The 57,671-nt window shown below is 28.0% G+C and carries 50 protein-coding genes (1 of these 50 running past the window's edge); 46 read left to right on the top strand and 4 right to left on the bottom strand.

The window, feature by feature from the left end; translation table 11 throughout:
- From rbfA to I2A75_RS06065, 17 genes are all read left to right on the top strand, one after another.
- Window positions 1–205, top strand: partial view of a 30S ribosome-binding factor RbfA gene (rbfA, locus tag I2A75_RS06145; RefSeq protein ID WP_195263601.1) — the 3' portion only. The gene continues 146 nt to the left of window position 1, outside the view; the window shows 205 of its 351 coding nt (coding positions 147–351); the start codon falls outside the window, past its left edge; the stop codon is at window positions 203–205.
- Window positions 205–1,182, top strand: a complete 978-nt coding sequence (locus tag I2A75_RS06140) for a bifunctional oligoribonuclease/PAP phosphatase NrnA (RefSeq protein ID WP_195263600.1) — start codon at window positions 205–207, stop codon at window positions 1,180–1,182. Before rbfA ends, I2A75_RS06140 begins: the two co-directional genes overlap by 1 nt.
- Entirely contained in the window at window positions 1,182–2,060 is an 879-nt protein-coding gene (gene truB, locus I2A75_RS06135; RefSeq protein ID WP_195263599.1) for a tRNA pseudouridine(55) synthase TruB, read from the top strand. The genes I2A75_RS06140 and truB overlap by 1 nt, the downstream gene beginning before the upstream one ends.
- 11 nt (window positions 2,061–2,071) lie before the next feature.
- A complete protein-coding gene (locus tag I2A75_RS06130) occupies window positions 2,072–2,995 on the top strand; it encodes a bifunctional riboflavin kinase/FAD synthetase (protein WP_195263598.1) in 924 nt (307 codons plus the stop codon).
- Between the two features lie 128 nt (window positions 2,996–3,123).
- Window positions 3,124–3,387 (top strand): 30S ribosomal protein S15, encoded by a 264-nt coding sequence (gene rpsO, locus I2A75_RS06125; RefSeq protein ID WP_195263597.1) that lies wholly within the window; start codon window positions 3,124–3,126, stop codon window positions 3,385–3,387.
- A gap of 80 nt (window positions 3,388–3,467) precedes the next feature.
- Window positions 3,468–5,582 (top strand): polyribonucleotide nucleotidyltransferase, encoded by a 2,115-nt coding sequence (locus tag I2A75_RS06120; RefSeq protein WP_195263596.1) that lies wholly within the window; start codon window positions 3,468–3,470, stop codon window positions 5,580–5,582.
- Between the two features lie 154 nt (window positions 5,583–5,736).
- Window positions 5,737–7,044, top strand: coding sequence for a pitrilysin family protein (locus I2A75_RS06115; protein ID WP_195263595.1), 1,308 nt, complete (start codon window positions 5,737–5,739; stop codon window positions 7,042–7,044).
- 77 nt (window positions 7,045–7,121) lie between these two features.
- A complete protein-coding gene (locus tag I2A75_RS06110) occupies window positions 7,122–7,448 on the top strand; it encodes a YlmC/YmxH family sporulation protein (RefSeq protein WP_195263594.1) in 327 nt (108 codons plus the stop codon).
- 18 nt (window positions 7,449–7,466) lie between these two features.
- Entirely contained in the window at window positions 7,467–8,669 is a 1,203-nt protein-coding gene (gene dapG, locus I2A75_RS06105; protein ID WP_195263593.1) for an aspartate kinase, read from the top strand.
- Between the two features lie 46 nt (window positions 8,670–8,715).
- Window positions 8,716–9,450 (top strand): ATP-dependent Clp protease proteolytic subunit, encoded by a 735-nt coding sequence (locus I2A75_RS06100; protein WP_195263592.1) that lies wholly within the window; start codon window positions 8,716–8,718, stop codon window positions 9,448–9,450.
- Window positions 9,451–9,628: 178 nt separating this feature from the next.
- Complete coding sequence (locus tag I2A75_RS06095; RefSeq protein WP_195263591.1) at window positions 9,629–12,034, top strand: DNA translocase FtsK; 2,406 nt, start codon at window positions 9,629–9,631, stop codon at window positions 12,032–12,034.
- An 86-nt stretch (window positions 12,035–12,120) separates the two neighbouring features.
- Window positions 12,121–13,458, top strand: a complete 1,338-nt coding sequence (gene rimO, locus I2A75_RS06090; RefSeq protein WP_195263590.1) for a 30S ribosomal protein S12 methylthiotransferase RimO — start codon at window positions 12,121–12,123, stop codon at window positions 13,456–13,458.
- On the top strand, window positions 13,442–14,032 hold the full coding sequence (pgsA, locus tag I2A75_RS06085) for a CDP-diacylglycerol--glycerol-3-phosphate 3-phosphatidyltransferase (RefSeq protein WP_195263589.1): 591 nt from the start codon (window positions 13,442–13,444) through the stop codon (window positions 14,030–14,032). The genes rimO and pgsA overlap by 17 nt, the downstream gene beginning before the upstream one ends.
- A 175-nt stretch (window positions 14,033–14,207) precedes the next feature.
- Window positions 14,208–15,248: a recombinase RecA gene (gene recA / locus I2A75_RS06080; RefSeq protein WP_195263588.1), complete on the top strand. Its 1,041-nt coding sequence runs from the start codon at window positions 14,208–14,210 to the stop codon at window positions 15,246–15,248.
- 325 nt (window positions 15,249–15,573) lie between these two features.
- Window positions 15,574–17,109 carry a ribonuclease Y gene (rny, locus tag I2A75_RS06075; protein WP_195263699.1) on the top strand — a complete coding sequence of 512 codons (1,536 nt, stop codon included), beginning with the start codon at window positions 15,574–15,576 and terminating at the stop codon, window positions 17,107–17,109.
- Between the two features lie 181 nt (window positions 17,110–17,290).
- Entirely contained in the window at window positions 17,291–17,551 is a 261-nt protein-coding gene (locus I2A75_RS06070; RefSeq protein ID WP_016206312.1) for a stage V sporulation protein S, read from the top strand.
- A 190-nt stretch (window positions 17,552–17,741) separates the two neighbouring features.
- Window positions 17,742–18,002 (top strand): HPr family phosphocarrier protein, encoded by a 261-nt coding sequence (locus I2A75_RS06065; RefSeq protein ID WP_008678438.1) that lies wholly within the window; start codon window positions 17,742–17,744, stop codon window positions 18,000–18,002.
- Between the two features lie 231 nt (window positions 18,003–18,233).
- Here the strand turns inward: I2A75_RS06065 and I2A75_RS06060 are convergent, their stop codons facing one another.
- Entirely contained in the window at window positions 18,234–18,452 is a 219-nt protein-coding gene (locus I2A75_RS06060) for a DUF378 domain-containing protein (RefSeq protein ID WP_195263587.1), read from the bottom strand.
- A 186-nt stretch (window positions 18,453–18,638) separates the two neighbouring features.
- On the opposite strand from I2A75_RS06060, the gene purB reads away from it, so the two are divergent.
- The 3 genes from purB (at window position 18,639) to I2A75_RS06045 (ending at window position 21,902) form a co-directional block, all read left to right on the top strand.
- Window positions 18,639–20,069: an adenylosuccinate lyase gene (gene purB / locus I2A75_RS06055; protein WP_195263586.1), complete on the top strand. Its 1,431-nt coding sequence runs from the start codon at window positions 18,639–18,641 to the stop codon at window positions 20,067–20,069.
- A 138-nt stretch (window positions 20,070–20,207) separates the two neighbouring features.
- Window positions 20,208–20,375, top strand: a complete 168-nt coding sequence (locus I2A75_RS06050; RefSeq protein WP_195263585.1) for a hypothetical protein — start codon at window positions 20,208–20,210, stop codon at window positions 20,373–20,375.
- 243 nt (window positions 20,376–20,618) lie between these two features.
- Window positions 20,619–21,902: a hypothetical protein gene (locus I2A75_RS06045; RefSeq protein WP_195263584.1), complete on the top strand. Its 1,284-nt coding sequence runs from the start codon at window positions 20,619–20,621 to the stop codon at window positions 21,900–21,902.
- Window positions 21,903–22,005: 103 nt separating this feature from the next.
- On the opposite strand, the gene I2A75_RS06040 is transcribed toward I2A75_RS06045, so the two are convergent.
- Complete coding sequence (locus I2A75_RS06040) at window positions 22,006–22,626, bottom strand: GerMN domain-containing protein (RefSeq protein ID WP_195263583.1); 621 nt, start codon at window positions 22,624–22,626, stop codon at window positions 22,006–22,008.
- A 340-nt stretch (window positions 22,627–22,966) separates the two neighbouring features.
- On the opposite strand from I2A75_RS06040, the gene I2A75_RS06035 reads away from it, so the two are divergent.
- From I2A75_RS06035 to I2A75_RS06025, 3 genes are all read left to right on the top strand, one after another.
- Complete coding sequence (locus I2A75_RS06035) at window positions 22,967–24,199, top strand: DUF6398 domain-containing protein (RefSeq protein WP_195263582.1); 1,233 nt, start codon at window positions 22,967–22,969, stop codon at window positions 24,197–24,199.
- Window positions 24,200–24,363: 164 nt separating this feature from the next.
- On the top strand, window positions 24,364–25,146 hold the full coding sequence (locus tag I2A75_RS06030) for a flagellar motor protein (protein ID WP_195263581.1): 783 nt from the start codon (window positions 24,364–24,366) through the stop codon (window positions 25,144–25,146).
- Window positions 25,147–25,875: a flagellar motor protein MotB gene (locus tag I2A75_RS06025; protein WP_195263580.1), complete on the top strand. Its 729-nt coding sequence runs from the start codon at window positions 25,147–25,149 to the stop codon at window positions 25,873–25,875.
- Window positions 25,876–25,916: 41 nt separating this feature from the next.
- On the opposite strand, the gene I2A75_RS06020 is transcribed toward I2A75_RS06025, so the two are convergent.
- Window positions 25,917–26,639 (bottom strand): hypothetical protein, encoded by a 723-nt coding sequence (locus I2A75_RS06020; RefSeq protein ID WP_195263579.1) that lies wholly within the window; start codon window positions 26,637–26,639, stop codon window positions 25,917–25,919.
- A gap of 818 nt (window positions 26,640–27,457) precedes the next feature.
- Between I2A75_RS06020 and I2A75_RS06015 the strand changes: the two genes are divergently transcribed.
- The 17 genes from I2A75_RS06015 to I2A75_RS05935 all read left to right on the top strand — a co-directional run bounded on the left by I2A75_RS06015 (window position 27,458) and on the right by I2A75_RS05935 (window position 46,388).
- Complete coding sequence (locus I2A75_RS06015) at window positions 27,458–27,796, top strand: arsenate reductase family protein (RefSeq protein WP_195263578.1); 339 nt, start codon at window positions 27,458–27,460, stop codon at window positions 27,794–27,796.
- 28 nt (window positions 27,797–27,824) lie between these two features.
- Window positions 27,825–28,238, top strand: coding sequence for a hypothetical protein (locus I2A75_RS06010; protein ID WP_195263577.1), 414 nt, complete (start codon window positions 27,825–27,827; stop codon window positions 28,236–28,238).
- Between the two features lie 281 nt (window positions 28,239–28,519).
- A complete protein-coding gene (locus I2A75_RS06005; RefSeq protein WP_195263576.1) occupies window positions 28,520–30,526 on the top strand; it encodes a glycogen debranching enzyme family protein in 2,007 nt (668 codons plus the stop codon).
- Between the two features lie 268 nt (window positions 30,527–30,794).
- Entirely contained in the window at window positions 30,795–31,019 is a 225-nt protein-coding gene (locus tag I2A75_RS06000) for a hypothetical protein (protein ID WP_195263575.1), read from the top strand.
- 28 nt (window positions 31,020–31,047) lie between these two features.
- Complete coding sequence (locus I2A75_RS05995) at window positions 31,048–31,392, top strand: hypothetical protein (RefSeq protein WP_195263574.1); 345 nt, start codon at window positions 31,048–31,050, stop codon at window positions 31,390–31,392.
- Between the two features lie 426 nt (window positions 31,393–31,818).
- Entirely contained in the window at window positions 31,819–33,174 is a 1,356-nt protein-coding gene (locus I2A75_RS05990) for a nucleobase:cation symporter-2 family protein (RefSeq protein ID WP_195263573.1), read from the top strand.
- 207 nt (window positions 33,175–33,381) lie between these two features.
- A complete protein-coding gene (locus I2A75_RS05985) occupies window positions 33,382–34,737 on the top strand; it encodes a nucleobase:cation symporter-2 family protein (RefSeq protein ID WP_195263572.1) in 1,356 nt (451 codons plus the stop codon).
- Window positions 34,738–34,922: 185 nt separating this feature from the next.
- The gene (locus I2A75_RS05980) at window positions 34,923–36,683 is read left to right on the top strand and encodes a sigma 54-interacting transcriptional regulator (RefSeq protein WP_195263571.1); all 1,761 of its coding nucleotides are present in this window, start codon (window positions 34,923–34,925) and stop codon (window positions 36,681–36,683) included.
- Between the two features lie 147 nt (window positions 36,684–36,830).
- Window positions 36,831–39,122: a xanthine dehydrogenase molybdenum-binding subunit XdhA gene (gene xdhA, locus I2A75_RS05975; RefSeq protein ID WP_195263570.1), complete on the top strand. Its 2,292-nt coding sequence runs from the start codon at window positions 36,831–36,833 to the stop codon at window positions 39,120–39,122.
- 13 nt (window positions 39,123–39,135) lie between these two features.
- A complete protein-coding gene (gene xdhB, locus I2A75_RS05970; protein WP_195263569.1) occupies window positions 39,136–40,017 on the top strand; it encodes a xanthine dehydrogenase FAD-binding subunit XdhB in 882 nt (293 codons plus the stop codon).
- Window positions 40,010–40,483, top strand: coding sequence for a xanthine dehydrogenase subunit XdhC (gene xdhC, locus I2A75_RS05965; protein ID WP_195263568.1), 474 nt, complete (start codon window positions 40,010–40,012; stop codon window positions 40,481–40,483). The genes xdhB and xdhC overlap by 8 nt, the downstream gene beginning before the upstream one ends.
- A gap of 54 nt (window positions 40,484–40,537) precedes the next feature.
- The gene (locus tag I2A75_RS05960) at window positions 40,538–41,899 is read left to right on the top strand and encodes an 8-oxoguanine deaminase (protein WP_195263567.1); all 1,362 of its coding nucleotides are present in this window, start codon (window positions 40,538–40,540) and stop codon (window positions 41,897–41,899) included.
- 78 nt (window positions 41,900–41,977) lie between these two features.
- Entirely contained in the window at window positions 41,978–42,547 is a 570-nt protein-coding gene (locus I2A75_RS05955) for an NTP transferase domain-containing protein (RefSeq protein WP_195263566.1), read from the top strand.
- Window positions 42,548–42,734: 187 nt separating this feature from the next.
- Window positions 42,735–43,955 (top strand): YgeY family selenium metabolism-linked hydrolase, encoded by a 1,221-nt coding sequence (locus I2A75_RS05950; RefSeq protein WP_195263565.1) that lies wholly within the window; start codon window positions 42,735–42,737, stop codon window positions 43,953–43,955.
- A gap of 168 nt (window positions 43,956–44,123) precedes the next feature.
- Complete coding sequence (locus I2A75_RS05945) at window positions 44,124–45,407, top strand: sigma-54 dependent transcriptional regulator (RefSeq protein WP_195263564.1); 1,284 nt, start codon at window positions 44,124–44,126, stop codon at window positions 45,405–45,407.
- Window positions 45,408–45,547: 140 nt separating this feature from the next.
- Entirely contained in the window at window positions 45,548–46,201 is a 654-nt protein-coding gene (locus tag I2A75_RS05940) for an HAD hydrolase-like protein (protein WP_195263563.1), read from the top strand.
- A gap of 16 nt (window positions 46,202–46,217) precedes the next feature.
- A complete protein-coding gene (locus I2A75_RS05935) occupies window positions 46,218–46,388 on the top strand; it encodes a hypothetical protein (protein WP_195263704.1) in 171 nt (56 codons plus the stop codon).
- Window positions 46,389–46,432: 44 nt separating this feature from the next.
- On the opposite strand, the gene I2A75_RS17860 is transcribed toward I2A75_RS05935, so the two are convergent.
- A complete protein-coding gene (locus I2A75_RS17860) occupies window positions 46,433–46,603 on the bottom strand; it encodes a hypothetical protein (protein ID WP_207733768.1) in 171 nt (56 codons plus the stop codon).
- Between the two features lie 587 nt (window positions 46,604–47,190).
- Here I2A75_RS17860 and ssnA point away from each other — a divergent pair.
- The 6 genes from ssnA to I2A75_RS05900 all read left to right on the top strand — a co-directional run bounded on the left by ssnA (window position 47,191) and on the right by I2A75_RS05900 (window position 57,483).
- Window positions 47,191–48,519: a putative aminohydrolase SsnA gene (gene ssnA / locus I2A75_RS05925; RefSeq protein WP_195263561.1), complete on the top strand. Its 1,329-nt coding sequence runs from the start codon at window positions 47,191–47,193 to the stop codon at window positions 48,517–48,519.
- 173 nt (window positions 48,520–48,692) lie between these two features.
- Complete coding sequence (locus tag I2A75_RS05920) at window positions 48,693–50,429, top strand: hypothetical protein (RefSeq protein ID WP_195263560.1); 1,737 nt, start codon at window positions 48,693–48,695, stop codon at window positions 50,427–50,429.
- 73 nt (window positions 50,430–50,502) lie between these two features.
- The gene (xdh, locus tag I2A75_RS05915; protein ID WP_195263559.1) at window positions 50,503–53,061 is read left to right on the top strand and encodes a selenium-dependent xanthine dehydrogenase; all 2,559 of its coding nucleotides are present in this window, start codon (window positions 50,503–50,505) and stop codon (window positions 53,059–53,061) included.
- A gap of 470 nt (window positions 53,062–53,531) precedes the next feature.
- Window positions 53,532–54,536, top strand: coding sequence for a lysylphosphatidylglycerol synthase domain-containing protein (locus tag I2A75_RS05910; RefSeq protein ID WP_195263558.1), 1,005 nt, complete (start codon window positions 53,532–53,534; stop codon window positions 54,534–54,536).
- A 192-nt stretch (window positions 54,537–54,728) separates the two neighbouring features.
- Window positions 54,729–55,496, top strand: a complete 768-nt coding sequence (locus tag I2A75_RS05905; RefSeq protein WP_195263557.1) for an ABC transporter ATP-binding protein — start codon at window positions 54,729–54,731, stop codon at window positions 55,494–55,496.
- Window positions 55,486–57,483 (top strand): FtsX-like permease family protein, encoded by a 1,998-nt coding sequence (locus I2A75_RS05900; protein ID WP_195263556.1) that lies wholly within the window; start codon window positions 55,486–55,488, stop codon window positions 57,481–57,483. The genes I2A75_RS05905 and I2A75_RS05900 overlap by 11 nt, the downstream gene beginning before the upstream one ends.
- Window positions 57,484–57,671: the final 188 nt, after the last annotated feature.

Here is a 57,671-nt window from a genome sequence, read left to right as displayed (position 1 = left end):
GGTATTTGTAAGTATTTTTGGTAAAAATGAAGAAGAAAAAAATGAAACCTTTGCAGCATTAAAAAGTGCAAGCGGATATATAAGAAAAGAAATAAGTCAAAGAATGAATTTGAGAAATACACCTCAAATATTATTTGAGCTTGATGATTCTATAAGCTACAGTATGAAAATAGAAGAGCTTATAGAAAAAGTTAAGGAAAAGTAATGAACACATTACAAGATATATCTAAAGCAATTTTAGATAGTAAAAAAATAGGCATTACCTACCATGTATCACCTGATGGTGATGCAGTAGGTAGTGCACTTGCACTATTAAATGGATTAATAACCTTAAAAAAAGATGCTTATTTAATTTCAAAAGATATAATATCAGAAAATCTTCAATTTCTTAAAGGTGCAAATGAAGCTACAGGAAATTTAATAACTCCAGTTGATGATACTTCAATAGTTGTAGTATTAGATTGTGGAAATTATGAAAGAATATCTGCAGACTTAGATAATTTTAAAGGAAGTATATTAAATTTAGATCATCATATTACAAATGATAAATATGGAGATTTAAATTATGTAGATGTAGAAGCTGCGGCTACAGCAGAGATAGTTTTTGAATTGTTAGAATCATTAGGAATTAATTTTAATAATCAAAGTGATGATATAAGAGAGATAGGTACTTGTCTTTATACATCATTAGTTACAGATACAGGTGCATTTAGACATTCAAATGTAACTTTTAGAACTCATAATATTGCAGCAAAATTAAGAAAAATTGGTGTAAATAATACCTACATACATCAAAATCTTTTTGATAACAAGAGTTTTGAAAAGATTAGATTGATGGGTAAAGCATTGAATGACATGGAACTTTTATTTGATCGTAAAGTAGCATTAATTAAAATTCCTATGGCTTATGGGGATGAGCTTGGGATAGAAATAGGGGATACATCAGATATAATATCTTTCGGTTTACAAATAAAAGGTGTAGAAGTTGCAGTTCTAATAAAGGAAATAGAAAATGGTTCTAAGGCAAGTTTAAGATCAAAAGATAAATTTGATGTTAGAAATATAGCTGAAAAGCTAGGTGGCGGTGGCCATGTGAAAGCTGCGGGGATAACTTTAAAGGGGATAAAATTAGACGAGGCTAAGAACAAAATTCTAGAGGAAATAGAGAAAGAGTTGTTATAATGAACGGCGTAATTAATATTTTTAAGAATACTGGTATGACTTCTTTTGATGTTGTAAGAATAATAAAAAAAGCAGCAGGCACTGGAAAGGTTGGACATACTGGAACACTAGATCCAGAAGCAAGTGGTGTTTTGCCTATATGTATAGGCAAAGGAACAAAAATTATTGATTATATAATGAATAGTGAAAAAATCTATGAAGTAGAGTTTAAGATTGGTATAAAAACTACTACATATGATTTAGAGGGAGATATAATAGAGGAAAAAGATCCATCTAATATAAGCGATGAAAATATAGTGAAAGCTATTTATTCTTATGAAAAAGAATATTCTCAAGTTCCACCTATGTATTCTGCTTTAAAGCAAAATGGTGTAAGGCTCTATGAATTGGCAAGAAAAGGCATAGAAGTAGAAAGAGAAGGTAGACTTGTAAATATATATAAGATAGAAGATGTAAAGATAAACAATCCATATATTAGTATGAAAGTTACATGTTCAAAAGGGACATATATAAGAAGTCTTTGTTATGATATAGGGGAAACTTTAAATGTTGGAGCTACTATGACAAAGCTAAAAAGAAGTAAAACATCTAAATTTACTGAGGATGAATCTATTAATATAGAAGATATAAATTCTGAAAATATAAAAGATTACATTATAAGTATAGAGGATGCTTTAGATTCCTATGAAAAATTAATAGTTTTAACTAAATATTCAAAACTTTTAATTAATGGAGTTAAAGTTTTTGATAAGAGATTTACCAAAGAAAATATTGAAATAGGAAAACTATATAGAGTTTATGATGAAAGTGGAATGTTTATAGGACTTGGTAAAAGCGATCATCAAGGCTTTAAAATAGAAAAATTATTAATTAATTAGGGGAGCAGGATATGATAGTAATAGATGATATTATTATGGAAAATAAGGATAGTGACAACTATGTAGCATTAGGAAGTTTTGATGGACTTCATTATGGTCATTTATCCCTTGTAAAAAAGACTGTCCAAGTTGCTAATGAAAAAAAAGGCAAAAGTATGGTGTTTACATATAAAAATCATCCTAAAACATTAGTAAAGCCAGAAAGTACACCTAAATTAATTATGGATTTAGAAACGAAGCTTAAGTATTTAGAACAAGAAGATGTAGATATAGTAATACTAAGAAGCTTTACTAAAGAATTTATGTCAATGTCTGCAGAGGATTTTATAAAATTACTTTGTGTAGACTATAATGTAAAAGGAATTATAGTTGGATTTAACTTTAAATTTGGATATAAAAATTTAGGGGATGTAAAATTATTAGAAGATCTTCAAAGTAAATATGGATATGAATTATATATTATGGAACCATACACTTATAAAGGTGATGTAATAAGTAGTACTAGAATAAGAAAAAGTATTTTAGAAGGAGATGTAAAAGAAGCTTCTAAAATGTTATCTAAGCCATATTTAATTAAAGGAAGAGTTATTCATGGTAAAAAACTAGGAAGAACAATAGGATTTCCAACTGCAAATTTAGAGTTCGATAATAAAATAATAATTCCGGATAAGGGAGTTTATTATACTAATGTAGAGTATAATAATAAAATTTATAAAGGAATTACATCTGTTGGGAATAATCCTACAGTAAATGGGCAACAATTAACTATAGAAACATATATATTAAATTTTGATGATACTATCTATGGACAAGAAATTAAAGTTTATTTTATTGAAAGAATAAGGGGTGAAATAAAGTTTAATTCCTTAGAGGAACTTGTTGAACAAATTAAAAAGGATGAAAAATTTGCGGAAGATAGAGATATAGTAATATAATTATGTAAATTTATAATTTACAATATCTATATCATTTGTTATAATAGCAAAGAAGAACCTAATTCTAAGATATGAGGGTGCTAGCTCATTTCCTGGATATAGGGGATAAATTTACGGAGGTGCGAACAATGGACGCAATAAGAAAGCAAGAAATAATCAAAGAACACGGAAGACATGAAGGAGATACTGGTTCACCAGAAGTGCAAATCGCTTTATTAACAGAAAGAATTAATTCTTTAACTGATCATTTAAAGATGCACAAGAAAGATCACCACTCAAGAAGAGGTCTTTTAATGATGGTTGGACAAAGAAGAGGTCTTTTAAATTACTTAGCTGATCAAGATATCGAAAGATACAGAGCTATAATTAAAAAATTAGGCTTAAGAAGATAGTCTTTAGAGCGGTTTTTAAGCCGCTCTATTATTTTAACAATTTTAAATGATAAGATATAAGCCTGAAGGGAGGTTACAAAATGAACAATGTAATGAAAACAACTATAGCTGGTAGAGAACTTAAGTTGGAATTTGGAAAGATTGGGATGTTATCAAATTTAGCATCATTTATTAGCTATGGAGACACAGTAATTTTAACTAATGTTAATGCTTCAGAAAAACCAAGAGAGGGAATAGATTTCTTTCCTCTAAGTGTTGAATATGAAGAAAGATTATACTCAGTAGGAAAAATACCAGGTGGTTTTATTAAAAGAGAAGGTAGACCTTCAGAAAATGCTATATTATTTGGAAGAGCAGTTGACAGACCATTAAGACCTTTATTTCCAAAGGGATATAGAAATGATGTTCAAGTTGTATGTACAGTAGTATCAGTTGAGAAGGATAACCTACCAGAAATTCTAGCAATTAATGCAGCATCATTGTCATTATGCTTATCAAGCATTCCTTTTACAACTCCTGTTGCAGCTGTGCAAGTAGGTCTAATCAATGGAAATTTCATTTTAAATCCAACATCTAAAGAAAGAGAAGAAAGTGAACTCCAATTAACTGTTTGTGCAACTAGTGAAAGAGTTATGATGATTGAAGCTGGTGGTCAAGAAATTCCAGAGGATGTTATGCTTGCTGCCATTAAATTTGGATTTGATAGTTGCCAAGATATCATTAAATTCCAAGAAGAAGCAATGCAAAGATTTGGAAAAGAAAAAATGGTTCCTGAATTATATAAGCCAAGTAAAGAGTTAGAAAATGAAATAAAAGAATTTGCTGGCGAAATAATTAAAGAAGCTATGTGGATAACTGATAAAGATGAAAGAAATGCTGCAATGGACGAAGTAAATGAAAAGGTTTATGCAGAATTTGAAGAAAAGTATCCAGAAAACGTAGGAGATATAAAGGAAATAATCTATAACTTACAAAAAGAAGTTGTAAGAGATATGCTTTTAAATCACCATAGAAGACCAGATGAAAGAGCATTTGATCAAGTTAGACCAATATCATGTGAAGTAGGAATTTTACCAAGAACTCATGGTACAGGATTATTTACAAGAGGATTAACTCAAGTAATGACTGTTGCTACATTAGGAGCAGTAGGAGATATTCAAATAATTGATGGTATAGGTGAAGAAGAATCAAAAAGATACATGCACCACTATAACTTCCCAGGATATTCAGTAGGTGAAGTAAAGCCTTTAAGAGGACCAGGAAGAAGAGAAATAGGTCATGGAGCTTTAGCAGAAAGAGCATTAGAACCATTAATACCTTCAGAAGAAGAATTCCCATATACTATTAGATTAGTATCAGAAGTATTAAGCTCTAATGGTTCAACATCACAAGCTTCAGTTTGTGGTAGTACTTTAGCATTATTAGATGCAGGAGTTCCTCTTAAGAGACCAGCAGCAGGTATAGCAATGGGACTTATAACTTCAGAAGATCTTACAAGAGAAGAAGTTTTAACTGATATTCAAGGAATAGAAGACTTCTTTGCTGATATGGACTTCAAAGTTGCAGGAACTGTAGAAGGAATTACGTCAATACAAGTTGATACTAAGATAAAGGGATTAAGTTTTAAAGTTATAGAAGATGCTATAATGGGAGCTAGAAAGGCTAGACTTCATATCTTAGATAAAATAAGTGAATGTATTCCAGGACCAAGAGGAGAAGTTTCAACATATGCTCCTAAAACTTCAATAATAAGTATAGATCCAGAAAAGATAAGAGATGTTATAGGTGCTGGTGGAAAAGTTATAAATAAGATTATCGAAGAAACTGGAGTTAAAATTGATATTAAAGAAGATGGTACAGTTTTTGTATCTTCAGCAGATCATGATGGCGTAAATAAAGCAATAGCTATTATAGAAGGTTTAACAAAAGAAGTTAAAGTCGGAGAAGTTTACTTAGGAAAAGTAACTAAGATAGCTACTTTTGGTGCTTTTGTTGAAATTCTTCCTAATAAAGAAGGATTATGTCATATATCAAAATTAGACAAAGCAAGAGTAAATAAAGTTGAAGATGTGGTATCTGTAGGTGATGAAATATTAGTCAAGGTAACCGAAATAGATAATCAAGGAAGAATTAATCTTTCAAGAAAAGATGCTTTAACTGATGACTCAGAAGAAAAGACTGAGAAAAGCGAATAGAAAAAGTTAGTAAAGGGCAATTTATTGCCTTTTTTTCTTTATATGATAAAATTTAAATTAAACATTAATAATTAATAATTAAGTATTACATAACTATAAAATAATATAGAATAATAGTAATATAGAATAAATTTAGAAATAAAGAGGAGGAACTATGTACAATATATATACATTAAAAAATGGTTTAAGAGTTGTAACAGAATATATAGATCACGTAAATTCAATAAGTGTTGGTGTTATGGTTCAAAATGGTTCAAGAAATGAGGATTTAGAGTTAAACGGTATATCACATTTTATAGAGCATATGTTTTTTAAAGGAACAGAAAAAAGAACTTCAAAGGAAATTGTTCAACAAATAGAAAATGTAGGGGGTCAAATAAATGCTTATACAAGCAAAGAAGCAACTTGTTATTATATAAAAGCTTTAAATACACATTTAGATTTATCAATAGAAATTTTAGCTGATATGATATTAAATTCTAAGTTTGATGATGAAGAAATAGAAAAAGAAAAAGGTGTAGTTATTGAGGAAATAAATATGAGTGAAGACACTCCAGAAGATGTTTTAGATAATGATTCATCAAAGGCTATTTTTGGAGATAATTCATTATCTTATCCTATACTTGGTACTATAGAAAATATAAAGTCATTTAATAGTAAAAAGATAAAGAAATTTGTTAAATCACATTATGCGCCTCATAATTCAGTAATTTCTGTATGTGGAAAATTTGATGAAAAAGAATTATTGAAAATGATAGAAGATAATTTCGGGTCTTGGGAAGGGGAAGGAGATTATAAGCCAGAATATAAAACCCCAATTTTACTTTCACAAAGTAAATATACAAATAAACCAATAGAACAACTTCATATAAATTTAGCATTTAAAGGATTGCCATATGCGCATGAAAAATCTTATTCTCTAGTACTTCTAAACAATGTGTTTGGAGGAGGAGCATCATCTATATTATTTCAAAATGTAAGAGAAGAGTTAGGACTTTGCTATACTATTTATTCATATGCTCAGCCATATTTAGGGACTGGAATAAATAATATATATACAGGAGTAAGTAAACAATCTGCAGATAAGGCACTAGATGTTATTAATAAGGAACTTAAAAAATTTGCTAAAAACGGAATTTCTAATGATGTATTAGAAATTAACAAGGAAAAAATAAAGGCAAGTTATATATTAGGTTTAGAAAGTACATCATCAAGAATGTTTTCAAATGGAAAGAGTATGCTACTACAAAATAAGATTAAAACACAAGAGGAAGTAATAAAAAGAATTAACAATATAAATGCTGATGACATAAATTATGTATTAGATACTTGCTTTAAACCAGGCATAATAAGTTCAGCGTATGTAGGTCAAGATATAGAATGGGAGAAATTAAATAATATAATAGAACCTAATATAAAAGCATATGATAATTCAAATAAAAATGGAATAAGAAGAATATAATTTTAATCATAATATTAGGTACTAAATTATCTCTGATTAGCATAGGATTTACATAAGATAGTGTGGAGGTGAATCTTATGTTAAGAGGAGATAGAAAAAAAGGTGAGTATTATGAAGATGAGTCCAAAAGAGAATCTAAGTATAGACTTCTTAGTGATTTAGAAAGATATGAAATATTTAATACAGAAGAAGCAGAAAAATATGATACTCAGCAAGCTTTAGATTTTATAATTGATGAAAATGGAAATTTGCAATTTATAGTTGCTGCTGTTGCCGGAAGTAAATTAGGCCTATTCAGTAGTAGGGAATATGTAGAAATCCCTTGGAGCTATGTTACTAAAATTGGAGCAAATGTTATAGTTGTTTCAGCTGATAAGGAGAAAATAAAAAGGGCAAGAGCATAAATTTAGGGAGGTTATTACTTGAAAATAATTATACAAAAATTTGGAGGTACATCTGTATCTACTGAAGAGAGAAGAAATCAAGTAGTAGCTAAGGTTAAAAATGCAATAGATGAAGGATTTTCCCCTGTAGTAGTTGTATCTGCAATGGGAAGAAAAGGAGAACCTTATGCTACAGATACTTTATTATCTTTATTAGATAATAATTTCAAGAGGAATAACCTACAGGCAACTGATATGCTTATGTGCTGTGGAGAAATTATAAGCAGTGTAGTAATGAGCAATGTTTTAATAAATGAAGGTATCCAAGCAGTTCCACTTACTGGTGGTCAAGCAGGTATTATAACAAATGATAATTTTTCTGAAGCAGATTTACTTTATACAAAAACAGAAAATATTAAAAGTATTATAGAAAGCGGAAAAGTTCCAGTTGTTACTGGATTCCAGGGAATAACTGAAAAAGGATATTTAACAACCCTTGGAAGAGGGGGAAGTGATACATCAGCATGTATTATAGGTGAAGCTTTAAATGCAGAAGAAATAGAAATATATACAGATGTAGATGGTATAATGACTGCTGACCCAAGAATCGTTGATGATGCTTCGTTAATAGATACAATAACTTATAATGAGGTTTTTCAACTTGCAGATCAAGGAGCAAAGGTTATACATCCACGAGCTGTTGAGTGTGCAAGAAAAGCTAATATTCCAATTGTTATTAAGAATACTATGAGTAACTGTAAAGGTACTTTAGTTAATAGCTATGGAACAAGTAATCATGAAAGAACTATTTCAGGGATAACACATTTAAATAATAGAGCTCAAGTAACAGTAAGATTAAATGAAAATAAAGATAAAGTAAATTATAGATATTTATTAGAAATTTTAGCGAAAAATAATATCAGTCTAGATTTAATAAATATATTTCCAACTGAACAAATTTTCACTATAGATTCATGTAAAAAGGAAAAACTAGAAAGAGTTCTTAAGGAAGCAGATATAAAATATAACTTAATAGAAAATTGTAGCACTATAGCTATAGTTGGGATAGGAATGACTGGAGTACCTGGTATAATGGCGAAAATAATAAATACATTATCAAAAGGTTCAATAGAAATTCTTCAAACAGCTGATTCTAATATGACAATATGGTGCTTAATTAAATCTGAGTATGTTAAGAGAGCTCTCAATTTACTTCATAAAGCATTTAATTTAGGTGAATAAAATAAATCCTCTTGTACAAAATAATATTGTATAGGAGGATTTTATTATGAATAATTTTTTTAACTCATCAAAAGATGAAAATAAGGATATAGAGAATGAAGAAGAAAAGCTAAAAGAAGCTAAGGAAAAAAGAGAAGAAATAAAAGAATTTGGGACTGATAATGGTGTTGCACAAGACGAAAGTATTCAAATACTACCTATAATAGGGCAAATAGAAGGACATCAAGTTTTACCAGCACAATCAAAGTCAACAAAGTATGAACATGTGATTCCTCAACTTATATCTATGGAACGAAACGATAATGTAAAAGGAGTATTAATAATACTAAATACAGTTGGTGGAGATGTAGAAGCTGGGTTAGCAATTGCGGAAATGATAAATTCCCTATCAAAGCCTACAGTTTCAATAGTTATAGGTGGTGGACATTCAATTGGGGTACCACTTGCAACTTCATCAAGTTATTCTTTTATAACACCATCAGCTACAATGATAGTTCATCCTATAAGAATGAATGGATTTGTTATAGGTGTAGCTCAAACATTTAATTACTTTCAAAAGATGCAAGAGCGCATAGATAATTTTATTGTAAGAACATCTAAAATAAATAAAGATGAATTAAAACAAATGATGCTAAAATCAGATGAGCTATTAAATGATATGGGAACTATTTTAATTGGAAAGCAAGCAGTAGAATGTGGCTTAATAGATGAAGAGGGTGGAATTAAAGACGCTTTAAGTAAATTGAAGGAGCTAATTGAAGAAAAAGAAAATCAAAAATAAGTTAAGGAATAATTATATAAATTTATGAAAAAGGAAATTTACTTTAGAATATATTATATTAATTTAAGCAGTTTAAATAATAGACAGTTATTTAAATTGCTTTTTTTTCATTAAAGTTTATAATAATATTATGTAAATAATTAACTTACAATAAGTGGGAAAATTGCGAGGTGATTGTGTGTCTAGAGTCAAAGCAAAAAATACTAATAGCAAAAAGGACACAAATAAAAAAAAGGATGTAAAAGAAAATGGAGATATTAAAGGAATAGTTTATATAGCAATAGGTATTTTATTAGCTATAGCAATTTACACAACTTGGGCAGGAGCATTATCTATTTTATCAAGGCAAGTAATATATAAACTAATAGGAGTAAGTGCTTTTGTACTTCCATTATATTTAATTTATTTTGGGTATCATAGTATAGTTTCGAAGGGAAGCATTAAAGTAACAAGAAGGTTTTTTGGTATTACTCTAATTATAGCATCAATAACATTAGGTTGTGCAACTGGTAGTATTCATGTATTGCAATCAAAAGAAGGATTTTATGAAACTTGGCAAGAAGTAGTTAGGGTTTCTGGAGTACATGGAGGACTTGTAGGACATTTAATTTCTTATCCATTAGGGAAACTTATAGGTTATATAGGGTCATATATATTATATGTTGCATTTTGGGCAATAGGAACAATATTAATATTTGATATAACTTTATATGATATAATCATGTTCTTTAAAGAGGAAAGTCAAAAGATAAAACCAAAAAGAAAGGAAATAAAGACTAAAGTTAATGTAGAAAAAGAAATGGAAAAAGAAAAAACTCCATTAATAGATGCTGTTCCTAAGGTGAAAGAAAGAGAAAGAGAAGAGTTTATAAATGGAATAAATAATAAAATAAAAATTCTTGATTTTATGAAGAATTCTTCTTTAGATGAAGGAGCACTTGAAAGTTCAGTTGAAGAGTTAAAAGAAAATAAAAAAAATAATCCTTTTAATATAGAAGTCTTTGATGAAGAAAAGCAAGATGATACAGTAAATAAAGCAGTTAAAGAAGAAAAGATTAAGAAAAAAGAAAAATTAGATAACACAGTTAAGGATGTGGTAAGTAAAGAAATAGAAGAAAGTTTAACAGATGAAAAGAAGGAAGAAAAAATTTATAATCATCCATCTGTAGAGCTTTTAAATATAAATAGTAAGATGAAGCTTAAAAGTGAGGATAAGAAAGAGTTGATAGAAAATGCAGGTAAGCTAGAGGGGATTCTTAATGATTTTGGAGTAGATGCAAAGGTAGTTCAAGTAACTAAAGGACCTTCAGTAACTAGATTTGAAATTCAACCAAGTCCTGGGGTAAAAGTTTCAAAAATAGTAAATCTACAAGATGACATAGCTTTAGGACTTGCAGCTAGTGGTGTAAGAATGGAAGCTCCTATACCAGGAAAAGCAGCAATAGGCATAGAGGTTCCAAATAATAAGCAAACAGCAGTATTTCTAAGAGAAGTTTTAGACTCTAATGAATTTAGGACATCAGATAAAAAATTGGCTTTTGCATTAGGAAAAGATATAGCAGGAAAATGCGTAGTAGGAGATTTATCTACAATGCCTCATATGTTAATTGCAGGGGCAACTGGATCTGGTAAATCAGTATGTATTAATACGCTTATAGTCAGTTTGTTATATAAATATAGTCCAAATGAAGTTAAATTATTAATGGTTGATCCAAAAGTAGTAGAACTTAGTGTATATAATGGAATACCACATCTTTTAATCCCAGTAGTTACAGATCCTAAAAAGGCAGCAGCTGCATTAAACTGGGCAGTTAATGAAATGAATAAGAGATATAAATTATTTGCAGATTCATCAGTAAGAAATATAGAAAGCTATAATGCTCTTTATGAAAAGGGAATAATTGAAGAAAAGCTACCATATATAGTTATGATAGTAGATGAGCTTGCTGATTTAATGATGGCTTGCCCTAATGATGTAGAAGATTATATATGTAGATTAGCACAAATGGCTAGAGCAGCAGGAATGCATTTAATAATTGCAACTCAAAGACCTTCTGTAGATGTAATTACAGGTGTAATTAAAGCTAATATACCATCTAGAATTTCATTTGCTGTTTCTTCTGGTATAGATTCTAGAACTATATTAGATTCAACAGGTGCTGAAAAATTACTTGGAAGAGGAGATATGTTATATTGTCCAATAGGGGAAAATAAACCTATTAGAGTTCAAGGAGCATTTATATCCGAAGAAGAAGTAGAAAAGGTTGTTAGCTTTATAAAAGATGAAGAATCAAATGTAGATTATGAAGAATCTATAATTGAACATATAGAAAATGGAGCAAAAGATACAGGTAATTTTGGAGATAATGAGAGTGGTGATGAACTTTTAGATGAAGCAATAAAAGTTGTTATAGAATACAATCAAGCATCTACATCATTCCTTCAAAGAAAGCTTAGAATAGGGTTTAATAGAGCTTCAAGAATAATGGATGAACTTGAAGAGCGTGGTATTATCTCAGAGAAAGATGGAAGCAGGCCAAGACAAGTTTTAGTTTCAAAAGAAGAATTAAATATGGAAGATTAAAAAAACTTGTAAATATTATTTTTCTACATTAAAATAATATTTAGGCCAAATGAGCAATAATTTATAGAACATAGGAGGAAGTAGCTTTGGAAAAATATAAAGTTGGGATGGTAAGTTTAGGATGTGATAAGAATAGAGTTGACTCTGAACTTATACTTGGAACAATAAATAAATTTTATGAAATAACTAATGATCCTAAGGAAGCTGAAATAATAATCGTTAATACGTGTGGATTTATAGAAAGTGCAAAGCAAGAATCTATAGATACAATACTAGAAATGGCTGAATACAAGAATAAATATAAATGTAAGATGCTTATAGCCACAGGATGTTTAACTCAAAGGTATGGTGAAGAATTATTAGAACTTATGCCTGAAATTGACATACTTATGGGTGTTAACGACTATATGAAGTTACATAAGCTTATCTTAGATTTTATAAAAGGGGAAAGAAAGCTACTTGCAACAAATTATAGCGATGAAAATATAAATGAAGGAATAAGACTTTTAACTACTGATAAATATACTGCATATGTTAGAATTGCAGAAGGCTGTGATAATTACTGTACTTATTGCATAATACCTAAAATAAGGGGAAAATTTAGAAGTAGATCCAAAGAAGCAATATTAGAAGAAGTAAATCTTCTTGTAAAAAATGGAGTTAAGGAAATCATATTAATAGCTCAAGATTTAACATACTATGGAATGGATATATATAAAGAAAATAAACTTCATGAATTAGTTAGTGAAATTTCTAATGTTAATGGAGTTGAATGGATAAGGTTACTTTATTGTTATCCAGAAGAAATAACAGAAGAGTTAATTGAAGAAATGGCGACAAATCCAAAGATTGTAAAATATTTAGATTTACCAATACAACATATAAGCAATAATATTTTGAAGCGTATGGCAAGAAGAACAAATAAAGAAACAATAACTAATATAATTGATAAATTAAGAAAAAGAATTCCAGAAATAGCTCTTAGAACATCTCTTATAGTTGGTTTCCCTGGAGAAACAGAAGAAGATTTTAATGAGTTATGTGACTTTTTAAAGGACTATAAACTTGATAACGTTGGTGTTTTCAAATACTCAAAAGAAGAAGGAACTCCAGCAGCTAATATGGAAAATCAAATTGAAGAGAAAATAAAGGAAGAAAGACAAGAAAAACTAATGATGGTTCAAAAAAATGTAGTAGAAGAATTAAACAAATTGAAAATATCAAAAGTTTATGATACTATTATAGAAGGAAGAAAAGGTAAATATTTCATTGGAAGAAGTTCAGAAATGGCACCTGAAATTGATGGAAATATTTTGGTTAATACAACTCAAAAGCTTGAAAAAGGTGATATTGTAAAAGTCAAAATTAAGGAAGCATTAGAGTATGATTTAGTAGGAGAGATATACGATGAATTTAGCAAATAAGCTAACAATGCTAAGAATATTTTTAGTACCTTTATTTTTAATATTTATTGCTGTAAAAAATATTCCATATGGTACTTTCATAGCTACGTTTATATTTATAATTGCATCTTTAACAGATCAATTGGATGGATATATTGCAAGGAGTAGAAATCAAATAACTAATTTTGGAAAATTTATGGATCCTCTTGCAGATAAGCTTTTAGTTACAGCTGCATTAATATCATTAGTTGAGCTTCAGCTTATACCAGCATGGGCAACTGTGGTTATAATAGCAAGAGAATTTGCAGTTTCAGGCCTTAGAACAATTGCAGCTGCTGAAGGAAAAGTAATTGCAGCAAGCACTTGGGGAAAAGTGAAAACTGTTACTCAAATAACAGCTATAATAGCTTTATTAATTCAAGTTAATGTAGGATCTTCAAAATATTTAACAACATTGGTTGTTGAAAGTGATATATTTAGAAATATTATTACATATGGTCCAAAGTTTTTATTATTACTAGCTGTTGTGATGACAATAGTATCTGGAATTGACTATTTTAGTAAAAATAAAAAAATAATAAATACTAATAAATAGTTTATTATAAAATAAATAGGATATAATTAAAAATAAAAGTTCCATCTTCCAAAGTTGGAACTTTTAATATGCAAGATATTAGTATGAAATTATATATTATATGTTGACTATAGTTAACATATAATATATAATTTATTTATAGAACAGATGTTCGTTTTAGAGAGGAAGGTGCTATATGGGAAATATAGATATGGATAAGTTAAAAGCTATAGAAAATGCAATGGGTCAAATTGAAAAGCAATTTGGTAAAGGATCCATAATGAAGCTAGGAGAAAATAGCGCATTAAACATTGAGACTATTTCAACTGGGTGTCTTGACTTAGATATAGCTTTAGGTGTAGGGGGATTACCTAAAGGAAGAATTATAGAAATATATGGACCGGAAAGTTCAGGTAAAACAACAGTAGCATTACATGTTGCTGCTGAAGCACAAAAGCTAGGAGGAGCAGTTGCATTTATAGATGCAGAACATGCTTTAGATCCAAGTTATGCTAGAAGATTAGGTGTTGATACAGAAAATCTTATAGTTTCTCAACCAGATACAGGAGAACAAGGTCTTGAAATCGCTGAGGCTTTAGTTCGTTCTGGAGCAATAGATGTTATAGTAGTTGACTCAGTTGCTGCATTAGTACCAAGAGCTGAAATAGAAGGTGAAATGGGAGATTCTCACGTTGGACTTCAAGCAAGACTTATGTCACAAGCTTTAAGAAAGCTAACAGGAACTATACAAAAAACAGGCTGTATAGCTATATTTATAAACCAATTAAGAGAAAAAGTTGGTGTTATGTTTGGAAATCCTGAAACTACAACAGGAGGAAGAGCGTTAAAATTCTATTCTTCAGTAAGACTTGATGTTAGAAGAATAGATTCAATAAAGCAAGGTGAAAATGTTGTAGGAAACAGAACAAGAGTTAAGGTAATTAAAAATAAGGTAGCACCTCCATTTAAACAAGCTGAATTTGATATAATGTATAATGAAGGTATATCAAGAACTGGTAATATAGTTGATGTAGGTGTTAAAGAAGGAATGGTTCAAAAGAGTGGAGCATGGTTCTCTTATGGAGATGTAAGATTAGGTCAAGGTAGAGAAAATGCAAAACAATACTTAAAGGAAAATCCAGAAATTGCTCTAGAAATAGAAAATAGAATAAGAGAGAAGTATGAATTACCTCTTATGAAGGAAGTTGCTATAGATAATAATGTGGAAGAAAAATAAAATTTGTAGTAACTAGAATATAATTAGCTAAATATGTTAATAATATAAGTCGATAATAATAATATTTTTATATTATTATTATCGACTTTCTTGTTTAATAGTAAGATAAAGCAACTTAAATTTACGTAACAATAAGGATGTAAACAATTAAATTTACTTTGTGAATTATACAACTAAACTTGACATAATTTTAATTTTAAGATAAAATAATAACAAATACTGGTTTTATCATATTTCAAATATCAGTTAGATTAAGTATGATACCTACTACATTTTCTGTTAAACATAAGTTTATATGAATGGAGGAGGTGTTGTTATGGATAATATTCTTACTTGGATAATAGTTGATATTATAGTATTAATCGTATTCGGTTTTTTACTTTATAAAGCTATACAAAGAGCTTCTAAAAGTAAGATAGAAGGCTTAGAAAAAGAAGCAGAAACTCTTTTGGAAAATGCTAAAAGAGAAGCTGAAGCTACTAAGAAGGAATCAATTTTAGAAGCAAAGGAAGAGGTTCATAGACTAAGAAATGATCTAGATAGGGATTCAAGAGAAAGAAGAAATGAAATTCAAAGACTTGAAAGAAGAATAATTCAAAGAGAAGAATCCCTAGACAAAAAAAGTGATCTTTTAGAAAAGAAAGAAGAAGCTCTAAATAAAAGATTACAAGAAATCGATGAAATGGAAGCAAATGTACAGGAACTGTACTCTAAGAGAAGAGAGGAGCTTGAAAGAATAGCAACTTTATCTAGTGATGAAGCTAGAGAAATCCTTTTAGAAGAAGTTAGAAGAGAAATAACTCATGAAACTGCTATAATGATCAAAGATATAGAAGCTAGAGCAAAGGAAGAAGCAGATAAAAAAGCTAGAGAAATTATAACAACTGCTATTCAAAGATGCGCAGCAGATCATGTATCAGAATCAACAGTACATGTTGTTGCCCTTCCTAATGATGAAATGAAGGGTAGGATTATAGGTAGAGAAGGTAGAAATATCAGAACTCTTGAAACATTAACAGGAGTAGATTTAATAATAGATGATACTCCAGAAGCAGTTATTTTATCAAGTTTCGACCCAGTTAGAAGAGAAATTGCTAAAATAGCTTTGGAAAAGTTAATTGTAGATGGTAGAATTCATCCAGCTAGAATCGAGGAAATGGTAGAAAGAGCTACCAAAGATGTAGAAAATGATATTAAAGAAGAAGGAGAACAAGCAACACTAGAAACTGGTGTTCATGGTGTTCATCCTGAAATAATCAAATTACTTGGTAGACTAAAGTATAGAACTAGTTATGGACAAAATGTGTTAAAGCATTCTATTGAAGTTTCATATTTAGCTGGTGTTATGGCTGCAGAATTAGGCTTAGATGTAAATCTAGCTAAAAGAGCAGGTTTATTACATGACATAGGTAAAGTAGCAACACAAGAAGAAGAAGGTCGTCATGCTGTAATAGGTGGAGATCTTGCTAAAAAATATGGAGAATCACAAGTTGTAGCAAATGCTATAGCTGCGCATCATGGAGATGTTGAAATGTTAACACTAGAAGCCGTTTTAGTTCAAGCAGCTGATGCAATATCAGCAGCAAGACCAGGTGCTAGAAGAGAAACTCTAGAAGCTTATATTAAGCGTTTAGAGAAACTTGAAGAAATTGCAAATTCTTACGAAGGTGTAGAAAAGTCATATGCAATTCAAGCTGGTAGAGAGATTAGAATTATGGTTAAACCAGATCAGTTAGATGACGCTGGATCTGTAGAATTAGCTAGAAACTTAGCTAAAAGTATAGAAGAACAATTAGAATATCCAGGTCAAATTAAAATTAATGTTATAAGAGAAACAAGAGCAGTAGATTATGCTAAATAATATAAAGTACATTTTGCAATGCAAAGTGTACTTTATTTTTTATGTTGAAATTTGAAAAAAAAGATAAAAAAATTTTCAAAATAAAGGAGGATTTTTTAATAACTTATAGAATATATATATTGCAAGAGTAAAAACTCTGCAATATATTGTAAACGATTTTTATCTAGGAGGTAAAGACAAAGTGGAAGTATTAAAAGTTTCAACAAAATCAAATCCAAATTCAGTGGCAGGTGCATTAGCTGCCATAATTAAAGAAAAAAATATAGTAGAAATCCAAGCAGTAGGAGCAGGTGCTATAAATCAAGCCGTAAAAGCAATTGCTATAGCAAGAGGCTTCGTTGCCCCTAGCGGAAAAGATATTGTTTGTGTTCCAGCATTCACTGATATTGAAATAGATGGTGAAGAGAGAACAGCAATAAAACTAATCGTTCAACCAAGATAGTAAGTTCTGGAATTTGATTTGGGGAGAGAATTTATTTTAGGGGAGATAAAGAAAAGGACTACATAATAGTAGTTCTTTTTCATATTAAGGAAAATAGGTGTCATAAGCCTTGAATTTTTTTTGATTTACATATATAATGTAATAGTTAAATAGATAACTATTTGAAATTTAATGTAAAGAGGTGTGTTTAATGGTATCTAAAGAGGTTGTAGTAAACAACGGAACTGGTTTACATGCTAGACCAGCAACTTTATTAGTGAAGAAAGCTTCATCTTTCAAATCAGATGTAAGCATAGAATTTAACGGAAAGAAAGCAAACGTTAAGAGTTTAATAGGAGTTCTTTCTTTAGGAGTAACTAAAGGAGCTGCTATAACTGTTTTAGCAAGTGGAGATGACGAAGCTTTAGCAGTAGAAGAAATTTCTAACTTAATAGCTAGCTTAGAAGACTAATAAAAAAAGTGCCAATAGGCACTTTTTTTATTTATAGTAAAGGTTAAAATCTTAAAATGATATTATATAAAGCTTTTAGTACTATTATACTAAAAATATATCCATTTTAACTTTTATTACTTTAGTTCTAAGTGAACATATATAATAGTTAGTTAATCTTTAAGAAATGTTAGAATAGGTAATAATATATATCCACTTTTTATTTAACTTAATATTTATGATAGTATGTAGTTAACTAAATAAATTTAGAGATTTACATTTAAATATTAAAACAATCAAGTCTATAGCTCCAGCAAATACTAAGATATAAACTATTCTTTGTAATAAAACTGACCCACCAACAAGGAAAGTAACTAGGTTTATACTTAATAAGCCTATAAAGCCCCAATTTATTGCTCCAATTAATACTAATATAAAAGATATTTTGTCAACGAGATTTATTTTACACATAATTTATCCTCCTTATGAATTAATACAGTATATATATATTAATAAATAACAAAAATATAACTGAATTAATAAATAATAAAAATATAGCTGAAAATTATTTTAAAAATACTGAAAAAATAATTATGTTATGTTATAATACGAATTATAAAGTAAAAAAATAAAAATTTATTCGGAGGTTATCTAAGGATGAGAGATTTATATGATTCACCATTAAATTCAAGATATGCATCAAAAGAAATGAGTTTTATATTCTCAGAAGATATGAAATTTTCAACATGGAGAAAATTATGGGTTGCATTAGCAGAAGGAGAAAAAGAATTAGGTTTAAATATAACTGAAGATCAAATAGATGAGCTAAAATCTAATATATATAATATTAATTATGATGAAGCAATAAAAAGAGAAAAAGAAGTTAGACATGATGTTATGAGCCATGTATATGCATATGGATTACAATGCCCTAGTGCAAAAGGAATAATACATTTAGGAGCGACTAGTTGTTATGTAGGTGATAATACAGACATAATTATTATGAGAGATGCTTTACTATTGATTAAGAAGAAGATAGTAACAGTATTAAATCATTTATCAAATTTTGCCATGAAATATAAAGATATGCCAACCCTTGGATTTACACATTTTCAGCCTGCTCAATTAACTACTGTAGGAAAAAGAGCAACTCTTTGGATGCAAGATTTAGTGTTAGACATAGAGAATATAGATTTTTTACTATCAACATTAAAATTAAGAGGAGTAAAAGGAACTACAGGTACTCAAGCAAGTTTTATGACTTTATTCAATAACGATGAAGAGAAGGTTAAAGAATTAGATAATATAGTAGCAAAAAAAATGGGCTTTGATAAAAGCTATGGTGTTACTGGTCAAACATATCCTAGAAAATTAGACTCTATAGTATTAAATAGATTATCAGAAGTTGCTCAAAGTGCTTATAAATTTAGTAATGACTTAAGATTATTACAAAGTATGAAAGAAATTGAAGAACCATTTGAAAAAAATCAAATAGGATCATCTGCTATGGCTTATAAAAGAAATCCTATGAGAAGTGAAAGAATGGGATCCTTAGCAAGATATGTAATAGTTAATTCACTAAATCCAGCAATAACAGCTGCAACTCAATGGTTTGAAAGAACTTTAGATGATTCAGCAAATAAAAGAATTGCTGTAGCAGAAGCTTTCTTAGCTTTGGATGGAGTTTTAAATTTATATATAAACATTGCAGAAAATATGGTTGTATATGAAAAAGTAATAACAGCGCATGTAAATAATGAGCTGCCTTTTATGGCCACAGAAAATATAATGATGGAATCAGTTAAAAGAGGTGGAGATAGACAAGAGCTTCATGAAAGAATTAGAATTCATTCAATGGCAGCTGCACAAAGAGTAAAAGGTGAAGGTTTAGATAATGATTTAATTGAAAGAATTATAAAAGATAATAGTTTTATGTTAAGTGAAGAAGAAATAAAAAATATAATTAATCCAGTTAACTTTGTAGGTAGAGCACCAAGTCAAGTTATAGAATTTATAGAAAATTATATAAACCCAATTATAGAAGTTAATAAAGATGCCTTAGAAATAAAGAGTGAAATTTCTGTTTAGCATAATTATTTATGAAAGTAATAATATATTTATAAATATATTATTACTTTCATATTTTTTTATATATAAAAAAATTTTGAATAAAAATATTATTTAAGACAATAATTAATAGATAGAACTAGCAAAGGAGGAATATAAATGAAGGTTAATAAGGAAGAATACATGAGTGAATGTATAAGTTGTAGTGGAACAGGTAAAATAAAATGCGATTGTGGAACAGAAGAATTACCTAATTCTCGATGTATTACCTGTAATGGTGAGGGAAGTTTTATATGTCCTGTTTGTGATGGAGAAGGAAAATTTTAATTATAAGGAAATTACCAATAATTAGTTGCAATTTATTTAATTATAAAAATATTTTAAATACTATATTTTAAAGATAGGAGTAGCCTATCTTTTTTTTATAATTTATCATTATAAAATAACTAAAATATAATTATAAAAGATAAATATATTAGATCCATGCATCATAGACAATTGTAATATAAATAACACAAATTATAATATTATAATATTATATAATGTAGTAATATTATAAAAGAGGTTTTTATGGCTATATATTTAAAAAACTTAAAGAGAAATGAAGTGAATAAACATGGACAGAGAGAAGTTATAATGACTATAGTTGGTGATGTAAAAGGAAGTAGAGATACAGATATTATTTACTTAGTTGGCAATAAGAGAGGGCTTGGGAAAAATACGATTTACCATAATATGCAAATTATAATTTCTGACGGAGAAAGTGGAAAGATAACAACTATAGATTTAAGGGGAATAGAAGGATATAATCCTAGAATAGTATTAGAGCATTTTAAAAATATAAAAGATAATGAAATATTATTTACAATAGAAGATATAGGAAATAATGGATATATAACCGCTAATATGTATCATTTAGATGGAGATAAAGATATAAAGATTTTTGATACAAATTATTATAATCAACTTGATTCATATCAAGTTATATATCAAGATAACTATACTGTGGATGTAATAGATATAGATAAGGGAATGACCTATTCCATAGATATAAGTGGAAGAGATAAAGATTACTTAAATGGTTTATATAACAATAATGGTACTTTAAAGAAAAAAATAATAGGAAAAGTTTTAGCTTTATCTGGAATAAGTCCGATAGATTTACTAAGAAGGGGAGTATACGATCTTTTGGTTACACAAAAAATTATAGGAACTAATGAAAAAGATATTCTTGGGGTAATGAGCAATGTTTTAACTTTTGAAGGTATTACTTTTACTAGGGTAGATTCTTTTGTAGGAATACTAGGTGAAAAGACACCAAATTTGTTAGTTAGGGCAAAGGATGAATTAAATAAAGATTACTTAGATTTTTCAAAGGTTGAATTCATAGAATCAGAAGTAGTTAAAGATGAAGCTATAGAAAGGATAATCGAAAAAGAATTTTCATTAAATCCAGATGAGGATAAGGTAAATTACTTATATAATAAAGTAAAATTAAAAGATGATGATAGTTATCAAATTTTAGTTTATTTAGAAGGACCTAAATTTTGTACTGAAAGAGGTGCAACTTTAGTTATATTAGAGGAGAAAGATAATGAATATAATGTTTTATCAAAGATAAGTAATGCTACAAATCCAATTATAATATCTGAAAATAAAACAAATGGATATAGAGATTTAGTAGTAAAGTTACTAAATAGTAATGGAGATGATTTTAGGTTATTAAAGTTTAATGGTAATGCATATCCTTTAGATCCAATTAAGGAAGAAAGATTAAAGAGAGGAAGTAAAGTTAGAGGAATAGCAGCGATTTCTGATGATTTATTTTATACTAGAGGAATTGAATATAAGTAGAATAAAGAATCCCTATAGAGTATTAAAATTATTACTCTATAGGGTATAATTATAGTTAAGAAATATTAAATAATTTATTTTAAATTATTTAAAATCATAAGTTTTATTTTGTTAATTCAAATGTATTATCTAAGTTAACCTTAAATATATCTCCATCTTTCATTGAAATATGTCCAGAAGTATAAGGTTTTCCGTCTAAAGTTATGATTACTTGAGTTACATTAAAATAATCACCAAATGTATTGCAAATAGCAGTTAAAGTGCTAGATTCAGGACCAGAACCTAAGTTTTGAGCTTCAACAAAATTAGATGAAAAATCTAGTTTTATAATATCATTAGTACTATCAACTTCAGCCGAGTTTAAGGAAATATCACTATTTAAAGAAGCTGCAATTTCTTCACTTGGAGCTTTCTTTAATTCTTTAACTAAAGCAGTTGCTACAGCCTTATCTTTAATTTCAATAGTTTTACTTATGTAAACTATTTTATCAGTAACAACGTCATAATAATAAATATTTGCATTATCAGTTATTGTTTCATTAGAATTACTAATATCATTTTGAGTATTATCATTAATATTATCTTCTTCATCGATTATAGTAGCTTCATTATTACTAATATTAGATGCTGTATTATTTTTGTTACTATTTGCTTCTGCTCCACAAGAAATCATTGAAAAAGGGATAGATAATGATATTAATATTGCTAAAATTCTTTTTTTCATTTATTAACCTCCTTAAAAATATATTTTTCAATTACAATTACCTAATTAAAATTAAAAGGATATTAATTATGTAATGAACTTCTTTAAATAAAATAGTAAAATTGAAAGATATATTGTTTAATAATTTATATAATCATATTATAGCATAATTGAAAAGTTATTACAAATTTACATAAATTTACTTATATTAACTTCTAAAACATACTATTATTTGAAAAAAGTAATTAAATATCATATAATATAAAACATCGGTTTAAATCATCAATTGGAGTATGTTATTTAAGTATAATGGGCTTTATAATATTCCAAATAACATAATAGAAAAAGGAGAAAATAAGTAATGCAAAAAACATCTGAAGTAAGTAATGAGAGATATTTAGAAGTAATGAGTTTTATAGAAGAGGTTTGTAAAAAAAACTTAAATGAAGAATATTTGTTTCTTGCAGAGAGCTTATGTAAAGAAATATCTGAATTAAAAGAAGTTAATTTAAATAAAGGAAAAGCAAATTCATGGGCATGCGGAATTGTACATGCTTTGGGGTTAAAAAATGGATTATTCACAAATAAGACAGGCATAAATATTAAAGCAGGGGATTTATATAAATTATTTGAGGTAAGTAGTAGTACAGGTCTTTCAAAATCAAGAGAAGTAAGAGCGTTAATAGATTTAGAAGATGATAAATGGTTAATAACGTGTAATAAAGGCGATTCTTTAGATAATTCGAAAATTGCGGATAATGAGATAGATTTGGAAGAAGAACAAAAGGAAAAGATAGAGAAAGAAACATTAGATGAGGTTTGCGTTTCAAAAGTAGAAGCTGAGATTATAGAAGATGAGGATTTAAAAAAGGCTAATAAGATAGCTAATGAGGCATGGAATCAAAAAAATTATAAGAAAAAAGCTAAATTAGCTAAAGAAGCATTAAAAATAAGTGAAAAATGTGCGGAAGCTTATATAATATTATCATATGACAATTCGTTAAGAATAAATGAACAAAAGGCCTTAGTATTAAAAGCCTTAGAAGTTGCTCAAAGTGCTATAGGTGAAGAAAATATAGATAAGTATACAGGGAAATTCTTAGATTCAGAAGTTACAAGACCATACTATAGCGCCAAATATAGACTTGGAAATTTATTATGGAGTATAAATGAAAAGTTAGAAGCAATAAAAGAGTTTAATGATTTAATAAATCTAGATCCTGAAGATAGATTATTAATAAGAGGGGTATTGCTTTCATGGTTAATTACAGAGAATTTAGATGATGAAGTTTTAAATGTATTAAATAAATATAAAAATGATTACTTACCATCTACAAAATTCTCAAAAGCCCTTTATTTATTTAAAGTAGGAAAATTAGAGGAAGCAGAAAGAGCTTTAAGAATTGCAAATGCTTCTAATCCATTTGTTATAGATTATATAATCAAGCAAAAAAGAATTCCTAAAAATCCACCTGAACTTAAAAGTTTAGGGACTGAAGAAGATGCAGTCTACTATATGAAAAATGCAGAAACTGCTTGGGATTCAGTAAATGGAGCAAGAAGCTGGGTAAAGGAATTAAAAAATATATTATAGAAATAGACTATTGTGTATTGCAACGATAAAGTTAGTTATTACACAATAGTTTTTTTTAACGAGAAAAAATCGACTAAAATAGATAAAAAATAACAAAATAATGAGATTGATATGTAAATATAAAAAATATATAATTTAGAAATAAATTATATGGATGGTGAAATATGGACATAACAATAATAATAAGTATTATATTTTCTTTTGCTTGTATTATATTAGGATTTATTTTAGAAGGAGGAGCATTAGGAGCTTTATATCAATTCACAGCATTATTAATAGTTGTTGGTGGAACAATAGGAGCAGTTGGGGTTGCTTTTCCAGGAAAAACTTTAAAAAGATTTCCTAAGGTTTTTAGCATTGCATTTAAGAAAAGAAATAGTAACCTTATAGAAAATGTAGAATTCTTCAAGGAAATTACAGTAAAAACAAGAAAAAATGGATTATTAAGTTTGGAAGCAGATTTAAATAATACAGAAACAGATACTTTTATAAAAAAAGGCCTGCAAATGATAGTAGATGGAGTTGATCCAGAGATCATGAAAGGATCATTAGAAACAAGACTAGAACAAATTTCAGAAAGGCATCATCAAGGAATTTCTATTTTTGAGGCGGCTGGTGGTTATGCACCAACAATGGGGATTATAGGAACAGTTATGGGGCTTGTTCAAGTTTTAGGTAATTTAGATGATCCAAGTACTTTAGGCCCTAAAATAGCTGTAGCTTTTATTGCAACTCTTTATGGTATAGGAACTGCTAATTTAATTTGGTTGCCTATAGCAAATAAACTAAAAATTTTAAATAGTGAAGAAATAATTGAAAAAGAGATGTGTATTGAGGCTTTATTATTGGTACAAGCTGGTGCTAGTCCAAGTTCTATAATAAGTAAATTAGAAGGATTTTTAACTGAAGAGGACTTAAAGAAGCTTGAATCAAGTGAGGGAAAATAGATGAAAAAGAGAGTAGAAAAACCAGAAAATCATGAAAGATGGTTGCTTACATATTCAGATCTTATAACTTTGCTTATGATATTTTTTGTTGTATTATATTCCGCTTCTAGTGTTAATGAATCAAAGTATAAGCAGTTAGCTACTTCTATGGGAGCTGTATTCACAGGTGGATCTTCAGTTTTAGGAAGTGCTGAAAATTCAGGTAGTTCAAGTGATGAGGCAGGAGAGTTAAAGCCATTGGTTCAAAGTGAAGAAGAAAAATTACAAGGTATAGAATCACAAGTAAATGATATAGTAAAAGACTTAGAGTTAGAAGAAAGTGTAACTACAAGTATAGAAGAAAGAGGACTTATTATAAGCTTTACCGATAGTATATTTTTTGATAGTGCAAAGGCGGATATAAAAGAGGAGTTGAAACCTAAACTTATTTCTGTATCAAATGTTTTAAACAAAATAGATAATTATGTAAGGGTAGAAGGTCATACTGACAATTTGCCTATAAGTACTACTGATTATCATTCAAATTGGCAACTTTCCTCTGTTAGAGCTTCTAATGTAGTTGAATTTTTAATTAGCTATGGATCGATATCTCCAAGCAGATTATCAGCTGTAGGGTATGGTGAGTATAGACCAATTGCAGATAATGCTACAGAAGAGGGACGAGCTAAAAATAGAAGAGTTGATATATTAATTTTAAATAACAAATTTGATAATATAGAAATGAATTAAAATATAGTTAAAGCACTGTAGTTAAAAATACAGTGCTTTAACTATACCATTTCATTTTTATATAAATTAATAATATTTATAAGAAGTTTATTATAACCTTCACAGTGAGACATAAAATTTGGCATATTATTTTCATTAATCAAGTATTCAATATTATTGTTATTAGAAGTGAAATATAAATCAAATAACTTTCTAAAATATATTGAATTACATCCATTATAAATATTATTTATAATATCATCATTTGGATAAAAAGATTTGTCTTTAAGTTTTTTATATATAAAATAATAAATTAAAGAAATAGAAGTCTTTTCTATTTGCCTATAATCATATTTTTTTATATCATCAAAATCAATAATTAAACTTTCAAAAAATTTGAAGGTTGATGAATGTATGGTTAATAGATCTTTATTTAAAAAACTTAAAAAAGAATTAGTGAAAAAAGAAATATTATTTAGAAAGTTCCAAAGATCATTTACATCAAATTTTTCTAAAGTTATCTCATCTGCAATTTCCATATGTGTGTCAGTAAGAATTCTTTTACTTTCATATGGAATTTCTCCGTTTCCGCAAATAGTAAAGCTCCTAATTAAGTCAAAAGCAATTCTAGAGTCTTCATTTGCTCCTATGGCATATTTACCATCGCTATTGAAAAAGTTAAGAGTAGTAATAGATAGATGAATAAGTGAAATTAATGCTAAGTATGAGTAGTTAACATTACTGACTCCGATACAAAACAATATTATAAATATTATAAAATCCAATACTGGACCAATCCAAAAAAATATTTTAAGCTTTTTTAAAAGAATGTTGTATTCTATTTTGGAAGATATTTTTATTGAGTTAAAATGTAATCTACTTGTCATATTGCCTTGTATTAAAGGCTTTAATTTAAATTTGAATTTACCGTCATATTTATAAATAGTAAAAGGAATTACATGATAAAAGGAACATTTAAATCCTAAAAATAAAGATACAATATAATGAGAAAGTTCATGCAAAAATATAATTATATATTCTATAATAAAAACTTTTAAAATTAAAATAAAATATTGCAAAATCATCATCCTTAAAAATTCATCTTAATTATTAGTATAGAATAATATAGTGAAAAAGTTCATATTTCAACAAAATAAATCAGCATCAAAAAAGCAAAAAGGAATATGTAATTGCTTTTTTGATGCTGTATAGAAAATCTATTCCCTGCCTATACTTACTTAAATAATTAATTGATTATTTAAATAAGGTTTTGTAAGGCATTGAGATGATAGACATTCGTTAATATACTATATTTAAGTGTTTTGATAGATATCATTAATAATTTTTTTTTATAATAACTATACAATAAAAATACTATTTCTGTTTGGAAGATTTATTTATAATATTAGCTTGTACCAATGGAGAAAAAATATTCTATAAATAATAATAAAATAATATTTTTATTATTGTTGTTTATAAATAAATCATTTTGCTATATATGATTACGGAAAATATTTTTGATAGATAATGAACAAATAATCTACTTTTTATATATAATATAAATTTATGTTATAATAAAGAGACATTAGGAGGTGACAATTACATGAATATACAAGTATTTGGAAGAAAGAAGTGCTTTGATACAAAGAAAGCAGAAAGATACTTTAAAGAGAGAAAAATAAACTTTCAATTTATAGATATAGACATTAAAGGGCTTAGTAAGGGAGAACTTAATTCTGTTAAAAGGAATATTTCAATAAATGAATTAATAAATCAATCTAGCAAGGAATATAAAAATCTAAATTTAGATAAAATTAGAAGCTGCGAAATGAAAGAAGAGATTTTATTAAAAAATCCTAAACTATTTAAATCCCCTATAGTTAGAAATGGAAACACTGCAACTCTTGGGTATAAAAAAGAAGTTTGGGATACATGGGAATAAATTAAAATATAAACCAAAGGTGAAACAAATGATTAAGATAAAAATACAAAAGGGTAAAAATGAAGAACCTATTTTTAAAATTAATTTAAAAGATGATGATATAATAAAATTTCCTTTTTTAAAGAGACCAATATTAGAGGGAAAAAAGATAAAAGGAAGGTATAATTATGAAATTCCATTAAGATATTTTGTACCAATAGTAAAAAATATAAAAAAAGACAATTTGGTAGTTGATAAAGTTAGCAAGTTAGAGTTCCTAGAGTTTTTTGATGATTTTGAAGAAAAATATTATGCTAGTTTAACAGCAACTCCTAAGTTTATGAAATTATGGAGATCAGAAAAATGCCCTAATATATTTAAAATTATAATAGATCCAGAAAGTCTTACTGTAACAAAAGAAGTAGCATTTAAGAAAATAAGTATAAAATTTGGAGAATTATAAAAAAGAATCAAAGCTAAAGCCTTGATTCTTTTTTTATAATTAATGAAGGAGATGAATTTATATGGATTAGCCATAAAGCTAATAGCTATTATAATAATATGAATATAAGAGTATAAATGTTACACATGGAATAATAATTTTATGATTTTTTACAATATAAGATTGTAGAATATATAAATTAGAGACCTCCTTTTTGTACTTCTATACAATTAAATAAATATAGTATTAATTATATAATTAATATGAAAAGCAAAAGTTAAAGAAGTTTTGGAGGGGTATAGGTGGAAAAGATATATAGTTATGGAAGAGGTTCTTTTAAGACAATAGAAGAAGGAAATGAGTTATCTTGGATGATTGGAAATGGAATAGGTGGATATGCTAATTGTACAGTTTCTGGTGGAAGTGCTATGATGCATCATGGCTACTTAATAGCAGCGTTAAACCCACCACTGAATAGATATTTAATCTTTACAAGAACTCAAGAAGAAGTGAATATAAATGGTAGAACGTATGATTTAACTTCTCAACAATATATTAATATGTCCAAAAACGGACAAGAACACTTAGAAAGATTTAATTTTGATATAATTCCAGAATATATTTATAGAGTAGAAGATGTTAAGATTAAAAAAAGTATTTCAATGGAATATGGGTATAATACAACAGCTGTTTGTTATGAAATAGAAAATGGAAGTGAAGATTTAAATTTTAAAATAATTCCTTTGTTTAATTATAGATTACCAGGAGATTCCATAGAAAAAACTAATTTAAAATTTAGTAAAGAAGTTAAAAATAATAAAATTATTTTAATTCCAGAAGAAAATAAGGATGTAAGGATTACTTTTTATGCATCAGAAGGAGAATACTATGATAGAAGTTTAATACCTACTACAATGGCAACTCCTAATTATTTATTTGAAGAAAATCAATATTATATGATAGATAATAGAACAGGATTTTTAGGCATAGATAATCATTATACTCCGTACGAAATAAATATAAAAATAAAAGCTAAAGAAACAAAAAAGTTTTACATTATATGTACTTTAGAAGAAAATATAAGTAAAACTGGATTTGAGATAGAAAAAGAGTACAAGAAGAGAGCAGAAGATTTAGTAAAAAAAGCAGGCTATAATGATAATTTTGCTAATAATCTTGTTAAAGCTTCTGATCATTTTATAGTTAATAGAAATAGTACAGGCCTAAAGACTATATTAGCAGGTTATCCATGGTTTACTGATTGGGGAAGAGACACTATGATTGCTTTTGAAGGATTAGTTTTATGTACTAAGAGATTTGAAGATGCAAGAGAAATACTAGAGTCATTCTCCAAATACGTGAAGAATGGATTAATCCCTAATCTATTTCCAGATACTAATACAGAACCTTTGTATAATACAGTAGATGCATCACTTTGGTATTTTCAAGCTGTTTATAAATATTTGAAATATACAGGTACAGATGAAGATTACAGTTTTATAGAGAAAAAAATATATGATAAATTAGTAGAAATTTTTAAAGCATATTCAACTAAAACAGATTTTTCAATAGGTATGGATGATGATGGATTAATTTTTGCTGGTTCAGGTATAGATCAAGTAACTTGGATGGATGTAAGGGTTGGAGATTTTGTTGTAACTCCAAGACACGGTAAACCTGTAGAAATAAATGCTTTATGGTATAATGCATTATGTATAATGGAGGAACTTAGAATTAAATTTAATAAAAAAGATTTAAAATATAAAGAACTTTCTTTAAAAGTTAAGAACTCTTTTAACAAAAAATTTTGGAATGAAGATAAAAAATGTCTTTTTGATGTGGTAGATGAAAATGATGATAAGATTCGTCCGAATCAATTATGGGCAATTTCATTACCATTTTCAATATTAGATAGAGAAAAAGAAAAGAGTATAGTTGAAGTTGCATATAAGCATTTGTATTCGACTTATGGGTTAAGGTCTCTTTCATTTATGGATGAAGAGTTTAAAAATAAATATATAGGTGATCTGTTTAAAAGAGATTTAGCTTATCATATGGGAACAACTTGGGGATTTTTAATAGGACCATTTATTACAGCATATTGTAAAGTAAATGATTATGATGAAAAATCTATAAAAAAAGCAAAAGAAATGATATCTGTATTTGAAGATCATATGAAAGATGGATGTATAAATGGAATAGCAGAAATATTTGATGGAGAATTTTCATCTACAAGTAGAGGATGCTATTCACAAGCTTGGAGTGTTGGAGAAGTACTAAGAATATATTGTGATATTACTAAGAAATAATATTATAAATGGACATATATAAGTTTAATTGACTTCTTGTAAAGGAAGGAAAGAAATAAACTTAAATATGTCTATTTTTATTCTAAAAAATTATAAATACTACTAAAAATAAATAGAAAATATATTTATTAACAATTATTAAAAAAATAAATACCTCAATAGTATTTACAATAAGTTAAAAAATAGTACAAAAAAATTCACGAAATTATATAAATATGGTACAATATAATTATATTTTTATAAGTCTTTACGAAGGGTGAAAATAATAGTGAAAAAAATAATTAAATTATCAAATATACTATTTACTATAGCGATAGTTGTAAGTTTATATGGTTTTTATAAAATATATGAAGTAAGAAGGGATTTGCCTATAGGCACATGCCCTATTGAAGATAATAGACCTATTTTATATTTAGGAATTTTCCTTATGATATCGTCTATAATAGTATCTTATATAGAAGATAGACAGTCTAAGAAGCAAATTAATAATTAAATATTAATTATATGGTGAGGGAAAAGAAGTGAGACAGCGAATTAAAGGGAACTTAAAAAAGAAAAAATTAAATACTATTAATACTACATATAAAAGCCTTTTACATCTTTATAATATTGTAAAATTAAATTATGTTGTAGAGTTGAAATTAGGTGAAAATTATTTATACGAAAAAGGGGACAATCTTGCTGAAATATTAGAAGATTATTTTATTAATGAAGGTTATGATATCATAGTTGAGTGTTATACTGAAGGTAAGAATGCATATTTAATAATTGATTGTGAAGATGAAACAGAAAATATGTGGAATATGGTAAGTTTAATATATAGGTTATTAGTAAAATTTAATATAGAGCATGAGGTAATTTGGTAATATCATTATGATAATAATTATTAAATTGATATACTCGAATTGATAATTTTATATTAGTAAATACGCCATTATAAGAATTTATAATTATCATTTTAATATTTATATATAATATTAATAGTTTAGATATTATTTTATATAGTGAAAACAATGGAATAAAGTAAAATATTGTAATTTAAGAGCCTATTAAAGTTTGGCACACTTATTGCTTTAAGATTAAGTGCAACTTTAAAGGCTCTTTTAAGTTGCAAATAATTTAACATATAGCTATGTGAAAATAATATTAAAATTTAAACGATTACTTAAGGGGTTTAAAATAATAGAACTGTTATCAAAATGAGAAGATTTTTTCAATATGATAATAGATATATATTCTAGAATGATGTATTTAATTTGGATTTAAAATTTACATGAGGGGGAATATATCATATGTTAGAGATAGGTAAAAGAAATAAGAAGAGCACTTCAATCTTTGATGTAGAAGGAGTACCACCAATAAAGAAAGCCATACCATTATCTTTGCAACACTTACTTGCTATGATAGTAGGAAATGTAACACCAGCTATTATAGTAGCAGGGATTACAGGAATGAATTTAAGTGATAAGACTTTATTAGTTCAATGTTCATTGTTCATGGCTGGTATTGCAACTTTAATGCAATTATACCCTATTTGGAAGCTAGGTTCAGGATTGCCAGTTGTTATGGGAATAAGCTTTGCTTATGTTCCAACCTTAACTGCTATAGGATCAGCTTATGGAATAGAAGCTATATTTGGAGCTCAATTAATAGGTGGTATAGCAGCCATATTAGTAGGCGCCTTTATAAAGCCTTTAAGAAAGTTATTTCCACCATTAGTTGCAGGAACTGTTGTATTTACAATCGGATTATCATTATATCCTACAGCTGTAAAATATATGGCTGGTGGAGCTTCGGCACAGGATTTTGGATCTCCTATAAATTGGACAATAGCTATAGTCACACTAGTTGTAGTTTTGTTTTGTAATCACTTTACAAAAGGCTATATTAAATTGGCTTCTATATTAGTCGGAATAATTGTAGGATATATCTTTTCTATAATAATTGGAAGAGTAGATTTTACAGCAATTACAAATGCAGGATGGATTCAAGTGCCAACACCAATGCATTTTGGAATGAAATTTATACCTTCTGCTATAATATCTATGGTAATAATTTATATAGTTAATTCTGTGCAAGCCGTTGGGGATTATTCAGCTACAACAGAAGGTGGATTAAGTAGAGAACCGAAAGATACAGAGTTATCAGGAGGAATAATGGCAAATGGAGTATCTAGTATAATTGGAGCATTCTTTGGGGGATTACCGACAGCTACTTATAGTCAAAATGTTGGAATTGTTGCAATGACTAAGGTTGTAAGTAAGTATATAATTATGCTAGCAGCTTTATTCATGCTGATTGCTGGTTTTATACCTAAGTTTGGAGCTTTAATAACTACAATACCGCAAAGTGTTTTAGGTGGAGCAACTATTATAGTGTTTGCAATGATAACTATGACAGGAATAAAAGTAATAATAAAAGATGAACTTTCAAGTAGAAATGTAAGTATTGTTGGACTTTCAGTTGCTCTTGGAATGGGAATAACACAGGTTCCTGGAGCATTAGATGCTTTTCCAAGTGCGGTAAATATGATATTTGGTAGCTCTCCAGTAGTAATTACAACAATTACTGTAATATTACTTAATTTAATATTGCCAAATCAAACAATTGAAGAAGAAGATAATGAAAGAAGTAAGATAGAGAACTAAAATTAAAGTTATTATTGTATTAGTAAATGTTTAAATATTTATATATAGTAATCAATATTGTAATTAATGAAAATTGTTACTAAAGATATATAAGAATAGGGTTATTATCAAAATGAGAAGTGATTTTTAAGTTGATAATTATCATATATTCTCGAGTGATGTATTGAGTTTAAATTAATAAGTTTACATGAGGGGGAATATATTATTATGTTAACATTAGGTAAAAAAGGGACTAGAAGTACTTCGATATTTGATTTGGACGGAGTACCTTCATTAAAGAAAACAATGCCATTATCACTACAACATTTATTAGCTATGATAGTAGGAAATGTAACGCCTGCGCTTATAGTTGCAGGGACCACAGGGCTTGGAGTTAGTGATACTACTCTTTTAGTGCAGGCATCATTTTTTTTAGCAGGAATTGCAACACTGATGCAATTATATCCTATGTGGAAAATTGGATCAGGATTACCAATGGTAATTGGTGTTAGTTTTACTTATGTACCAACTTTAACAGCAATAGGGATGGCTTATGGTATAGAAGCTATCTTTGGAGCTCAATTAGTTGGTGGTTTTGTAGCTATACTTTTTGGAGCTTTTTTAAAGCCAATGAGAAAGTTATTTCCACCATTGGTTGCAGGTACTGTTGTATTTTCAATAGGTTTATCTTTATATCCAACAGCAGTAAGATATATGGCTGGAGGCTCTAATGTAAGTGATTTCGGGTCGCCAATTAATTGGGGGATAGCTATACTTACATTAATTGTAGTGTTATTTTGCAATCATTTTACTAAGGGATATGCTAAGTTAGCATCTATTTTAATTGGAATAATTGTAGGATATGTTTTTTCAGTAGTATTAGGAAGAGTAGACTTTGCACCGATAATTGAAGCATCTTGGATACAAATGCCAACTCCAATGCATTTTGGAATTAAATTTGTACCCTCAGCGATAATTTCTATTAGTGTAATATATATAGTTAATTCTGTAGAAGCAGTAGGAGATCTTTCAGCGATAACAGAAGGGGGACTTGGTAGAGAAGCCAAAGATACTGAAATATCTGGAGGAATAATAGCAAGTGGAATAGCTAGTGTATTAGGAGTTTTTTTTGGAGGCCTTCCAACAGCTACTTATAGTCAAAACGTTGGCATAGTTGCTATGACAAAAGTTATTAGTAAGTTTGTAGTAGCAATAGCAGCTATATTTATGTTAATAGCTGGATTTATACCTAAGTTTGGAGCTTTAATAACAACAATTCCGCAAAGTGTTTTAGGTGGAGCAACTGTAATAGTATTTGCAATGATTACAATGACTGGTATTAAGATAATAATTAAAGATGAGTTATCAAGTAGAAATGTAAGTATAGTGGGTCTTTCTGTTGCTCTTGGGATGGGAGTAACACAAGTTCCAGGAGTTTTAGATGCATTTCCAAGTGGGGTAAGCATGGTTTTTGGAAGCTCACCAGTAGTAATAACTACTATAGTAGTTATACTATTAAATTTAATCTTACCAAGGCAAAGTATAGAAGAAGAAGAAAATGAAAGAAATGAAATAGAAGGATAGTTATAATAATAAGGCCTATGCATAAAAAATAGAATTTTTGTGCATAGCCTTTAATATATTTTAAGGTAATACATGGTTAAACTACTACAATTTAATAATCAGTAAGATAGTGGCATAAAAATTGCTATAAATATATATAAGTAAACTACATGGTTATATAAAAAAGCTAAAAGAGGTGTTTGGATATGTCGTCTATATTGAAAGAAATTCAAGGTGCTGTAATGAAATATGTTAATATAGTTGAAAAAATATTAATGGTTGACGTAGAAGTAGTCGACGAAAATTTAATAAGAATTGCAGCAACAGGAGCTTATAGAAATAGAATAGATAATGATATATCAAAGCAAGGCTATGCATATAGGGAAGTTTTAAAGTCTGGAGAATTTAAAGCTATAACCGAGCCTGGAAAAGATATTATTTGTAGTAGTTGTATAAAAAGAGGAAAATGTGAAGAACTATTTGAAATGAGTACACCAATAAAGTTTCAAGGAAGAATCATTGGCGTTATAGGCTTAGTTTGTTTTAGTAAAGAGCAAAAAGATCAAATACTTGCAAGATTTGAAAATTATAAAGCTTTTATGGAGCAAATAGCTGAATTTATAAGTACAGCAGCCTATGAAAATCTTCAAAGAAAAAGAGAAGATGTAGTAGTAAAATCATTAAATTTGATTATAGATAAAATGGATCAAGGGGTAATGGTATTAAATAAAAATGATAAAGTAACACATATAAATTCAAAAGGGGTAGAATTAATTAAGCATGTTGATAATTTTTTTATATCCAAAGTATCTATTGAGCCTACTGGAGATATCTTATTTCAGATGGAGATATATAAAGTATCTATTGGAAATCAAGTCTTTCAGTTTATAGGTAATATTTTTCCTATGGAGATAAATGACAATCAATTCGATAAGATTTTCATATTTAGGGATTATAAAGGGTTTAGAGATGATATATCAGAATATACTAATATAAAAAATGTAATAAAAACGGAAAATATTTTAGGACAAACTAAGATAATGCAGGACTTGAAAAGAAAAGTAAAAAAAATAGCTTTATCAACTTCAACTGTATTAGTAACAGGGGAAAGCGGGACTGGCAAAGAAGTATTTGCAAGAGCTATACATAATGAAGGAAATAGAAAAGCAAAAGCATTTGTTGCAATAAATTGCGGAGCTATTCCAGACACTCTACTAGAAAGTGAATTATTTGGATACGTTAAAGGTGCATTTACTGGTGCAGATCCTATGGGCAAAATTGGAAAATTTGAACTTGCAAATAAGGGAACAATTTTTTTGGATGAAATTGGTGATATGCCTATTTATCTTCAGACAAAGCTATTAAGAGTGCTTCAAGAGAGAAAAATAACAAGAGTTGGTTCAAATAAAGAAATTGACATAGATGTACGGGTGATTGCAGCAACAAATAAAAATTTGAAGGAATTGATAAAAGAAAATAAATTTAGAGAGGACTTATATTATAGATTAAATGTAATACCTTTTGAAATTCCTCCATTAAGAGAAAGAATAGATGATATTGAGTCACTGATAAAGTTTTTTATTAATAAATACACAAATTTGTTAGATAAGAGTTTTGAGAATATAGTAATGACAGAAGAAGTAAAGAAGGCTTTTTATAGATATTCTTGGCCAGGTAATGTTAGAGAACTAGAAAATACAATAGAGTTTATAGTTAATATGATAGGTGTAGATGGAATAATAGATAAGGATGTAATTCCTAAGAATATTTTACTATGTGAAAAAATTGAAAGAATATCAGATAGAAGTGAAATTATTACTCTTAAAGAATTAGAGGAAATTGAAATAAAAAAAGCATTAGACATTTATGGTACAACAACAGAGGATAAGAAAATGATTGCCAAAAAATTAGGAATTGGTATAGCAACATTATATAGAAAAATTGATGAATATAAATTATTAAAATAGTAAGTAAGAATAAAAAGTTATTAAAAGATTTTTACTCTTATTATATAAACATAAAAAGTGATTATTGACAGTATATTACAAAAGTAATATTATATTAAATAATCTACTTCTGTAAACAGTTACAAATAGTATTTTTGGAGGTGTAAAATGACTTATAAAGTAATAGGAAGCAATGTAAACAGAATTGATGCAGTTGCTAAAGTTACAGGAAAGGCAAAGTATGTTGATGATTTTTTTGAAAGGGATATGCTTATTGGAAAGGTACTAAGAAGCCCTTATGCTCATGCAAGAATAAAAGATATAGATGTGAGTGAAGCAAAAAAAATAGATGGTGTAGAAGCTATAATAACTTATAAAGATTTGCCAAAAATAAAGTTTTCTACAGCAGGTCATCCTTGGTCCTTAGAGGCTAGCCATAGAGATATTGAAGATAGACTTATACTAACAGATAAGGCAAGATTTGTTGGAGATGCTGTGGCAGCAGTTGTAGCAAAAGATGAAGTCATTGCAGAGAGAGCATTAAAACTTATTAAGGTTGAATATGAAGTTTTGCCTCATATTATAAATCCTGAAGATGCAATAAAAGAAGGTGCACCAGTTATACATGAAGAAAGGCCTGATAATATTTTAAGTCAAATGGGCTCAGAATCAGGAAATGTAGATGAAGATTTTAAAAATGCAGATAGTATTTTTGAAGGTGTTTATGAAACGAGCATAGTACAACATTGCCAAATGGAGAACCATAGTGCATATGCATATCGAGATGGTGAAGGAAGAATTATAGTTGTTTCATCTACACAAATACCCCATATAGTAAGAAGAGTTGTAGGACAGGCATTTGGTATCCCTTGGGGAAAGATAAGAGTAATAAAGCCGTATGTTGGAGGAGGTTTTGGAAATAAACAAGATGTAGTTTTGGAACCTCTAACAGTAGCAATGAGTTTAGCAGTAAATGGGAAACCAGTTAGATATGCATTAAATAGAGAAGAAAGTTTTATAGATAGTAGAACAAGACATGCTATGAAATTTAAATTTAAAACTGCAGTTTCAAAAGAAGGTAAGCTACTTGGAACATCTATAGATAATTTGGTGAATAATGGAGCATATGCGTCTCATGGACATTCAGTAACTATGAGTTCTGGGGGAAAATTCAGACCATTATATAATTTTAATTCGATTAAATATAGTCCAAAGACAGTTTATACAAATTTACCAGTTGCTGGTGCAATGAGAGGATATGGAGCACCACAAATGTTTTTTGCTCTTGAAAGTCATGTTGAAGATATAGCAAGAAAACTTAATATAGATCCAATAGAATTTAGATTGAATAATTTAATAACTGAAGGGTATGTAGAACCAGTTAGTAAAAATATTGCTAGAGCTTTTGCACTTCCTGAATGTATTCAAAAAGGAAAAGAATTAATTAAATGGAATGAAAAGAAGGAACTTTATAAGAATCAAACTGGGGACAAAAGAAGGGGGCTAGGAATGGCATGCTTTAGCTATTTTAGCGGAACACATCCAGTTTCATTAGAAGCTGCAGGAGCAAGAATAGTTATGAATCAAGATGGTTCAGTTCAATTACAAATTGGGGCTACAGAAATAGGACAAGGTAGTGATACAGTATTTGGTCAAATGGTAGCAGAAGTGTTAGGACTTCCTTTAGATATGGTGCATGTTATAAGTAATCAAGATACTGATATAACGCCTTTTGATACAGGATCTTATGCATCAAGACAAACATTTGTATCAGGTGCAGCTGTTAAGAAAGCTGCATTAGAGGTTAAAGACAAAGTATTACAATTTGCAAGTGATAAATGTGGGTTAGATAAAGAAGCATTAGATATGGAAAATTGCAATATTATTGAGAAAGAATTAGGTAGAGTTATTTGTTCATTAGAAGAAATAGCTATGGAATCATTCTATGACAGGATAAAATCTGCACCTATAACAAGTGATACATCTGTAAATGTTAGAAGTAATGCAATAGCATATGGTACAACTTTTACAGAAGTGGAAGTAGATATGAAAACTGGACAAATAGAAGTATTAGAAATTTATAATGTACATGATTCAGGAATAATAATGAATCATAAATTGGCAGAAGGACAAGTACACGGTGGAGTTAGTATGTCATTAGGATATGCACTTTCAGAACAAATGTTATTTGATGAAAGAACAGGAAAAGCATTAAATAATAATTTACTTGATTATAAATTACAGACAATAATGGATACGCCTAATATAGGTTCTGCATTTGTAGAGAAGTTTGAACCAGCAGCTGGATTTGGTCAAAAGTCTCTTGGTGAAAATACAACAATATCACCAGCACCAGCAATACGTAATGCTGTATTAGATGCAACAGGAGTTGCCTTTAATAAAATTCCAATGAATCCTCAGTCAGTTTTTGAGAAATTTAAAGAACTTGGACTAATATAAGGAGGAAGAAGAAATGTTTGATATAAGTAATATTTACGAACCTAAAACTATAGAAGAAGCTTTAGATATTTTAGATAATAAAGAAAATATAAAAATTATAGCTGGTGGAACGGATGTATTAATAAAATTGCATCATGGAGATATGCTTGGAATTGAACTTTTAAGTATAAGAAATATAAAAGAGCTAAAAGTAATAAAATTCAACGATAACGAAGATATAGAAATAGGTGCTATGGCTTCTTTTACAGATATATTTAGAAATGAAATAATAAATGAAAATATATATGTATTATCAGAGGCGGCAGTATCAATGGGTGGACCACAAGTTAGAAATATGGCTACCATAGGTGGAAATGTATGTAATGGTGCAGTTTCAGCAGATAGCGCAACAACATTATTTGCATTAAATGCACAGCTTTTACTAAGAAGAAAAAATGAAGAAAGAATAGTACCAATAAGAGAATTTTATTTAGGGCCAGGTAAAGTAAATATCCTTCGAGATGAAATATTAGTAAAGATTATAATAAAAAAAGAAGACTATAAAGGATATAAAGGTAACTATATAAAATTTAGTAATCGAAAAGCTATGGATATTGCAATGCTTGGAGTATCTGTAGTTGGAGCTATTGAAAATAATAAATTTAAGGATTTAAGAATATCATTAGGGGTAGCAGCACCAACTCCAATAAGATGCTCAAAGGGAGAAGAATTTGCAAAAGGTATAGAAGTAAATATGAAAAATATAATAGAAATATCAGAAAAAGCATTACTAGATGCAAAACCAAGAAATTCATGGAGAGGTTCAAAAGATTTCAGAGAACATTTGATAAAAGAATTAACCAAGAGAGGAATTTTAGAGGTAATTAAAAGGGCTGGAGGTGTAGTTAATGAGTAATGACTTTATGAAAAAAATAATTCTTACAATTAATGAAAAAAAGCATAGTATAGAAGTGGATATAAGAGAAACTTTATTAGATGTATTAAGAGAGAGGTTACATTATACAGGAGTTAAGAGAGGGTGTTCTGTTGGAGAATGCGGAGCTTGTACAGTATTAGTTGACGGTGTTCCAATAGATTCATGTATATATATGGCTGTATGGGCAGATGGAAAAGAAATTTTAACAGTAGAGGGAGTAGAAAAAAATGGAGAACTTTCGAAGGTACAAAAAGCATATATAGAAGAGGGCGCTGTTCAATGTGGTTTTTGTACTCCTGGATTAGTTCTTACAACTACTTCACTTGTAAATAGTGGTAAAAAGTTTACTGATGAAGAAATCAAGAGAGAAATTTCAGGACATTTATGTCGTTGTACAGGATATCAAAAAATATTTAATGCAACAAAAAAATCTTTAGAAGAATAAAGAAAATATAAGCTAATTAAAGCTAGTTAATTTATAAAGTTTGGAGGGATTATTGTGAAAAATACCTTATTTATAAAAAATATAAAAGCTTTAGTAACATGTGACGAGAAAGATAATTTATTTGAAAATGTAAATTTATATATTGAAGATGGAGTTATAAAATATATAGGAAAAGATGTATATGAGGCAAATGAGGTAATTGATGCAAAGGATATGTATGTGTATCCAGGACTTATAAATAGCCATCATCATCTTTTTCAAACCTTTACTAGAAATTTACCTCAAGTTCAAAACATGGAACTTTTTGATTGGTTAACTACATTATATGAAATTTGGAAAGGTGTAGTTTCTGAATCAGTAAGATATAGTGCTTTAGTTGGCATGGGAGAATTAATGAAGTATGGATGTACAACTTGCTTTGATCATCATTATCTTTTTCCAGAAAAAGCTGAAGAAACGCTTATTGATGAACAATTTAAATCAGCTAAAGATTTGGGAATTAGATTCCATGCATCAAGAGGAAGTATGGATTTAAGCAAGAAAGATGGAGGATTACCACCAGATTCTGTTGTTCAAAAAATGGATAAGATTTTATATGATTCTGAAAGAATAATAAAAAAATACCATGATGCAAATGAATTTTCGATGAGACAAGTTGCTTTAGCACCATGTGCCCCATTTAATGTTACAGCTGAACTTATGAAAGAAAGTGCAGCTTTAGCTAGAAAATATAATGTAAGACTTCATACACATTTAGCAGAGACAAAAGATGAAGAAAAATATACTATTGAAAGATTCAATATGAGACCTCTTGAATATATGGAAACTCTTAATTGGATTGGTAATGATGTATGGTATGCACATGGAATTCACTTTAATACTGATGAACTTAAAGTTTTAGCAAAGACTCAAACTGGAGTGGCACATTGCCCGATTTCTAATATGAAATTATCATCAGGAATAGCAAGGATTCCAGAAATGGTAAATTTAGGCGTTCCTGTAGGATTAGCTGTTGATGGAAGTGCAAGTAATGATGGTTCAAACCTTTTAGAAGAACTTAGAATTTGTTACTTACTTCATAGATTAAATTGGAGTAATAAAGCACCAACAGGGTATGATATATTAAAACTAGCTACAAAAGGAAGTGCTAGAGTTCTTGGTAGGAAAGATATAGGAGAACTTGCAGTTGGAAAAGCTGCTGATTTATTCATGATAAATTCTAATAGAATAGAATTTATAGGTGCAGAATATGATCCAAAATCAATACTAGGTACAGTAGGATGTAAATCACCTGTAGATTATACTATAATAGCTGGGAAAATAGTTGTAAAAGATGGTAAGCTTACTACAATAGATGAAGAAAAAACTGTTTTTGAAGCTAGAAAAGCAGTAGAAAATTTATTTGCAAAAATATAATATATATATAGTTTTTTAATAAACTGAATTAAGCTTATTATATGGAAGCGCTTACCTAAGAATAAAGGTGTGGGGTAAATGAATGGAATAATTTTAGCAGCTGGATTTAGTAGAAGAATGGGAAAAAATAAATTATTAATGAATATTGGAGAAAAGGCAATATTAGAAAAAGTTATAGGTGAAATCAAGAAAAGTGATATTTCTAATATAATTTTAGTTGCAAGGGAAGATAATGTTATCGAATTAGGAATTAGAGAAGAAATACAAGTAATAAAAAATGAATTTGCTATTTATGGACAAAGTCAATCAATAAAACTAGGATTATCTAGGGCAGACTTAAATAAAGATTTTATGTTTTTTTGTGGAGACCAGCCCTTTATAGATAGTATGTCTATAAATAAATTAATAACTGAATCTTTAAATTGTGAAGATAAAATAATAGTACCAAGAGTAAAAGATAAGACTGGCAGTCCAGTTATTTTCCCTAAATGTTTGAAACGTGATTTAGAGTTATTAGAGGGAGATATTGGGGGACGAGAAGTAATAAAAAATAATAAAAGTAAAGTGAAATATATAGATATAGAAAATGAGTTATTTTTGCAAGATATTGATAATATAGAGGACTATAAGAAATTCATTTTAGTGTAATAAAAATAAAAAGCAGTTATCAAAATGATATAAATTATTATTTTGATAACTGCTTAAATAATATTAATAAATTTATTATGGAATTTGCTTGTTTTAATAAAATCTTATAAGAAAGTTTTGGCACAAAATATGCTTTATAGATAAATAATTAGATATATATTTAGAGATTACGGTGGAGGGAACCAATATGGATTATAGATTTATATCTGAAGAAGTCATGAAATGTGCAGAAAAATACAAGGAAGATATGAGTGACTTTTTAAGAGAAATAATAGCTATACCTTGTGAAAGTTGTAATGAGGAACGTAAAATAATGAGAATAAAAAAGGAAATGGAAAAGGTTGGCTTCGATAGGATAGAAATAGATCCAATGGGTAATATTTTAGCTTATATTGGAACAGGAAATCATTTAATTGCTATGGATGGACATGTTGATACTGTAGGGGTAGGAGATCCAAGTCTCTGGAATTATAATCCATACGAAGGTGATGAAGATGCAGAGCTAATTTTAGGAAGAGGAGCAAGTGATCAGGGCGGTGGATTAGTAGCCATGGTTTATGCAGGAAAAATAATTAAAGATCTAAACTTAGAAAATGACTATACTTTACTTATAGCATGTACTATTCAAGAAGAAGATTGTGATGGACTTTGCTGGCAATATATAATTAATGAAGATAACATAAGACCAGAATTTGTAGTGATTACAGAGCCTACTTCATGTAATATCAATAGAGGTCATAGAGGAAGAGTTGAAATAAAGGTTAGTACTAATGGAATAAGTTGTCATGGATCAGCTCCAGAAAGAGGAGAAAATGCGATATTTAAGATGGCTCCAATTTTAAATGAATTAAAAAATTTAGGTAGTGAACTTATGGATAATGATTTTCTTGGTAAAGGAACATTAACTGTATCAGAAATATTTTATTCATCACCTTCAAGATGTGCTGTGGCAGATGGATGTAGTATTTCTATAGATAGAAGATTAACAGACGGAGAAACTTATCAATTTGCAATAAATCAAATTAAAGATTTGCCTTCGGTTAAAAAGGCACAAGCACAAGTATCTATGTATAATTATAATAAGGAATCTTATACAGGGCTTTCTTATGAAACACAAGCATATTTTCCAACTTGGGTTATACAGGAAGAACATGAGGTATGCCAGACACTTATAGAAGCATATAGGAGTTTGTTTAAGGTAGAACCAATCGTGGATAAATGGACATTTTCAACTAATGGTGTTTCTATAATGGGTAGGTATGGCATTCCATGTATAGGTTTTGGACCAGGACATGAAGATCAAGCTCATGCACCGAATGAAAGAACTTGGAAGAGTGAAATAGTAAAGTCAGCAGCTATGTATGCATTAATTCCTACAATATATATGAGTAGAATAAATAATAAATAAACTAATTAAAAGGGAGCATTAGATATAAAATAAGCTTATAATAAGGTTATTTTATGATTCGAAGCTTCTTTTTTGATGATTATAATAATTGTAAGGCTAAGGAAAAAATGGTAACATAATATTGAGAGAGAATATGATAATCAATAATATATTACAAAAGGTGATAGCATGGAAGAAAAATTTATTGAAGACATAGCTAACAAAATAAGCGATGGAATTGTAATTTTAAATTCTAACGACAAAGTAATTTATGCAAACAATTACGTAAGAAAAGCCTTAAATATTCAAAGTAGTGACTTAGAAAAAATAGAAATATTTAGAAGTAATGGTGCAGAAAATAATAAAATTGGGATAAGAGCCAAAGGGATTGATTACGATGGTATAGGAGAATTATTAGAAATTGATTTAGATTCATATAATTATAAAAATATTATTATATTAAATAAAATTTGTAAAAAGGATAAATGCAATAATATAAATGAAAATAATGTATGGGGAGAAATAAAATTAAAATCTATAATTGGTGAATCAGAGGCAATGAAAAATATTAAAAGAAAAATTGTGAAAATAGCAAATTCAAGCTCATCAGTGCTTATAACAGGAGAAAGTGGGACAGGGAAGGAAGTTATAGCTAGAGCTATACATTCACAAAGCAACAGAAGTAATAAGCCATTTATAGCTATAAATTGTGCAGCTATACCAGAAGCTTTACTTGAAAGTGAATTATTTGGTTATGCAAAAGGTGCATTTAGTGGAGCAAGTAATAGTGGTAGAATAGGTAAGTTTGAGCTTGCTAATGGAGGAATAATATTTTTAGATGAAATTGGAGACATGCCTTTAGCATTACAAGTAAAGCTTCTTAGAGTTCTTCAGGAAAGGAAATTTGCAAAGATAGGATCTAACCAAATGATAAATTTAGATATAAGGGTAATAGCTGCAACTAATAAAGATATAAGAAAAATGATTAAAGAAAAAAGGTTTAGAGAAGATCTTTATTATAGAATAAATGTAATACCTATCGAAATTCCTAATCTTTCAGAGAGAAAGGAAGATATAAAAGAGTTAGCCTTAAATTTTATAGATAAATATTGTTCAACTTATAGTTTAGAAAAAATTTATATTAAAGATGATGTTATAGAAAAACTAAAAAATTATCCATGGGAAGGAAATATACGAGAATTACAAAATGCTTTGGAATTCATGATAAATTTAGTAGATGAAGATAATATAATAACTTGTAGTATTCTTCCTGATTATATAATAGATTATTATAACAAAAATAATGTAAATTATTTAGATAAAATTATAGATGGAGATTTAATAACATTAGATGAATTAGAAAAAAAATATATAAATTATGCTTTAGAAAAATGCGGACATGATACTAAAGGAAAATCTATGGCAGCTAAAAAACTTGGAATAGGGTTAGCTACTTTATATAGAAAGAGTTGAAATATTGCAAGTTATAATGTTTATTCTATTTTTGATTTATAGAGAAATACTTTATTTTTTATAATAAGTATAGTATTTGAATAATTAGCTTTTTATTTAGGACATGTAAAATGAATAATCTTTAAGGTGGGTTTCTGTTAATGAAATATAAATGTTTAATTTTAGATCATGATGATACAGTTACTATGAGTACTCCAAATATACATTATCCATCCTTTATTAAGGCGCTTAAAGCACTAAGACCAAATGAAAAATTATTAACTTTCGAAGAATTTGTTTATAATTGTTTTAGTCCTGGATTTTCTGAGCTATGTAGAGATGTATTAAAGTTTAGTAAAGAAGAACAAGAATATCAATATAAAGTATGGACTAGATATACAAAATCAAAGATTCCAGATTTTTATCCTGGCTTTTCAGAATTAATAAATGAATTTAAAAATTTAGGTGGAATAATTTGTGTTGCTTCTCATTCGGAAAGCAAACAAATTGAAAGAGATTATAAGATTAATTGTGGAATTATTCCAGATAAAATATTTGGCTGGGATCTTGAAGAGGATAAAAGAAAACCAAATCCTTTTTCAATTCAGGAAACTATGAGAATATTTAATTTAAATAATGAAGATATATTAGTAGTAGATGATTTAAAACCAGGATTAGATATGGCAAAAGCTTGCAATGTAGATTTTGCTAGTGCAGGATGGTCTCATGTAATACCAGAAATAATTGAGTTTATGAAAGAAAATTCAAGTTATTATTTAACGAGTGTTAGCGATTTAAGAGAGTTGGTATTATAAAGAAAGGAGAAATTATATGAACAGCATTATTGAGATAAATTATGCAACTATTATTGCAACCGTTATTAATTTGTTTTTACTGTTTGGGATTATAATATTAGTATATAAATTAATTAAAAATATTAGGTTGAAAAATAAAGAAATAAGAGAAAAGATAGATTTTATGTATAATAAATTAAAAGATTGAATAAATTTAAAAATATAAGTGATAGTTATTAAATATATTAACTATCACTTATATTTTGACCATAATGGAGATAAACCATTAACGAAACATCCCCATAAACCTGATATAAATACAAAGAAAGCTGTTGGTAGTTTTGGAGTTTTAGTAAGTTTATCTAAGTAAAAATTTATTTGGTTTGTAAAAAATGAATATAATAATATTCGTAAAACACTCATAATATAATTTAGAGTATTTTATATTTTAGTTTTTTAGGAAATTTCTTATTGCAATTTATGCAGTTGATATTAGCTGATTTATTAAAAAGTATATAAATATTTTTGAATTTAGTATCACAATAAGGGCGAACTTTCAAAATTTTGCCTCAAAATATTATTCTTTTTTATGACACTATATAGTAAAGAGGTATAAAAATAATTGAGTTCAAGTTGCAGAAATTTTAAGATAGTTTCTAAAATATATACTTTAATAGTATAAATTTTAGAGGCTATTTTTTATGTGCAGGAAACTTAAAAGCTATAAAGCTTAGAACATAATATTTGAAAAGTAGATTTATTTTATTCTTAAAATGATAATTACAATTACTAAATTGATAATAAAGATAAATTTTATTAGTTATAAATTTTGAATATCTAATAAATAGAAACAATATAACTTATTTATAACTTTTAATTAAAGTATTGTTACCATAAGTAATTTTATAAAAATAATTAAAATAAAATTAAATTAAGAGCTTTAATTAATAAAGCTTGGCATGGATAATGCTAAGTATAATTTTGATTATATTATACTGGAGGGATAATAGATGATTTTAATTGGTAATGGTATAGTTATAACCCAGGATATTGATAACCCCATTATAGATAATGGAGCTGTTGCTATAAAAGAAAATTTAATTATTGAAGTTGGAGATTTTGAAAGCTTAAGAGCTAAATATAAGGATTTTGAACTTATTGATGCTAAAGGTAAGGTTATAATGCCAGGATTAATAAATACACATCATCATATATATAGTGCTTTTGCTAGGGGCATGGATGCAAAAGAAAGTCCTGCACAAAATTTTAATGAAATACTAGAAAGACTTTGGTGGAAGTTAGATAAAAAATTGACCCTTGAGGATACAAAATATAGTGCATATACAACATATATTGATTGTATTAAAAATGGAGTTACAACTGTCTTTGATCATCATGCAAGCCCTATGAGTATAGAAAATAGTTTGTTTACTATAGGGGATGTAGCTAAGGAACTTGGGATTAGAACTTCATTATGTTACGAAGTATCAGATAGAGATGGATATAAAATAGCCGAAGAGGGGATTAATGAAAACGTAAACTTTATTAAGTATGCTAGTAATGATTCAAGTGATATGATAAAAGGCCTATTTGGGCTTCATGCGTCTTTTACATTAAGTAATAAAACTTTAGAAAAATGTGCTAAAGAAATTCAAGGCTTAAATTCAGGATTTCATATTCATGCTGCAGAGGGAATATCAGATTTACATGAGGCTTTAAGACATAGTGGAAAAAGAGTCATCGAAAGGCTTTATGATTTCAATATATTAGGCGAAAAAACTTTAGCAGTTCATTGTGTCCATATAAATGATAGGGAAATGGAATTATTAAAATATACTAATACAAATGTAGTTAATAATCCAGAGTCTAATATGGGAAATGCAGTTGGATGTTCTCCAGTATTAGAAATGATAAATAAAGGTATAAATATAGGAATGGGAACTGATGGATATACTAGCGATATGTTTGAATCAATGAAGGTTTTCCCTATAATACAACGACATAATAGATGTCATCCAAGTGTAGCTTTTAATGAAACATTTAAGTTGTTATTTGAAAATAATAGAAATATAGCAAATAGATTCTTTAATAAAGATCTTGGAATATTAAAAGAAGGAGCTTATGGAGATGTGATTATAGTTGATTATAATCCTCTAACTCCTATGAATGCAAGTAATATAAATGGTCATATGCTTTTTGGATTTACAGGAAGATCTGTAATAACAACTATTATAAATGGAAAAGTTGTTATGAAAAATAGAGAATTAGTAAATATAGATGAAGAAAAAATATTTGCAGATTCAAGAAAAATAGCTCAAAAGTTATGGGATCAAATGTAAGAGTTCTTAATTATATGTTTAATAAGTTTTTTATGTATATGGGAATAGAAAAGTTCGTATTAACTTTAATAGAAGTGATAGAGTAAGTAAACTTATATCAAAATTTATTAATAATTAAAATTTATAGTGATGGGAATTCATATTAAATTTGTTTTAAGAAAGGTGGAACAATTATGAGCGATGTAATGAAAGTAATGTCTTTTGAAAAAATTCTTGAGATAACTCTTAAAGATTATTATACAAAAGGAAAAATATTTGGAATAGAAGAAAAGGATTTTTATAGAGATATTGATAATAGTATAGAAATGAATTTTTGTGGTGAGTACTTAAGATTTCCAGTAGGGCCTGCAGCTGGTCCCCATACACAATTAACTCAAAATTTTTTAGCAGCTTATCTAACAGGATGTAGATATTTTGAACCTAAGACTGTTCAAATAGTAGATGGAAAAGAAATGCAAGAAATGATAGCAAGACCTTGTATTGATGTTAAAAATGTAGGATACAATGTAGAATGGTCTACAGAATTAACAGTTGAAGAAGCAAAAGATGAGTATATTAAAGCTTCTGTATTATTACAAGTAATGGGAATTGAGCTTGGATTGTCTGATGTAAAAGATTTTATACTTAATATAAGTGTAGGATATGATCTTAAAGGAATTCAATCAAAAAAGATTTCTGATTTTATTGATGATCTTAAAGAATCAAAAGATACTAAGGCTTTTAAAGAATGTATAGAAGTATTAAAGAAAAATATAAATAATTTTAAAAGATTTAAATTAGAAGATATAGATAAGATAAGTTCAAAGATTACAAATATAATTACACTTTCAACAATGCATGGATGTAAAGCAAGTGAGATTTTAGATATAGCAACTCACTTATTATCAAATAAAAAGATAAATACATTATTAAAATGTAATTCTACATTATTAGGATATGATGCTGTAAGAAAAATATTAGATGATTTAGGATACAATGATATCGAGTTAAAAAGAGAAGACTTTGAACACGATTTACAATTTGATATGGCTAAAGAAATAATATCTAAGTTACTACAAATAGGAAAAGATAATAATGTGACATTTGGAGTTAAATTAACTAACACATTGCCAGTAGTTAATAATAGAAATATTATGCCAGGTGAGGCTATGTATATGTCTGGAAAGCCACTATATCCAATAGCAATAAATGTAGCTAAAAATATTGCAAGTGAGTTTAAGGACATAAATATGTCCATATCAGGAGGAATAGATAAAAATAATGCATTAGATGTTTTTAATACTGGAATTGCGCCTATTACAATAGCAACGTTATTTTTGCAACCCAAAGGCTACGCAAATAATATTGGTGTATTAAATGAAATGAAAAAAGCAGGACATGCACCTGAAGGATTAAATATTGAGGCTTTAAATGAATTAGCAGATAAGGCAAAGAATGACACTAATTATAAAAATAAAGGTAATGGTAAAATTTTAGAAGATAAGCTAGAGACATTTGATTGTTTAAAGAGTTGTGGAATTTGTGTTGACATATGTCCAAATAGAGCTAATTTGAGAGTACCTGTTGAAGAGCTTTCAGCTAATTATCAAATAGCACATATTGAAAATATGTGTAATGAATGTGGTAACTGCCATATGTTCTGTCCAAAAGGAGGCTTCCCATATCTTAAGAAACCAACTATTTATAAGAATTTAGAAGAATATAATAATTCAAAGAATACTGGATTATTAAGAATTGGAGAAGATAAATTCTTATTAAGAGAAGATGGAAAAGAATATATATATACAGTTAATTCAAAAGAAAACAAGAGTAAATTAGAAATTACTGCTGAAACGATTTTAAAAGATTATCCTTATTATATTGATGAAATAGATGCTTTAAAAGAAGAAGAATTAAAAAATTACGTATAATAAGTTATCAAAAAGATTTTTTATTTATAAAACATTAAAATTATTATTTTGATAATTGGGAGGAGCAAATTAAATGTATAGTTTTAAGCTCAATGGTAAAAGTGTATCAGTAAATGAAGATATGGGTTTACTTGATTATTTAAGAGATATAGCACAATTGACATCTGTAAAAAATGGTTGTGCAGAAGGTGCTTGTGGTGCTTGTATGGTATTAATTGATGGAGTAGCGCAAAGAGCATGTATTCAAAAATTAAGTAGATTGGAAAATAAAGAAGTAATTACTGTTGAAGGAATTAGTGAAAGAGAAAGAGATGTTTTTGCTTATGCCTTTGGTAAATGTGGAGCAGTACAATGTGGATTTTGTATTCCAGGAATGGTTATAAGTGCAAAAGGACTGCTTGATACAAATTTAAATCCTACTGAAGATGAAATAAAAATTGCTCTTAAAGGGAATATTTGTAGATGTACTGGATATGTAAAAATTATAAAAGCAATTAATTTAGTTGCAGAACTTTTAAGAAATAATGAAGAAGTACCTAAAGTATATTGTAAAGGATTAGTGGGAGAAAATTTACCTAGAATTGATGCTGAAGTTAAGACTTTAGGAATTGGTAAATATGCAGATGATTTATATTTTGATGAAATGCTTTATGGATCTGCATTAAGATCAAAATATCCAAGAGCCTTAGTTAAAAATATAGATACATCAAAGGCAAAAGCACTGGATGGTGTTTATGCTGTTTTAACTGCAAAAGATATACCAGGGGATAGATTTATAGGTCATTTAGTTCAAGATTGGCCAGCTATGATAGATATAGGAGAAGAAACTAGATATTTAGGAGATGCTGTTGCTTTAGTAGCAGCAAAAGATAAGAAGATATTAAAAGAAGCATTAAACCTTATAGAAGTTGATTACGAAGAACTTTCACCTGTAATAAATCCAGAAATGGGAATGAAAGATGATGCTCCTAAAGTTCATGAAAGTGGAAATATATTAAGTAGACAATATTTAAAAAGAGGAGATGCAGATGAAGCAATAAAAAATTCAAAATATGTTGTAACAGAAAAGTATAGCACTCCACCAACTGAACATGCTTTTTTAGAACCAGAATGTGCAGTTGCTAATTATGAAGATGGAATTCTAACAGTATATACAGGTGGACAAGGGGTTTATGATGAGCTTCGTGAAATAGGAAAGCTTTTAAACTTAGATCCAAGCCAATTAAGAATTAAAAGCATGCTTGTAGGAGGAGGATTTGGTGGTAAGGAAGATATGAGTGTACAACATCATGCAGCACTTTTAACTTATTATACAAAGAAACCAGTGAAAGTTGCTTTAAGTAGAAAAGAAAGTATAATAATACATCCAAAGAGACATGCTATGGAAATGGAATTTACTACAGCTTGTGATGAAAATGGAATTTTAACAGGAATGAAAGCAAGAATAATTTCTGACACAGGAGCTTATGCATCATTAGGTGGACCGGTATTACAAAGAGCTTGTACTCATGCAGCTGGGCCATATAACTATCAAAATGTAGAAATAGAAGGTATTGCAGTATATACAAATAATCCTCCAGCAGGAGCATTTAGGGGATTTGGAGTTACTCAATCAGCATTTGCAAATGAATGTAATATAAATAAGCTTGCAGAGCTTGTAGGAATTTCACCATGGGAGTTTAGATATAAAAATGCAATTAGGCCAGGTCAAGTATTGCCAAATGGACAAATTGCTGATGAAGGAACAGCATTAGTAGAAACTTTAGAAGCTGTAAAAGATGCTTTTGAAAATAATAAAAATGTAGGTATATCCTGTGCATTTAAAAATGCTGGATTAGGTGTAGGTATTCCTGATACAGGTAGATGTAGAATAGTAATTAAAGATGGAAAGGCTGTCATAAGAACATCAGCAGCTTGCATTGGACAAGGCGTTGGTACAATAGCAACACAAATTCTTTGTGAAACTACAGGAATAAAACCAAATCAAGTTTTAGTAGATAATCCAGATACTTTTACTACACCAAACTCAGGAACAACAACAGCTTCAAGACAAACTGTATTTACAGGAGAAGCAACAAGAGCAGCTTCTTTAAAGCTAAAGGCAGCTTTAGAGAATAAGTCTTTAGAGGAACTAGAGGGTGAAGAATTTTATGGTGAGTATGTTTCAGATACAGATCCAATGGGAAGTACAAAGCCAAATCCGGTAAGTCATGTTGCTTATGGTTATGCAACTCAAGTAGTAGTTTTAGATGATAATGGTAAGGTACTAAAAGTAGTTGCAGCTCACGATATTGGAAGAGCTGTAAATCCTATAGCTGTAGAAGGACAAATTGAAGGTGGAGTAGTCATGGGGCTTGGATATGCATTAACAGAAGATTATCCATTAAAAGATGGAGTTCCATTAGCTAAATTTGGAACATTAGGATTATTTAGATCAACAGGAGTTCCAGAAATAGAAACTATCTTAATTGAAAAAAATAAATCTAGCTTAGCATATGGAGCAAAAGGAGTTGGAGAAATTGTTGTTGTTCCAGCTGCACCAGCAATGCAAGGAGCATACTATAAATTAGATGGTGAATTTAGAACTAAATTGCCATTAGAAAATACTTATTATAGAAAATTAAAAAAATAAAAAATATGGAAATTATAAAGTCATCTTTTTAAGTAGTAAAAGATAAAATTAAACTATCCTTTACTTAAAAAGATGATTTTTTTATAGAAAATAAAAAAGGTTACATAATTGAAAGCATTTCGTAATATACATAAATACTACAAAGGAAAAATAAATAATATAATAAATTTATAAATTGATATTAGGAGATGATTTTTTTATGAGAAAGATTAAAGATGTTTTAACTGTTGTTGCTTTAGTAGTATTTGCTGGTTATGATGAAAAAAAATTTGATTTATAAAGTATTCACAAATTAACATATTAAATATTAATTCAAATTTTGAATATAATATTTTAATATAATTTTACTTAAAATTTCCAGTATTAAATAAAAATATTTTGAATTTACCTTATTATTGATATATACTAATAAAGATTAAGTAAATAAATTTTTATGTATAGTATAAATTGATTTTGTAGGGAGAATTTATATGTTTGTTAAATCAGAAGGCAAGGTAAAAGTATGGATGAAAGTAGTTTTTATACTTACTATATTGACAATAATACTTATTCAGTTCAGAAAGCTATTTTCAGATTTTGATACACATACATTTTACATATATAAAGACAAGCTTTCTTTTATAAGCTTAAGTATTATTATAATTTTAGGGTTATTATCATATTTACCATTATCGTTATATGATTTTATAATCAAGGATACATGTAATATTTCTTTAGATAACAAGAGTCTTTATAAATCTTCTTGGATTGCGAGCTCTATTTCAAGTATAGTTGGTTTTGGTGGCACAGCTGCAATAGCACTTAAAAGTCATTTTTATTCACCTTATATTAAGGACAAGACAAAATTAGTAAAAGAAGTTTCAAAAGTAGTATTATTAAATTTTACTGGATTTTCTGCAATTTGCTTCATTTATTCAATTTTAAACATAGCAAGTTTAAAGAAAATTGAATTTGTAAAAATAGGCATATTATTAGCTGCACTTTATGCACCAATCCTTTTTATCTATAACTTATATAGATGTAGAACTAAAGAAATGCGAAAAAATGCTATAAAGACTATAAAAATAATGATAATCTCAATTTTAGAATGGATAGCAATGGCACTATTATTGTTTAGCATTTTAAAACTATTAGGAAATGCATTACCTTTATCAAAAATATTCCCAATTTACGTAGTATCTTCAGCTGTAGGAATTGTGAGTATGATGCCAGGAGGAATTGGTGGATTTGATTTATCATTTATATTAGGGGTGAATGCTCTTGGTATAAATAAAGAAGAAGCCCTACTAGCTTTATTGTTGTATCGCATAAGTTATTATATCATTCCGTTAACTGTAGGAATATTTTTATTAATTTATGAAACTAAAAATAAAATAAATAAAGATTACAGAGATATTTTAAAGCTATCTATAAGAAAAATAATCAATAAAACAAAGGTTGCAAGACAAAATAAAATTGATAGTAATGAAGTTTAAGATTAGTTAAGATATAAATATTAAACAATCCTTTAATATATAGAGGGTTGTTTTTTTATTATAATCTTACGAAAATGAAAGGTTAATGAAAGTTAGATAAATACGTAATTAATAAATATTAGGTTAAAATATGATTGTAATGAAATTAGTAGTTTTTTAAACATTAATATAATTAATTAGATGGAGGATAACATGAAGAATATTTTAAGTGTAGAGAAAATCGAAAAGTATTATGGAAACAAAGATAATGTAACTAAAGCAATTGATAATATAAGCTTTAAAGTTGATAAAGGAGAATTTGTTGGAATAATGGGGCCATCTGGTAGTGGGAAAACAACTCTACTTAATTGTATTTCAACAATAGATACTGTGACTACAGGAAAGATAATAATAAACGATAAGGATATCACAAAGCTTAAATCAAAACAATTAGAAAAATTTAGAAGGGATGAGCTAGGGTTTATATTTCAAGACTTTAATCTTTTAGATACTTTAACTGCTTATGAAAATATAGCATTAGCACTAACTATCCAAGGAAGAAGTCATAATAAAATTGATGGACTTATAAAAGATATATCAAGTAATCTTGGAATAACAGAAGTATTAAGTAAATATCCGTATCAAATGTCAGGTGGACAAAAACAAAGAGTTGCTTCAGCAAGGGCAATTGTTGCTAACCCATCATTGATATTAGCAGATGAGCCAACAGGAGCATTAGATTCTAAATCATCAAGGTTACTTTTAGATTCATTTGAAACTCTTAATAAAGAATTAAAAGCAACTATATTAATGGTTACTCATGATGCATTTACAGCAAGTTATGCACATAGAATTTTATTCATTAAAGATGGAAAGATATTCAATGAACTTGTAAGAGGAGGAGATTCCAGAAAGGAATTTTTCAATAGAATTATTGAAGTGGTTACTCTTTTAGGAGGTGATGCAGGAAATGTATTCTAAAATAGCATTTAACAACGTAAAAAAGAGTATAAAAGATTATGCAATATATTTCTTGACATTAACATTTGCAGTTTGTATATTTTACAGTTTTAATTCAATAGAATCCCAAAAAGCTATATTTGAAATGAATAGTAGTCAGTCAAATACGATAAGTGGTTTAAGCAAAATCATAGGAATGGTTTCAATATTTGTATCAGTTATTCTTGGAAGTTTAATAATATATGCTAATAACTTTTTAATTAAAAAACGTAAAAAAGAGCTTGGAATTTATATGACACTAGGGATGGGAAAAAGTAAGATTTCTAAAATATTACTTTGTGAAACTTTAATTATTGGGATAATGTCATTATTAGCAGGACTTGTATTAGGAATGATTTTTTCACAAGGATTATCAGTATTTACAGCTAAACTATTTGATGTTGGGATGAGAGAATATAAATTTATAATCTCATTTGAAGCAATGATTAAAAGTACTATTTACTTTGGAATAATGTTTTTATTAGTTATGATTTTTAATACTGTTGTTGTATCAAAATACAAGTTAATAGATATGTTGACAGCCTCAAGAAAAAGCGAAAATGTAAAATTTAAAAACCCAATTGTAAATATTACAATATTTATTTTATCAATAATAATATTATTTGCTGCATATTACTTAGTTATAAAAGCTGGATTAAAGCCTGAAGATAGTAGGTTTGTTATGTCTTTAGTATTGGGAATTGTAGGAACATTATTATTCTTTATAAGTTTAGGTGGATTTAGCATATATCTAATTCAAAATAATAAAAAAGCTTATTTTAAAGAACTTAATATATTTGTTTTAAGACAAATAAGTAGCAAGGTTAATACTAACTTTGTATCTATGACGATAATTTCATTAATGTTATTTTTAACAATAACAACACTTTCAACTGGGCTTAGTTTTAAAAATGCTTTAGAAAGTAGTTTAAAAGATACGACGCCATTTTCAGCTTCAGCCCTTATGTTTCTAGATGAGAGATCTAATTCAAAGGATATAAAAGAAAATTTAGACAAATTGAATTTTAAATTTAATGATGATGAAAAATATATAATATATACCGAATATATCTCAAATGAGAAACTAAAGGATATTCTTAAAGATTATATAAAAAGTCCAGAAGATATAAAGGGGTTTGGAGATAATCAAATAGAATTTATAAAAATATCTGATTATAATAAAATTAAATCTCTTAAAGGTGAAAAGGATTTGTATTTGAATCAAGATGAAGTCTTAATTGCGTCAAGTTTTGAAAATAAAATTAAGGAAATAAGTAAATTTGCTAAAAATGAAGAAACTATAATTTTAAGCGGCGAGGAATATAAAATAGCAAATTCAGATTTAATTACAGAGTCATTTTATACAGATTCAATTTCGGAAAATGTATTTACTATAATAGTTCCAGATAATTTTAAGGGAGAGTTAATTCCTTCAAGATCAATTTTAAATGTTAACTATTCTGAAGGTAAGTATGAAGAAAAATATGAAGACTTATTTACAGATTTTAGAAGTGGAAGTTATACAAGAAATGATTATACAGATTTTGTATTAGGTTATACTAGAAATCAAATATATACTGAGAATAAAAGTATGACAACTGTCATTTTATTTATAGCAATATACTTAGGAATAGTATTTTTAATTTCTAGTGCTGCAATATTATCATTACAACAACTATCTGAAGCTGCTGATAGTAAAGAAAGATATAGCTCACTTAAAAGAATTGGAGCATCTAAAAGGATGATAAATAAAACTATATTTAAACAAACAATAATATATTTTATGATTCCACTTATTTTAGCGATTGTTCACTCAATAGTAGGAATTAGTGTTATAAATGATTTTATAGTATTATTTAATAAGCCAAGCATAGGATTATCATCTTTTGTTACTTTATTTACTTTAGTAGCAATTTATGCAGGATATTTTTATGCAACATATACTGGATACAAAAACGTAGTTAAATAAAAAAAGGCACAGTCTCTAGAAATCTATTTAATATAAAATTTATTCAAATTCAATCAAGTTTTATTGCCTTAAAAAAGTTAATTTATTATTTTTATAAAGGGGCTCGCGAAATAAACTGATACCTATGTCAAGGACATTATAAAAAAAGGGTTATGCACAAAGAAGATGATTTCTGTATTGAACAGGGG

The sequence above is a fragment of the Clostridium sp. 1001275B_160808_H3 genome (assembly GCF_015550425.1).
Classification (GTDB): domain Bacteria; phylum Bacillota; class Clostridia; order Clostridiales; family Clostridiaceae; genus Clostridium.
Note: the sequence above shows the minus strand (reverse complement) of the source record. Positions and strands in the feature narration are given on the sequence as shown.

What these genes read in the sequence shown, in the direction of transcription:
- I2A75_RS06140 (WP_195263600.1), top strand. Translation starts at nt 205, where the DNA reads ATGAACACATTACAAGATATATCTAAAGCAATTTTAGATAGTAAAAAA.
- truB (WP_195263599.1), top strand. Translation starts at nt 1,182, where the DNA reads ATGAACGGCGTAATTAATATTTTTAAGAATACTGGTATGACTTCTTTT.
- I2A75_RS06130 (WP_195263598.1), top strand. Translation starts at nt 2,072, where the DNA reads ATGATAGTAATAGATGATATTATTATGGAAAATAAGGATAGTGACAAC.
- rpsO (WP_195263597.1), top strand. Translation starts at nt 3,124, where the DNA reads ATGGACGCAATAAGAAAGCAAGAAATAATCAAAGAACACGGAAGACAT.
- I2A75_RS06120 (WP_195263596.1), top strand. Translation starts at nt 3,468, where the DNA reads ATGAACAATGTAATGAAAACAACTATAGCTGGTAGAGAACTTAAGTTG.
- I2A75_RS06115 (WP_195263595.1), top strand. Translation starts at nt 5,737, where the DNA reads ATGTACAATATATATACATTAAAAAATGGTTTAAGAGTTGTAACAGAA.
- I2A75_RS06110 (WP_195263594.1), top strand. Translation starts at nt 7,122, where the DNA reads ATGTTAAGAGGAGATAGAAAAAAAGGTGAGTATTATGAAGATGAGTCC.
- I2A75_RS06100 (WP_195263592.1), top strand. Translation starts at nt 8,716, where the DNA reads ATGAATAATTTTTTTAACTCATCAAAAGATGAAAATAAGGATATAGAG.
- pgsA (WP_195263589.1), top strand. Translation starts at nt 13,442, where the DNA reads ATGAATTTAGCAAATAAGCTAACAATGCTAAGAATATTTTTAGTACCT.
- recA (WP_195263588.1), top strand. Translation starts at nt 14,208, where the DNA reads ATGGGAAATATAGATATGGATAAGTTAAAAGCTATAGAAAATGCAATG.
- I2A75_RS06065 (WP_008678438.1), top strand. Translation starts at nt 17,742, where the DNA reads ATGGTATCTAAAGAGGTTGTAGTAAACAACGGAACTGGTTTACATGCT.
- I2A75_RS06060 (WP_195263587.1), bottom strand. Translation starts at nt 18,452, where the DNA reads ATGTGTAAAATAAATCTCGTTGACAAAATATCTTTTATATTAGTATTA.
- purB (WP_195263586.1), top strand. Translation starts at nt 18,639, where the DNA reads ATGAGAGATTTATATGATTCACCATTAAATTCAAGATATGCATCAAAA.
- I2A75_RS06050 (WP_195263585.1), top strand. Translation starts at nt 20,208, where the DNA reads ATGAAGGTTAATAAGGAAGAATACATGAGTGAATGTATAAGTTGTAGT.
- I2A75_RS06045 (WP_195263584.1), top strand. Translation starts at nt 20,619, where the DNA reads ATGGCTATATATTTAAAAAACTTAAAGAGAAATGAAGTGAATAAACAT.
- I2A75_RS06040 (WP_195263583.1), bottom strand. Translation starts at nt 22,626, where the DNA reads ATGAAAAAAAGAATTTTAGCAATATTAATATCATTATCTATCCCTTTT.
- I2A75_RS06035 (WP_195263582.1), top strand. Translation starts at nt 22,967, where the DNA reads ATGCAAAAAACATCTGAAGTAAGTAATGAGAGATATTTAGAAGTAATG.
- I2A75_RS06030 (WP_195263581.1), top strand. Translation starts at nt 24,364, where the DNA reads ATGGACATAACAATAATAATAAGTATTATATTTTCTTTTGCTTGTATT.
- I2A75_RS06025 (WP_195263580.1), top strand. Translation starts at nt 25,147, where the DNA reads ATGAAAAAGAGAGTAGAAAAACCAGAAAATCATGAAAGATGGTTGCTT.
- I2A75_RS06015 (WP_195263578.1), top strand. Translation starts at nt 27,458, where the DNA reads ATGAATATACAAGTATTTGGAAGAAAGAAGTGCTTTGATACAAAGAAA.
- I2A75_RS06010 (WP_195263577.1), top strand. Translation starts at nt 27,825, where the DNA reads ATGATTAAGATAAAAATACAAAAGGGTAAAAATGAAGAACCTATTTTT.
- I2A75_RS05990 (WP_195263573.1), top strand. Translation starts at nt 31,819, where the DNA reads ATGTTAGAGATAGGTAAAAGAAATAAGAAGAGCACTTCAATCTTTGAT.
- I2A75_RS05985 (WP_195263572.1), top strand. Translation starts at nt 33,382, where the DNA reads ATGTTAACATTAGGTAAAAAAGGGACTAGAAGTACTTCGATATTTGAT.
- I2A75_RS05980 (WP_195263571.1), top strand. Translation starts at nt 34,923, where the DNA reads ATGTCGTCTATATTGAAAGAAATTCAAGGTGCTGTAATGAAATATGTT.
- xdhA (WP_195263570.1), top strand. Translation starts at nt 36,831, where the DNA reads ATGACTTATAAAGTAATAGGAAGCAATGTAAACAGAATTGATGCAGTT.
- xdhB (WP_195263569.1), top strand. Translation starts at nt 39,136, where the DNA reads ATGTTTGATATAAGTAATATTTACGAACCTAAAACTATAGAAGAAGCT.
- xdhC (WP_195263568.1), top strand. Translation starts at nt 40,010, where the DNA reads ATGAGTAATGACTTTATGAAAAAAATAATTCTTACAATTAATGAAAAA.
- I2A75_RS05955 (WP_195263566.1), top strand. Translation starts at nt 41,978, where the DNA reads ATGAATGGAATAATTTTAGCAGCTGGATTTAGTAGAAGAATGGGAAAA.
- I2A75_RS05950 (WP_195263565.1), top strand. Translation starts at nt 42,735, where the DNA reads ATGGATTATAGATTTATATCTGAAGAAGTCATGAAATGTGCAGAAAAA.
- I2A75_RS05945 (WP_195263564.1), top strand. Translation starts at nt 44,124, where the DNA reads ATGGAAGAAAAATTTATTGAAGACATAGCTAACAAAATAAGCGATGGA.
- I2A75_RS05940 (WP_195263563.1), top strand. Translation starts at nt 45,548, where the DNA reads ATGAAATATAAATGTTTAATTTTAGATCATGATGATACAGTTACTATG.
- I2A75_RS05935 (WP_195263704.1), top strand. Translation starts at nt 46,218, where the DNA reads ATGAACAGCATTATTGAGATAAATTATGCAACTATTATTGCAACCGTT.
- I2A75_RS17860 (WP_207733768.1), bottom strand. Translation starts at nt 46,603, where the DNA reads ATGAGTGTTTTACGAATATTATTATATTCATTTTTTACAAACCAAATA.
- ssnA (WP_195263561.1), top strand. Translation starts at nt 47,191, where the DNA reads ATGATTTTAATTGGTAATGGTATAGTTATAACCCAGGATATTGATAAC.
- I2A75_RS05920 (WP_195263560.1), top strand. Translation starts at nt 48,693, where the DNA reads ATGAGCGATGTAATGAAAGTAATGTCTTTTGAAAAAATTCTTGAGATA.
- xdh (WP_195263559.1), top strand. Translation starts at nt 50,503, where the DNA reads ATGTATAGTTTTAAGCTCAATGGTAAAAGTGTATCAGTAAATGAAGAT.
- I2A75_RS05910 (WP_195263558.1), top strand. Translation starts at nt 53,532, where the DNA reads ATGTTTGTTAAATCAGAAGGCAAGGTAAAAGTATGGATGAAAGTAGTT.
- I2A75_RS05905 (WP_195263557.1), top strand. Translation starts at nt 54,729, where the DNA reads ATGAAGAATATTTTAAGTGTAGAGAAAATCGAAAAGTATTATGGAAAC.
- I2A75_RS05900 (WP_195263556.1), top strand. Translation starts at nt 55,486, where the DNA reads ATGTATTCTAAAATAGCATTTAACAACGTAAAAAAGAGTATAAAAGAT.